The organism is Aquimarina aggregata, from assembly GCF_001632745.1.
In the GTDB taxonomy this organism is placed as follows: Bacteria; Bacteroidota; Bacteroidia; order Flavobacteriales; family Flavobacteriaceae; genus Aquimarina; species Aquimarina aggregata.
The window spans coordinates 1-57671 of record NZ_LQRT01000003.1 but is presented as its reverse complement, the minus strand read 5'-3'; the positions used below and the strand labels follow the sequence as shown (position 1 = coordinate 57671).

Here is a 57671-nt window from a genome sequence, read left to right as displayed (position 1 = left end):
ACAGCTACGTTTTTGGGTAATGGAGTTTATAGAGTACAAACGACTAATAGTCAAGGAACACAAACATTTTTTGTAGAAAGAACCATTGAGCAATTAAGAGGGAGTTTTCAAAGTATTTTGTTTGCCAGAACTGGGCTAAATCCTGGAGATAGATCTCCTGCTTTAGATGAAGTCTTAGCTAGAATAGCCGATGAGTATACGCAAACTTTTATAAATTCAGTTTCATAATATAAATCATAGTTAATCCTATATATTTATAAAAGACTGTCTGAAAAGACAGTCTTTTTTAGTTTAGAGATATCATTTTTAAAAATAGTATCTTTAATATACTATAATACCTTTTAATATGTCACATAATATCAATCGTCGAAAAGCAGTTAAAAATATTTCTCTTAGTCTAGGGGCTATAGGGTTAACGGGAACAATAACAGCATCTTCTTTAGGAGAAAAAGAAGATAATAGAATCAGGAATCAAATAGATTTAAAAGGTAACATAAACCATGCTGCCTGTAGATGGTGTTATCAAGATATCCCACTACAAGAATTTGCAGAAAAAGGAAAAGATATAGGATTAAAAGCAATTGACTTATTAAAACCAGAAGAGTGGCAAACGGTACAATCACTTGGGTTAGAATGTTCGTTGGCAACAGATACTTTTGCAAGTATTACAGATGGATTTAACAATCCTAAATATCATGAAAAATTACAAAAACAATACCTTGAGCTTATATCTAAAGCTTCATACAAAGGAATTAAACAAGTAATAGTCTTCTCAGGAAATAGGAATGGTATTTCTGAGGAAATGGGACTAGAACAATCTGCTAAAGGACTAGATATTCTAGTAAAACATGCAGAAAAAAATAATGTGACACTTGTAATGGAGTTGCTTAATAGTAAGGTAGATCATAAAGATTATCAATGTGATCATACCCCTTGGGGAATCTCGTTAGTTGATAAGATCAGATCAAACAACTTTAAATTGCTATACGATATTTATCATATGCAAATTATGGAAGGAGATATTATAGCCACAATTAATAAATATAATAAATACATAGGCCATTATCATACGGGAGGAGTTCCTGGTAGAAATGAAATAGGCAACAAACAAGAACTTAACTATCCAGCTATAATGAAAGCTATAGTAAAGACAGGTTTTAAAGGATATATAGCACAAGAATTTATCCCAACATATCCAGATAAGCTTGCTGCATTAAAAGAAGGGATTGCCATTTGCGATGTATAATAGTTAACGAACCAAAGCCTTTAAATCATCGATAACATTTAAATTGTGTCTTAAACTAGCATAAAGAATAAACAAAACAAAGATTGCAATTGTAAAGCCGAGTAAAGTTCCATTTTTATTACTGGTGGAGAACTGTTTAGAAGTTTTAAGATACATCTGAGATAATTTTTTAGTACACTTAGTAACTAAGGCAAAGGCAGGAGCAAAAATTAAAACCACTATTGCCATATCGATAAGTACTAAAAGGTAACCTTGTTGGTCTATATGTTTTTTTACATACTTGATAATATGTTCATTAATTAAGGCAGCACAAAGAACAGCAACTGCATAAATAGCGTATTGAGTAATTCTCTTATTATTCATAGGGCTTAACTACTATATTTTCTGTTATAAAGATAATGCGTTGGCTAATATAGGGCTAAAGTTTCGCACGATTAAAACGTATTTACCATTTACTTTAGTATGATTTTAGTTTGATGAAAGTATAATGTTTTAAGATTTTTTTTGTGTTTTAGTAATTATAAATGATGAGATGTTGATGATAATTTGCTAAATTGATATATTTATGCTAAATAAATATAGTTAGTTTAAATACATTTCATTATTCAAAAAATAAAGTAGAAATGAAAATCAACGAATGCCCCAATTGCGGCTCACAAGAATATATAAAAAGTGGTGTAATTAATAATCGACAACGCTTTAAATGCAAATCTTGTGGTTATTTTTTTTCAGTAAATAAGATCGGAAAGAAAATAGATGATTACTACGTAAACAAAGCACTTCAGTTATACTTAGAAGGACTAACCTATAGGGAAATTGAACGAATTTTAGGGATTTCTCATGTAAGTATAATGAATTGGGTGAAGAAATATAATATTAAAAGACCTTACAATTCTAACTATCATCCTACATATAAAATATTAAATGCACTAGAACTGTCAGCGTACTTTCAAAATACTCAAAATCTTTCTGGAGCTGGTGTTCTGGTAACTGAGCTTGGTGATAAATTTATGCTCATAAAATGGGAACGTTTTAGAGACTAAGTATAACAAATTAACAAAAAAATATATTAATTTTTTGTTAACTATTAGTTTTTAGGAGATTAGTAGTGTGCACACACAATCATTTTAATTAATCTAATCTTTTTAAATTCCATGAAAAAAGAACTAATTATACTGTTGGGCTTAAGTTTGTTTGCTCTACAGTTAGGTCATTCACAAGGTTCTCCGGATTACACAGGTGGACTTAAAGTGAAACTTAATGAAGAAGGTTCGAAATATTTTAGAATTATTTCTTGGGCACAATTTTGGACACGGTATCAAGATGAAGTTCCCGATGATGTAAGTAATACAAATTTCAGTATTCGTAGAGCCAGAATTTTAACATATGCACAAATTAATAAGGATTTTTTAATACTCACCCATTTCGGTCTAAATAGTCTAAATGCAGAAAATCAAAGTCCCATTGGGACGGGAGATCGGTCCCAATTATTTTTTCACGGGGTTTGGGTGCAATATAGCTTAGGTTCTAAACATGCTATAGGAGGAGGTTTACATTATTGGAACGGTATTTCTCGTTTAAACAATCAAAGTACGCTTAATATAATGACTTTGGATAACAACCGTCAATCCTGGGCTACTATTGGATTATCGGATCAATTTGCTAGACATATCGGTATATATGCCAAGGGAACTATCGGTAAACTTCAATATCGAGTGGCGATTAATGAGTCGGGGACGAGTACACTTCAAGATGGGGTAGCTCCAACACCAGATGGATCTGCCGTATATGCAGGTAGAAGGTTGTTAGGATCAAAAGATGCTGGAAAAAATTTCGCAGGATATTTTGATTATAATTTTTTGGATCAAGAATCTAATTTTTTACCCTATAAAGTTGGATCATATATAGGGGGTAAGAAAATTTTTAATGTAGGAGCAGGTTTTTTCTATCATCCTAAAGGAAGCGTTATAGCCAATACAGCAGGAGAATTAGAAGGAGAGGATGTATCTATTTTTGCAATCGATGCTTTTTATGATGCTCCTATTGGTAAAAATGGTTCGGCTATTACTGCATATGCTACATATCAAAACAATGATTACGGAAAAAATTATACCTTAGGTCAAACATATGAAACTGGATCAATGATTTATAGTCATGTAGGATATGTCATCCCTAATGATAATAAGAAAACAAAGTTTCAGCCATATGCTTCATTTAATGTAAGATCTATTGATGCAATTGATGATAATGCTACGACTTTTGGGTTAGGTGCTAATGCATATTTTAGTGGTCATAACTCTAAATTGACACTAGAATATTTAAATACAAAATATGGGGATAATGATGCACAAAGCTTTCTGACCCTTCAAGCAATGATTTATTTATAATTTTTTCAACTATGACAGATAAACAAAAAGCAGTCGCCTATTGGAAAGAGAATCTCAAATATTTAGTCATTTTGTTGACGATTTGGTTCTTAGTTTCCTATGGAGCAGGAATAGTATTCAAAGATGCCCTTAATACAATTAGATTAGGAGGTTTCAAATTAGGATTCTGGTTTGCACAACAAGGCTCCATTTATGTTTTCGTAATACTCATTTTTGTGTATGTACGATTAATGAATAAGCTAGATAAAAAATACGGTTACGATGAGTAGTCAATATATAAATCAAAAAAACACAATATTATGAGCGTTCAAATATGGACATGGATTTTAGTAGGGGTTACTTTTGCTCTTTATTTTGGGATTGCCATTTGGGCTAGAGCAGGTTCTACAAAAGAATTTTATGTTGCGGGAGGAGGAGTTTCTCCGTTAGCCAATGGTATGGCTACAGCAGCAGATTGGATGAGTGCTGCATCATTTATATCAATGGCAGGAATTATATCTTTTAGCGGATACGATGGATCTGTTTATTTAATGGGATGGACCGGTGGTTATGTACTCTTGGCACTGTTATTAGCGCCGTACTTAAGAAAATTTGGAAAGTTTACAGTACCAGATTTTATTGGCGATAGATATTATTCAAATACAGCTAGAACAGTTGCAGTTATATGCGCTTTGATCGTATCGTTTACATATGTTGCAGGCCAAATGAGAGGTGTAGGAATAGTTTTTTCTCAGTTTTTGCAAGTAGATATTAACCTAGGAGTAGTCATAGGAATGGCAGTGGTACTTGTATTTGCCTTTTTAGGTGGTATGAAAGGGATTACATATACACAAGTAGCACAATACTGTGTGTTAATATTTGCGTTTATGGTACCAGCATTCTTTATTTCAATGCAAATGACAGGAAACATTATTCCTCAATTAGGAATGGGAGGCACCGTAGAGGACGGAACATTTTTATTAGACAAATTAGATACATTACATACGCAACTAGGATTTAAAGAATATACAACGGGGTCTAAATCTACATGGGATGTTTTTGCAATTACACTGGCTTTAATGGTTGGTACTGCTGGATTACCTCATGTAATTGTACGATTTTTTACTGTTCCTAAAGTTAAAGATGCTCGTAAATCTGCAGGTTTAGCATTATTATTTATTGCAATATTATATACTACTGCTCCTGCGATTGCTGTTTTTGCTAGAACCAATTTAATTGAGACAGTTAGTAATACCGAATACAAAGCGGTACCTGAATGGTTTAAGAACTGGGAAAATACAGGGTTAATTGCATGGTCAGATAAAAATGGTGATGGAAAAATACAATATGTAAGTGGAGCGGCAATGAATGGTAAACCAAAATATACCAATAATAGAGGCGAGCATGGGGAACGATTAGTATCAAATGCAAATGATTCTGCTAATGAATTATATGTAGATCGTGATATTATGGTTTTGGCAAATCCAGAAATTGCAAAGCTTCCAAACTGGGTTATAGCATTAGTTGCAGCCGGAGGATTAGCAGCAGCATTATCTACTGCGGCGGGCCTATTACTAGTGATTTCAACTTCGATTTCACACGACTTAATAAAAAAACAAATAAAACCAAATATATCCGAAAAAGGAGAGCTTTTAGCTGCTCGTATAAGTATATTAGTAGCTATTGTGATAGCTGGATTGTTTGGTATTTATCCGCCAGGTTTTGTAGCAGCAGTCGTCGCCTTGGCATTTGGTCTCGCAGCAGCATCATTTTTCCCAGCAATTATCCTTGGGATTTTTGATAAAAGGATGAATAGGCAAGGGGCAGTATCGGGTATGGTAGTTGGTATTACACTCATGTTATTTTATATGATACGGTATAAAACCGGGTTAATAGGAGTGATGGATGCTAGACCTGCAAATGAATGGTGGTTCGGAACCTCACCAGAAGGTTTCGGTACAATTGCTATGATCGTTAATGTGATTATCTCAGTAGTAGTTTCCAGAATGACACCTCCACCACCAGAAAATGTACAAGAGATCGTAGAACATATAAGAATTCCAAGCGGAGCAGGAGAAGCCTCTTCGCATTAAAGAATGGTAGGAATAGTTTAGGGTGTTGTACAATTTGTAGAACACCTTAATTTTCCTAGTTTTATGTAATAAAGAATAGAAATAATGAAAAAAAGACATCAGCAAAAACTAATTATTCTATCATTGATGCTGTTTTTAGTGTGGAATGTTCCGTTGGTATTGATTTTTGATCACTCTGGCGAAATTTTTGGATTCCCAATTATTTATTTTTTTATTTTTCTTATTTGGATACTTGCAATACTGATATCATTCTTCATTTTACGAAGGTATTATGAATAACTATGTTTTAATATTTATAATTGTTGCCTATTTAGCCTTTTTATTTCTAATTGCCTTTTGGGCAGAGAAAAATTCAAAGAGCAAATGGGTAAATAACCCTTATATCTATGTGCTTTCTTTAGCTGTATATTGCTCTGCATGGACATATTACGGTAGTGTTGGTATCGCATCGCAGTCTGGAATAAGTTTTTTGACTATATATCTAGGACCAGTAATGTCATTACCACTTTGGATATTGGTGATGAGAAAAGTTATTCGAATATCAAAACAACATAAAATTTCTAGTATTGCAGATTTTATCTCCTTACGTTATGGTAATAATAGGTTTTTAGGAGCTCTAGTGGCTATTATTTGTGTTTTTGCAATTGTTCCCTATATATCTTTACAACTCAAAGCTATTTCTGAAACTTTTGAGATTATCACAGATGATACGAGCTACGTTTCAACGTCGGCACTTGATGATTCAACTTTTTATATTTCAGTACTATTAGCTGTATTTATTGCTTTTTTCGGAACACAAGCAACAGATGCTTCGCAGCGTAGAAAAGGTATAATGACTGCTGTAGCAGTAGAATCTGTATTAAAGTTAGCTTTTTTCCTTATCGTAGGTATTTATATAACTTTTTATCTATTTGACGGTACAACAGATATTTATCAGCAAGCTTCTACACTTGAAAATTTTAAAAAAATAACCTCGTTTAATGGACTCGAATCTGGTTTTAATTGGTTGTTTACCATATTGCTATCCTTCTTTGCGATCTTTTTATTACCAAGACAATTTCATGTATCCGTAGTAGAAAATGAAAGAGAACGATATTTAAAAAAAGCAATATGGCTATTTCCTTTGTATTTATTACTGTTTAATGTCTTTGTTATTTTTATTGCTTGGGCAGGAAACCTAACACTTGTAGATAACACGGTAAACCATGATTATTATACTCTATTATTACCCCTTTATCATGATAACCTTGTGTTGGCGATATTAGTGTTTTTAGGAGGGTTTTCTGCGGTAATTTCTATGGTTGTCGTATCAACACTAGCTTTATCAACAATGGTAAGTAATAACCTAATTATACCTTATGGCTTCTTGGATAAATTTATTAAAGGAAACCCCGAAAAAAATGCTAATTATATTAAGAATATCCGAAGAATTTCAATTTTCACCTTAATTATAGTAGCCTATTTTTTCTATGTCAATTTTTCATATGAACTGTCTTTGTTTTCTATTGGGTTAATAGCTTTCGCAATTATAGCTCAGCTCGCACCTTCATTTTTTATTGGCCTTTTTTGGAACCGTGGATCGGCAAAAGGTGCGGTAATAGGAATGGTTACAGGCATTTTAGTAGTTATTTATACCTTGATTCTTCCTTTCGTAGTAAATGTACTAACAGGCAGTAATACCCTTGTTGATGAAGGTTTATTAGGAATTAAAATGCTAAAACCGTATGAGCTTTTTGGAATTAGTTTTTTAAGCCCAGAAGCACATGCTTTTTTCTGGAGTATACTATTAAACACTTTCGGTTATCTTACTTTCTCATTAAGCTCAAAAGGTAACTATCGAGAACGTAATTATGCAGAAATGTTCGTTAACAGTAATAATTATGCAAATCTACAAGAAGGTGCTTTTGTATGGAAAGGAGAGGCATATGTTTCGGATATACGTAATGTGTTAAATCGATTTCTAGGAGAAGAAAGAACAGAAAGAGCATTAAATATTTTTAATGTTAAATATGGTGTATCTAAAAGAGAGGAAATGGCAGATGCCAGACTTATAAATTTTTCAGAAAAACTTCTTACAGGTAGTATTGGTAGTGCGTCTGCACGAATACTTATAGGAAGCGTAGCTAAAGAGGAGCCGGTTAGCTTATTAGAAGTTCTTAAAATATTAGAAGAATCTAAAGAAACAATTACTATAAATAAAGCGCTAAAAGAAAAATCTGAAGAATTAACAGAGCTTACAGAGCAGCTAAAAACAGCAAACTCTGAGTTGCTTATTCAGGATCGTTTAAAAGATGAGTTTTTAGATACAATAGCACATGAGTTAAAAACCCCTATTACATCTATAAAGGCTGCATCAGAAGTATTAACCGAGGAAGACGATATGCCAAAAGAATTGAAAGATAGATTTTTAGATAATATAGTTACAGATTCTGATCGATTGGCTAGATTAGTACATAATATTATGGATTTAGAAAAATTGTCTAACGGAAGACAAGAGTTAGTAGTGCAAATAAATGAAATAAATGAAACGATACAAAAAGCAATTAGTGGTATCGAACATATTGCCCAGACCAAAGGAGTAGAGGTTATACATCAAAGAGGACTATCGATTTATGTAAGTTATGATGAAGATCGTATGCTCCAAGTGCTAACAAATTTATTATCAAATGCATTAAAATTTATAGCACCTACCACTGGAAATATTCTCATTATCGCTAAAGAGAAACAAGATATTGTGGAAATCGCCATAGAAGACAACGGAAAAGGTATTCCAAAGGAGGATATGAACTATATTTTTGATAAATTTTACCAGTCAAAACATCAAAATATTAAAAAACCAATAGGAAGTGGGTTGGGATTAGCTATTAGTAAAAAAATAATAGAGGGTCATCAAGGAAAGATATGGATCGATAAAAAGTATAAAAAAGGAGCACGTTTTGTGTTCACAATACCCAAATAAGAATTAAGCCCTAATTTAAAGATCAGAAATAATACAGGCCTATGAAGAAGATTTTAATTGTAGATGATGAACCAAATATAGTAATGTCATTAGAGTATACTTTTAAAAAAAAGAATTTTGAAGTATTTATTGCCAGAGATGGAAGTGAAGCTATAGATATTGCAGAAAGCAGTATCCCAGACGTAATTCTTTTGGATATTATGATGCCAAATGTTGATGGTTATGAAACATTAAAAAAGATAAAAGAGAGTACTAATCTTAAGCATACTAAAATTGTATTTCTCACAGCAAAAAATAAAGCAACGGATATAGAAAAAGGCTTACAACTAGGAGCAGATAAATATTTAACTAAACCATTTTCTGTTAAAAAATTGGTTTTAGAGATTAATGAACTTCTTGATAAAAATTAAAGATAAATATTCAAAATTATTAATAATGAAATTAAAATTATCCCCTTTAGTATCTGATATATTCATAAGTATTTATGCTGTTATTTCATTATATATTCGTTTCAAACTAGAAAGCGAAACACCAATTAGTACGATTAATTCAATGGTGATCGGAGTGTGCTTTGTAGTAATTATTTGGGTACTTATCAAATTAAAAGTTTTAAATCCAAATTGGTTTGGACTGTTTAATTATAAAAAAAAGTAAATAAGAAAAATTAGAATAAAAAAACATAAATATAAAAGTTAACCACAATGAGTAATTATCACATAAAACATCTAGAAGAATATTACCAAGTATATCGAAAATCCCTTCGAGATCCAGAAACATTCTGGGCAGAAGTAGCAGAGGAACACTTTATGTGGAGGAAAAAATGGGATAATGTGTTGAGTTGGGATTTTACAAAACCTGAAATTAAATGGTTTGAAGGGGCTCAATTAAATATAACAGAAAATTGTATCGATCGTCATTTGCGTAATAGAGGACATAAAACAGCCATTTTGTTTGAACCCAATGACCCGAACGAGGATGCACAGCATATAACCTATAAACAATTACATGAACGTGTATGTAAATTTGCTAATGTATTAAAAGAGCAAGGTATAGCAAAAGGAGATAGGGTTTGTATCTACTTGCCAATGATTCCCGAATTGGCTATTTCTGTATTAGCTTGTGCTAGAATAGGTGCAGTACATTCAGTCGTTTTTGCAGGGTTTTCTGCAACAGCATTATCCACAAGAATTAATGACTGTGAAGCCAAAATGGTGATTACATCAGATGGTTCATATCGTGGTGCAAAGACCATCGATCTAAAAGGTATTGTAGATGAAGCATTAGAAGATTGTTCGGGAATCTCATCTGTTTTAGTGGCTAAGCGTGTAGGTTCTGATATCCAAATGAAATCAGGGAGAGATCATTGGCTGGAGCCATTATTGGAAGCCGCGTATAAAGACTGTGTACCTGAAATTATGGATGCAGAAGATCCTTTGTTTATTTTATATACTTCTGGATCTACAGGTATGCCAAAAGGAATGTTGCATACTACTGCTGGATACATGGTATATACGGCTTACACTTTTAAAAATGTATTTCAATATAGAGAAGATGATATTTACTGGTGTACAGCTGATATAGGATGGATTACAGGTCACTCTTATATTGTTTATGGGCCATTGGCTAACGGAGCGACTACTGTTATGTTCGAAGGGGTGCCATCATATCCGGACTTTGGACGTTTTTGGGACATTGTGCAAAAACATAAAATCACTCAATTTTATACAGCACCAACCGCAATAAGAGCATTGGCAAAAGAAAACTTGGATTATGTTACCAATCGTGACTTATCCAGTCTTAAAGTATTAGGAACAGTGGGCGAGCCAATAAATGAAGAGGCATGGCATTGGTATAATGATCATGTTGGAGATAAAAAATCCCCTATTGTAGATACTTGGTGGCAAACAGAAACAGGAGGGATTATGATTTCTCCAATCCCATATTCGACACCTACAAAACCAACTTATGCTACCTTACCAATGCCTGGAATACAACCGGCTCTAATGGATGAAAACGGTATTGAAATTAAAGGGAATCAAGTTGATGGTCGTTTATGTATTAAGTTTCCATGGCCATCAATGGCAAGAACAATTTGGGGTAATCACAAACGTTTTAAAGAGACTTATTTTTCTGCCTTTGAAAATAAATATTTTACAGGAGATGGTGCTTTACGAGATGAAGTAGGGTATTATAGGATTACAGGTAGAGTAGATGATGTTATCATTGTTTCGGGACATAATTTGGGAACGGCACCGATCGAGGATGCTATAAATGAGCACCCGGCTGTAGCAGAATCTGCGATAGTAGGATTTCCACATGATATTAAAGGAAATGCACTCTACGGATATGTTATTTTAAAAGAAACAGGAGAGTCTAGAGATCGCGATAATCTAAGTAAAGAAGTAAATCAACAGATTACAGATAAGATAGGCCCTATTGCAAAATTAGATAAAATACAATTTGTTCCAGGGTTACCAAAAACTAGAAGTGGTAAAATTATGAGACGTATCTTGCGTAAGATAGCTTCAAAAGATACCAGTAATTTAGGAGATACTAGTACCTTGTTAAATCCAGAAGTTGTAAAAGAAATTATGGATAAAGCATTATAATTTATACTATATGCAAATAAATAATATAGAAAGCTTTTTGGAGTACTATTCAAAAATTAAGAATAGAACCAGAAAGCTTTTTGACTATGTTCCTCCAGAACATATAGAATGGACATATCAAGAAGGAAAATTTTCTATAGGTGATATAATTCGGCATTTAGCCACAATAGAGCGATACATGTATGCCGAAACAGTACAATATAAACCAAGTTTATATAATGGTTGTGGTACAACATATGCCAAAGGATACGATGAAGTTATTATGTTTTATAATACACTCAATAAAGAATCTATGGATATCTTTTCAAAATTGAAAATAGAAGATTTGAACAATAAATGTAAAACTCCGGGAGGAATAGATATTACGATATGGAAATGGTTAAGAGCAATGGTAGAACATGAAGTACATCATAGAGGTCAATTGTATTTGTATTTGAGCATCTTAAAAGTAAAAACACCGCCTATTTTTGGATTAACATCTGAGGAAGTAATACTAAATAGTGAGTAATTAAGGCGTAATTTAATTGGCTTTCAGATCAATTTGCTTTAGATTCTCTATTCTATTCCTAATCAAAAACTCATCTATGGTTTCAAAATGTTCAATGACTCTTTTGTTTTTAAATTCGAATACTTTTTGAGATAGACCTTGTAAAAAATCTCGATCATGAGATACTAATATCAAAGTGCCATCAAAGGCTAATAAGGCTTCTTTTAGTACATCTTTGGATTTAATGTCTAAATGATTTGTAGGTTCATCAAGAATAAGAACATTTACTGGCTCAAGCAATAGTTTAACCATTGCTAAACGTGTTTTTTCACCTCCGGATAGTACAGATACTTTTTTATCAATATCATCTCCGCTAAACATAAATTGACCTAATATATTTTTAATTTGAGTCCTGATATCACCTTCAGCGACTTCATCAACAGTTTGAAAAACAGTAAGACTAGAATCCAATAAAGATGCTTGATTTTGCGCAAAATATCCAACTTTGGCGTTATGACCTAATGCGCATTCTCCTTCAAAATCAATTTCACCCATGATAGCTTTTATCATCGTGGATTTTCCTTCGCCATTACGTCCAACAAAAGATACTTTTTCACCACGAGCAATAGATAGACTGGCATTTTTAAAAACAATATGCTCGCCATAACTTTTAGATAATTCTTTTGCGATTACAGGATAATCTCCTGAACGCATTGAGGGAGGAAAACGAAGTTTTAATGCAGAGGTATCGATTTCATCGATTTCTATGATTTGAAGTTTCTCTAGCATTCGTTCCCTAGAGTTGACTTGATTAGTTTTAGAATATGTTCCTTTAAACCTATCTATAAACTCTTTAGTATCAGAAATAAATTTTTGTTGTTCTTGATATGCTTTAATTTGATGTGCACGACGATCTTCTCTTAATTGAAGATAATGAGAATAATTAGCTTTATAATCATAAATTCTTCCCATTGTAACTTCTATTGTACGATTGGTAATATTATCAATAAAAGCTTTGTCGTGAGAGATTACTATTACGGCTTTTGCTTTATTAATTAAGAAGTCTTCGAGCCAGATAACAGATTCTATATCTACATGATTTGTAGGTTCATCAAGTAAAATAAGATCGGGTTTTTGAAGTAAAATTTTAGCAAGTTCAATACGCATACGCCATCCTCCGCTAAATTCACTAGTGGGGCGTTTAAAATCCTCTCGTTTAAATCCTAAACCTTGTAGAGCTTTTTCTATTTCAGCATCATAATTTACTTCTTCAATGGCATAGAATTTTTCGCCTAAATCAGTTACCTTTTGTATAATATTCATGTACTCCTCAGATTCATAATCTGTTCGCGTCTCGAGTTCTTTGTTTAGATGATCCATTTCTTGCTGCATGGCCGTAATATGGCCAAAGGCTTTTGATGCTTCTTCAAAAACAGAACAATTATCATCTGTTAATAGGTGTTGAGGCAAGTATGCAATAACAGCTTCTTTTGGATACCTGATATGACCTCGCGTGGCTTTTTGAACTCCAGCAATTATTTTCATCATAGTAGATTTACCTGCTCCGTTTTTCCCCATCAACGCAATTTTGTCATTTTCATTAATCACAAAAGAAACGTTGTTAAACAGGGTCTCTCCACTAAATTCTATTGCTATGCCGTCTACAGAAATCATATTGTTGTATTAAAGATGCAAAACTAAAAAAAAGTGAGCTATACCAAAGAAATTAGTTGTATTTGTAAGTGTCAAACTTTTATATGTAACAAATAAGTGTAAGTGACTACTAATCAGTATCATTAATCAAAACCAATCATTATGAAACTCACAAAAAAATCAGGAAGACTTCTCGGCCTTCTTTTCTTGGCAAGTGTAATTACAGGTGGAACGGGTACAGCTCTTAGAAACCTTACAGGTGTGAAGACCAACTCAATCGATTTTCTTAATCATGTTTTAGCACATGTAAGCGAGATGAAGTTAGCGATATATACTGATATATTGTCAAGTATTATAGCTTTAGGGATTGCAATATTTGTATTTCCATATATAAAAAAATACAATCAAAGACTTGCAATATCCTATTTTGGAATTGGGTTGATAAATTTTATAGTAATAATCGTAAGTAATATTATCCATATCGCTCTACTTTCTGTGAGTACAGATTTTGCAAATAGCGGTGCTACTGTTATTGAAACAAATTATACTGTCTTAGCAAATATGCTCTATGATATGTATTATTGGTCGCATTTTTTAATGTTAATGTTCTATAGTGTCGGGGGATCTATGCTGTATTACTTCTTATATAAAGTTAAGCTTATTCCGACATGGCTTAGTATATGGGGACTTTTGGCCTCGGCTATTGTTTTTATGGGGGGAGCCTTGCAAATGGCCGACGTAACAGTATCATTTTTAATGTTTGTGCAAAATGGAGTTTTTATCTTATCATTTATTATTTGGTTACTCGTATTTGGATTTAATACCGAAAAATTTAATAGTTATGCGTAAGAGTATGTTTGTTTTTTAAAGATATCGTTTTGTAAATCGGTCTTATATATTGGTACTTTTAATGGTTATCTTCTTTGTGTTTTAGCCATGGTTAAATATACTGGGCATTGGGTATTTACTATCCGATGTGCAAATACTACTTTTGAAAAGTATATAAATTAAAACCTAAAAGAAAAAGCATGTTAAGTAATTCTGAAAAAGATAAAATACGATTAGAAGAGGTTTATCGACAAGAAGTCATAAAAGAAATAGGAATAGCAAAAGAATCAAATTCTTCACTTTGGACATTTTTAAATTCTGGATTTGTCTTGTTTCTTTTATCATCTGTTGTATTAGGAGGATTGTCTTTTTTTTATAAAGAATGGAAAAATGATCAAGTAGAATATCAAAGAAGTCAGAATACTAAGAAAATCAATGAGCAGATCAAATCTAAATTAATAGAAGAAACTCTGGTTAGATTTAATGTTATAGAGAAACTTGCAGATACGATACCTGAATATAAAAGTAAAAATGTACTAATAGCATATTGGGGAAATTCAATTCGCGAGGAAAAAGGTTTAGATTTACAATACTATCATTTAAGGCCCTTGTTTGCAGAGTATGAAAAATTAACGTTATTAGAAATACTTACAGAACTTAAACGATATTCTGATGGAAATATTAAAGAGAAAATTTCGCAAATAAGAAATATTTTAATTCATCGTTCAGAAGAATTAAATGGAGGCAAGTTTGTGTACTCTAAAACGAGAAATGGAGAGATATTACCTCCAGGAAGATTATTAAAATCAAATAATAATGGTCCCTATGAATGGACTTATATAACTAAAGAAAATAGAAAAATTAAACTTCATAGAGAAAAAATACCACTTGTAAGATATTTTACGGTATCTGCAGATCAAAGAGATTTAATTAAATTAATTCAAGAATTAGATGTTTTACTTGATAAAGAAATCATACACTAACAGGAATTTTCTTTAGGGGGTTTTTATCTGTTCATTAAGTAAAGAAAAGACTAATTCAGGAGTTAACGTTTTACCATTTGCTTTTTCGCGAATGGTATTGAACTCGTACTTAAAATTACATCCACTTTTATAAAGGCTACATCCATAAGCTGTTTTACCTTTAAGAATGTTTCCTTTTTTACATTTGGGACAAGGCATGGGATTAGGTACATCTTTACTTGCAGAAGGTTTTGTGATTTTTTTTTCTTCTAATATTAATTGAAATTGATCATCAAAACGAATTAACCCTTCTTTAGTTACAGTATTATCTTTAAAGCCTTTAAGATTAACCGTACATCCTTTTTCTAGTAAACGTAAATACTGTTTTTCTGATATTTTCTTTTTCTTAAAAGAAAAAGGAAGTATAAAACTACAACCACTTTTATAGTGACTACATCCATAAGCTGTTTTTCCTTTTAAAAGAGTACCTTGTTTACATTTAGGGCAAGGTTTTCCATTAATAGTAGTATTTACTGTTTTTTTAGGTTTAGAAATAGTATTCAAATTAGTGTGTGAAATATTAGCACGCTTTTTTTCGGTTCTAACCTCATATACCAAATGATCTACCATTTGTTTCATGTTTTTAATAAAATTAGCAGCATGATAATTACCTTTTTCTATTTCTTTAAGTTGTTTTTCCCATTGCCCAGTTAGCGCTGCAGAAGTAAGTAATTTATTTTGTATTGTATCAATAAGTTGTATTCCTGTTACTGTTGGAAGAATCTGTTTTTTGTTACGTTTTATGTATTTCCGCTTAAATAATGTTTCAATAATATTGGCGCGCGTAGAAGGTCTACCTATACCATTCTCTTTCATTAACTCTCGCATTTCATCATCATCAACTTGTTTTCCAGCCGTTTCCATTGCTCGTAGCAAAGTAGCTTCTGTAAACTGATTAGGAGGTTTAGTCTGTTTTTCTAAAAAAGAAGGTTCATGAGGTCCTTTTTCTCCTTTTTCAAAAGAGGGTAATATGTCTTTATCTTTTTTATGATTTGTATTAGAGTTTTCAAATACTATTCTCCAGCCTTTTTCTATAATTTCTTTACCAGTAGTTTTAAAAGTAACCGTGTCTGCTTTACCAATTACTGTAGTATTTGCAACTAAACAGTCGTCATAAAAAACAGCAATAAAACGTTTTGTGATAATATCATATACTTTTTGTTGGTTGTATTGCAAGTTCATTTGTACACCTGTAGGAATAATAGCATGGTGATCTGTAACTTTTTTATCATTAAAAACTTTAGAGGACTTTTTAATTTTCTTATCTAATATAGTTTGAGTAAGGTTTTGATAACTTGTTAGTTTTTGTAATATCCCTGGTATTTTTGGATACACATCATTAGGTAAAAAAGTAGTATCTACTCTGGGGTACGTGATCACTTTTTGTTCGTATAGTTTTTGTGCTATTTTTAGTGTTTCATCTGCAGAAAAACCAAATTTGGTATTACAGTAAACTTGTAAACCAGTAAGATCAAAAAGTTTAGGAGCATATTCTTTTCCTTTTTTCTTGGTAATAGAGAGAATTTCGAAATCACTCGCTTTTACAACTTTAGCAAAAGTTTCTCCTTCTTCTTTCTTTAAAAACCTTCCTTCTTCACAGTTAAACAATGTATCCTTATATACAGTTTGTAACTCCCAATAGGGTTGAGGCTTAAAATTTGAGATTTCTTTAAAACGATTTACTAACATTGCTAATGTTGGGGTCTGTACCCTACCAATAGATAGTACTTGTTTATATCCACCATGTTTTACAGTATACAGCCTAGTTGCATTCATACCTAGCAACCAATCCCCGATAGCTCTAGAAAATCCAGCATAATACAAATTATCGTATTGAGCTGAAGGTTGTAGTTTTTCAAATCCTTCTTTAATAGCTTCAGTAGTTAATGATGAAATCCAAAGGCGTTTTACTTCACCTTTATAGTTTGCTTGATCAATTACCCATCTTTGTATAAGCTCTCCTTCTTGACCGGCATCCCCACAATTAATTACTAATGTTGCCTGATCAAATAGTTTTTTTATAACATTAAATTGTTTTTGAATACCAGAATTGTCGACTAATTTAGTTTTGAACTTATCTGGTAACATAGGAAGATTATTAAGATCCCAACTTTTCCAGTATGGTTTATAATCATTAGGCTCAAACAAGGTACACAGATGCCCAAAAGTATAAGTTACGGCATAACCATTACCTTCATAATATCCATCATATTTACTACTAGCTCCTAATACAGTAGCAATTTCTCTGGCAACACTTGGTTTTTCGGCAATACAAACTTTCATGATAGAAAACAAAAATAATTAAAATAGCATTAGTGTTATGATAAAATTGTTTAATACCTAATTCACTCTACAATCATGGAATAATGTAATTAGATGAAATATAGACCCTTCAATGTTGTGTTATAGATATTATCTATTTAGGAGCAACTTTATATAAAATATCAATTTTTTTTCACCGGAAAATACATCTAAATTTAAGGATCGACAATAAAACCACTTTTTAACCTAAAAATTACACAAATGAAAAACAAACTCTTAATAACCTTAGTTTTTTCTATGGTTCTCTTAATGGGGTGCCATCAAAATGATATTAAAGGGGATGCTCCTGTAGAAAAAGGAAAATGCCCATTTGGTTTTTCTTCAGAAGGACCCTCAGGAGGACTTAATGTAAGTAATGATGGTAAAACCAACAGAGATTGGTGGCCTAATCAACTTGATTTAAGTGTTCTTAGACAACATTCATCCCAATCAGATCCTATGGGAGCAGGTTTTAATTATGCAGAAAAATTTAATAGTCTGGATTATGATGCGTTAAAAAAAGATTTAACTGATTTAATGACAGATTCTCAAGATTGGTGGCCAGCCGATTATGGTCATTACGGAGGTCTATTTATTCGTATGGCTTGGCATAGTGCAGGAACGTATAGAACAGGTGATGGACGAGGAGGTTCACGAGAAGGACAACAACGTTTTGCACCTCTTAACAGTTGGCCGGATAATGGAAATTTAGATAAAGCGAGAAGACTCCTTTGGCCAATTAAACAAAAGTATGGAAGTAAAATTTCTTGGGCAGATTTAATGATTCTCACAGGAAATGTTGCCTTTGAATCTATGGGCTTTAAAACTATTGGATTTGCAGGAGGTAGAGAGGATGTCTGGGAACCAGCAAGTAATGTATATTGGGGCCCAGAGACTAAAATGTTAGATGATGAACGATATACGGGAGATCGCGAATTAGAAAAACCTTTGGCAGCAGTTCAAATGGGACTTATATACGTCAACCCTGAAGGACCAAACGGAAACCCAGATCCGGTGGCAGCAGCTATTGATATAAAAGAAACATTTGGACGAATGGGGATGAACGATGAAGAGACTGTTGCCCTTATAGCGGGAGGTCATACATTAGGTAAAACTCATGGTGCAGCTAGTGGCTCAAATTTAGGAGCTGCACCAGAAGAAGCTAGTATTGAAGAACAAGGATTTGGATGGAAAAACGCACATGGAACGGGAAAAGGAAAAGATGCCATTACATCTGGTTTAGAAGTTATTTGGACAGCTACACCTACAAGATGGAACAATACCTTTTTTGCTAATTTATTTAATTTTGAATGGGAGCTTACTAAAAGTCCAGCAGGTGCTCATCAATGGCAAGCAAAAGATGTAGGAGAAGTATTTCCCGATGCATTTGATTCAGAAAAGAAACATAAGCCAACAATGCTTACTACAGATCTCTCGTTACGATTTGATCCCGTATATGAAAAAATTTCAAGGAGATTTCTAGAAAACCCAGAAGAGTTTAATGCAGCTTTTGCAAGAGCATGGTTTAAATTAACACATAGAGATATGGGGCCTAAAACTACCTATCTTGGACCAGAAGTTCCTAAAGAAGAATTTGTGTGGCAAGATCCAATCCCAACTGTGGATCATGAACTTATAAATGCAAAAGATATAGCAGATTTAAAATCAACTATTTTAGATTCTGAACTTACTATAAGTGAGTTAATTTCTACATCTTGGGCATCTGCATCAACATATCGTAATTCGGATAGGAGAGGAGGAGCTAATGGTTCACGTATACGATTAGAACCTCAAAGAAATTGGGAAGTTAATAATCCTAAACAGTTAAATAAAGTTTTAACGACTTTAGAAAAAATCCAGAGTGATTTTAAAGCAAAAGGAAAAAAAGTGTCTATTGCAGATCTGATAGTTTTGGGAGGCGCTGCAGCGGTAGAAGAAGCAGCAAAAAAAGCTGGTTACCCTGTAAAAGTTCCTTTTACTCCTGGACGTATGGATGCACTACAAGAACAGACAGATGTAGCTTCGATGGCATTGCTAGAACCAATGGCTGATGGATTTAGAAATTATCTAAAAACTAAATATACTTTAACAATAGAAGAGTTACTTGTAGACAAAGCGCAATTATTAACTTTAACAGTGCCAGAAATGACTGTTCTTGTTGGAGGTATGCGTGTGCTAAACACTAATCATGACAACTCTAGACACGGTGTTTTTACCAAAAGTCCGGGAACGTTAACAAACGATTTCTTTGTAAATCTTTTAGATATGAGTACCGAATGGAAAGCTGTATCTGATGCCAAAGAAAAATATGAAGGAAGAGATAGAGGAACAAATGAGTTAAAATGGACAGCTACACGTGCCGATCTTATTTTTGGTTCTAATTCAGAATTAAGAGCGTTGGCAGAGGTTTATGCCAGTAATGACGCAAAAGAGAAGTTTGTAAAAGATTTTGTAAGCGCTTGGACAAAAGTAATGACACTTGATCGCTTTGATTTGAATAAGTCTTAACCTTTTTAAAAATCGCAACTTATAATAGTCCCACTTTAGTAAAACTGTAAAGTGGGACTATTGTTTTATACCAATACTTCTTTCGATATTAGATATAGAATCATTAGTGACATAGGGTTGTCATTATTGCAGATTATTTTTGCATTATGTTCTAAATTTTAAACAATAATGTACTATGAAACATGAATGGAGAAAAAAAGAAAAAGAGATTTATTTACCTAAAAATAAACCTGAAATAATAGATGTGCCAACATATCAATTTCTTGCAATAGAAGGTGAAGGTAATCCAAATAGTGATGAGTTTTCTGAATATATTGGTGTGTTGTATGCTGTTTCATATGCCATAAAAATGACACTTAAGAAAGAAAGAAACAGTAAAGATTATAGAGATTATACAGTATATCCTCTTGAAGGTGTTTGGGATATAAATGAAGAAGCCAAGAAAATTTTTGATGGAAAGATCAATAAAAACGATTTAGTTTTTAAATTGATGATTAGACAGCCTGATTTTGTAGAAAAAATCTTCGTTGAAGAAATGATTGAGTTAACTAAGGTTAAAAAACCATATAGATTTTTAGAAAATATAAAATTTGAAACTATAGAAGAAGGAAAATGTGTTCAAATGATGCATTTAGGAAGTTATGATAATGAATTAGATAGCTTTAAAATTATGGAGTCTTTTGCTGAACAAAAAAAACTTTGTAGGCTTTCTAAAATACATAGAGAAATTTATGTTTCTGATTTTAGAAAAGTAGCTCCAGAAAAATTAAAAACTGTATTAAGATTTAGAGTTACATCTAAATGATATTTTTTTAAGGATTTAATCAAAAAAACAAGTAACAAATAAAAAAGATTTCTAATCAAGTATACTGTTTAGAAATCTTTTTGATAATTTTTAAGAAATGATTTTGTTTAAATAGTATTCAAAAAACCTTTTACTGCGGCCCAATATTCTTTGCTATCCGGAAATTTATCCCATAAGGCTCTTGCCCCATGATTACCTTTAGTCTTAGGAAGAAAAGATTGTTTCTTGTTAGAAGGAATAACATCGTAGATTCCCGACCAACTTTCTTTTTCATTTTGTGCAGAAGTAATAAATACGGGTGCTTTTATATGACTAGCACTTTTAGTAATAAATTTTTTATCTCCAAAATATTCTCCAGGAGAAAATGATAATGCAGCATCGATAGCATCAGGATAATCTCCAGCATATTTTAAAACAAGGGCAGAAGAATATGAACTCCCCCAAATAATGAGCTTTTTAGGTTTATATGTTTTTTTTACATAAGCTACAGAAGCTTCTAAATCTTGAAAAGCATCAACATAAGCAGTTTTCTTACCTTTCTTTTTGGCTAAGGCATTAGTTTCATTTTGAACACCATTAACACCACCTCCCGATCTCTGGTCTACAGCTAAGCATTTATAACCAAGTGCATTTAACTTTGGAGCAATTTCTTTATATTCTCCTCGACTCCAACCAGCTTGATGAAAAAGAATTATAAATGCATCACTACCTTTTGCGTCATACAAATCTGCAGTGATAGTAATTCCATCCTTAGCGTCATACTCAACTTTTTGTTGACTATAACTATATATTGTTAAAAATAGAAGCACTGATGTTAGTAAATGTTTCATCCAAAAAAATGTTTTTAGTATTAAAATAATTCATGCTCAAAATACTAAATATTGTAGTTAATCAATACTTCTAAAGGTTTTTTAAGTATATTTTATAAGTTTAAGAGTCGGTTATATAAAGGAATAGTAATAATACATCATACGATCATAATTGAGATAGTGCAATTATTTTATAAAGACTTTAGAGGAAATATTATTTTTTGGAATTAAGACCAACAATTTTTATTATTTCACTTCCATTAGTTATTGCCAAGTCAATCGTATGATGGTCAGTCGAATTTATATGTTTTCTAAAATCATCAAAAAAATCTGGATTTAGATTTTTAATTTCTTCAATAATTTCGTCTTTTATATCTCGACTTAACTTCTGAATCTCTATAGATTTTGTATTAATAGTTTCGTTGATTGGATTAACTTTTGCTCTTAATACTGTTAGATCGTATGCAGCTTCTCCTTCTAAAAAGAAAATACCTCTAAATATTTCTTCTCCAGAGTAATACTCTTGTATTGCTTCATTATTATTGCCATAGCTTATCAAGAAAATACTTGTGACTAAAGTACTTAAAGCGATAATGGTTTTTATGTTTAAACTTTTCATGACATTTTGGTGTAAGAGTTATTTATAACAGCTCGATATGTTATCCAATTTTTAACTTTTATTGAATATCACAAATATCAAAAGAAGAGTGGTGAAAAAATATTACATCATATTTCATGCATAGAAATGATACCACCATTTCTAAAAATAAATGATAAAACTAAATAGAGAGGAGATATTGATCGGGATAGATCAAAAAGTAATAGTTGTTTTCTAAATAAAATAAGCAGAAGAGATATATAATAATATGCCCTATAGATTAGGAAAACTTTTGAAAGAATTTTATAGCAACTGTACTAGTAAGATACTTTTAAATAAAATTTATGTATTTAAAGATAAGCCTATCAAAATAGAATTAAAGATAACTAATTCTATTTTGATGGGCTAAGAGACATAAAGATTTTAATTACAACGGAATATTACCGTGTTTTCTATTGGGTCGATCTATATGTTTGTCCTCAAGCATGCTAAAGGCTTTGAGTAATTTTCTACGCGTATTCTGGGGTAGGATTACCTCATCGATAAAGCCTCGTTGCGCTGCTCTATATGGATTCGCAAATTTATCGGCATATTCGGCTTCTTTCTCTGCAAGTTTAGCTTCTGGATTATCTGCAGCCTTAATTTCTTTTCTAAAAATTATTTCACTTGCCCCTTTTGCACCCATAACAGCAATTTCTGCAGAAGGCCAGGCAAAGTTAAGATCTGCTCCAATATGTTTAGAGTTCATTACATCATATGCTCCTCCATACGCTTTACGAGTAATCACAGTTACTTTAGGTACTGTAGCTTCACTAAGAGCATATAGTAATTTTGCACCATGTATAATAATACCATTCCATTCCTGATCTGTACCAGGTAAAAAACCAGGAACATCTACAAGTACTAGTAAAGGGATATTAAAACAGTCACAAAAACGAGTAAATCGCGCTGCTTTTTTCGAACTGTTAACATCTAATACTCCAGCCAGAAACATAGGTTGGTTGGCAACTATTCCAACGCTTCTTCCGCCTAGACGGGCAAATCCAACAATAATATTTTCGGCATAATCTTTATGAATTTCGTAGAAAGAATCTTCATCTATAATACCCTCTATGACATGATGCATATCATAAGGTTTATTTGGATTATCAGGAACAATATCTGATAAAACATCGCGTACCTCATCGGTTAAAGTATATGGTAGTTTTTGAGTATTCTCCAGATTACTTTGTGGTAGGTAGCTTAATAGTTTTTTTACATCTTCTAGACATTCAACATCATTACCAGAAGTTACATGAGCTACTCCAGATTTAGAAGAGTGCGTACTAGCACCACCTAACTCTTCTGATGTTACTTCTTCATTGGTAACCGTTTTTACAACATTAGGACCTGTTACAAACATATAACTAGTATCTTCTACCATTAACGTAAAGTCTGTCATAGCAGGTGAATATACAGCACCACCAGCACAAGGTCCCATAATAGCTGAAATTTGCGGAATCACACCTGAAGCCTGTACATTTCTATGAAAAATATCTGCATAGCCTCCTAGAGATCTAACTCCTTCTTGGATTCGTGCTCCACCAGAATCATTAAGACCAATAAGAGGAGCACCCATTTTTACTGCCATATCCATAATTTTACAGATTTTTTCGGCATGAGTTTCAGATAATGCACCACCAAATACAGTAAAATCTTGAGCAAAAATATACACTAACCTTCCTTCAATAGTACCATAACCTGTAATTACACCATCTCCGTAATAGATTTCTTTTTCCATTCCAAAGTCGGTAGTACGATGTGTTACTAGGATACCAATTTCTTCAAAAGATCCTTCGTCCATTATATATTCTACACGCTCACGGGCTGTTAGCTTTTTCTTTTCATGCTGTTTTGCGATACGTTGTTCACCTCCACCTAATTTGGCTAGAGCAATTTTTTCTTCTAGTGTTTTTATTTTTATATCCATAAGTTTAGTGAATTGGTAAGCGTAATGTTTCCTGATCTTTTAAATATTGTTTCATGGCAATCATTGCTGCAATTTTTGCTTCTTCCTCCATTTCTGCTTTTAATATATCAGGAGTATAATGTTTTTTTACGAAGTGCGTGTCAAATTTTCCGGATCTAAAGGCTTCATGTTCGCATACAAATTTTCCAAAAGGAAGTGTGGTTTGTACACCACTAACACGATAATCACCAATTGCTTTTATCATAAGTTCTATAGCCTCTTCTCTTGTTTTGCCATAAGTGATTAGTTTTGCTAACATTGGATCGTAGTAAATCGGAATATCCATTCCTTCTTCAAAACCATTGTCGACACGAATTCCTTCTCCTTTGGGAATTTGATATTGATCAAGATGCCCAACACTAGGTAAAAAATCGTTTAACGGATCTTCGGCATACACTCTTAATTCTAAAGCATGCCCATTGATTTGTAAATCTTGTTGTTGAATAGGTAGTTGTTCACCCCTTGCAACTTTTATTTGTAACTCAACAAGATCAACACCAGAAATAATTTCGGTTACAGGGTGTTCTACCTGTAAACGTGTGTTCATTTCTAGAAAGTAAAAATTATTATTTTCATCAAGTAAAAACTCTACTGTTCCGGCTCCACGATAATCACATGCTTTAGCCACTTTTACGGCTGCTTCACCCATTTTGGTTCTTAACTCTGGAGTGAGTACTGCAGAGGGAGCTTCTTCTACCACTTTTTGATGACGTCGTTGTACACTACATTCTCTTTCAAATAGATGAATGACATTACCATGACTATCCGCCATAACCTGTATTTCGATATGTCTTGGTGAAGCTACATATTTTTCAATAAAAACAGAGCCATCACCAAAAGCTGATGTAGCCTCACTGATAGCGCGATTCATTTGTGATTCGAGGTCGCTTTCTTTTTCTACAACACGCATTCCTTTTCCTCCTCCTCCAGCAGAGGCTTTTATCAGAATAGGAAATCCAATCTCCTTAGCGATTGCTTTGGCTTTAACGGGGTCGGTTATAGCTTCATCTATACCGGGTACCATAGGAATATCATACGCTTTTACTGCTTCTTTAGCGGCGAGTTTGCTTCCCATTACTTTTATGGCCTTTGATTTTGGCCCTATAAAAATGAGGTTGTTTTCTTCTACTTCTTCTGCAAAGGTTGCATTTTCACTTAAAAAACCATATCCAGGATGTATACCATCAACATTTAATTGTTTGGCTACTTCAATGATTTTAGAACCTAATAAATAAGATTGATTAGATGGAGCTTCTCCTATGCAAACAGCTTCATCTGCAAATTTTACATGAGGAGCATTTCGGTCTATTGTTGAATATACGGCAACCGTCTTAATACCCATTTTTTTGGCAGTGGTCATTACTCGAATAGCAATTTCACCTCTATTTGCAACTAGTATTTTTTTCATATACACATATATTAGAGTAGGTAACTCTATTTAAATACCCATGAAGGGATATGATTATTCAAACTCTATTAATAATTGTCCTTTTTCGACAGCATCACTTTTATCGGCAGCAATGGATTTGATGACTCCATCTCTAGGAGAAAGAATAACATTTTCCATTTTCATGGCTTCTAGGATGAGTAAAGGATCATTTTCTTTTACTTCTTGGCCGATTTCTACCTGAATATCTAGTAATAATCCAGGCATTGGTGCTTTTATAGCATTTACTTGTTTAGAAGATCCAACAGAGAATCCCATGGCCGCAATCTGTAAATCTAATGTATTGGCAATATCAACATCATAGATAGTATTATTGATCTTAATACTGTAATTCTTAGTATTAAAATTATTCGTTAAAACTTCTGCGTCATAAGATTTAGAATCCTGTAGTATATGATATGTTGTTGAAGAGGTCTGCAATGCATCAATTTTTGATATATGATCATCAGTAAAGTCGACCTCAAAAGTTTTATTTACTTTAACTTTATAAGTAGTACTCATATTAGTAGTTTGTTTATTACATAAATTCTGGTGATAAATTGAACCATTTCTTACGGAAAAAACAAATTAATTATGAATTTATTGAGACTTGTGTATTATTTAAATTTATCAATAGTGAGGTTTTGTTGTAAAAGATGTTAACGAGGTACTACTATTAAATATTTATATTTACCTTATTTATTAAGCGCGTTCGAAACTTATGTCATTCATAGATGGTTTTATAATAGGATTAGGGATGATTATTTTTATAGGTCCAGTATTCTTTTTGTTGTTAAACAGTAGTCTACAGTTTGGAACCAAAGCAGGTACAGCAGTGGCTTTAGGGATTATAGTTAGTGATATACTATGCGTATTGCTTTGTTATGTTGGGCTATCATCTTTTCTGACAGCAAAGGGAAATCAATTTTGGATAGGGGTATTCGGAAGCATTATCATATTTGGTTTAGGGATTAATTATTTACTAAAAAAGGCAGTACTTAATAATGAACCTATAGTAGATGCAAAAAATATCGGAAAGTTTTTTTTAAAAGGATTTAGTGTGAATTTTTTTAACCCTTTCGTTTTTATAATTTGGATTGGAGTTTATAATTACGGTGAACATAAATATGTAGAAAACTCCTCTTTATTCTTTTTTTTATTGGCAGTTTTATTAGGTATTCTTACTACAGATTTAGTCAAGGTATTTTTATCCAAAAAACTCAAAAAAATTCTATCAGTAAAGCGACTAACACTATTTTTTAGAATAACAGGAATTCTTCTTATAGTGTTCTCTATTAGGTTATTGTATTTGGTTTGGTGAAGCGTAATATTAGATTTTTTTATATTTGATAAACAACATATATCAATTATTTAACTAAAATTTAATTGATATAATAAACTAATCAATATGGAATTTAATTTTTTAATTACGGCTGTCGCAGCAATTATTCCGACAGTTTTAGGCTTTGTTTGGTATAATCCAAAGGTTTTTGGAACTGCTTGGATGAATGCTTGTGGTTTTACCGAAGATGATCTAAAAGGAGGTAATATGGCATTGATTTTTATCTTATGTTATGTGTTTAGCTTCTTTTTAGCGTCTACAGTAAATGTCTTGGTAATTCATCAATTTGGTTTTTTTTCATCTCTTTATGGAGAACCTGGATTAACAGAAGTGGGTACAGAAACATATCAGTATGCACAGGACTTTATGACAAAATATGGAGATAATTATAGAACTTTTAAACATGGGGCCTTGCATGGTACGTTAGCAGGGATATTTTTTGTGCTTCCTGTATTAGGAACAAATGCAATGTTTGAAAGAAAAGGATTTAAGTATATAGCAGTAAATGTTGGGTATTGGACTGTTTGTCTTGCTTTGATGGGAGGTGTTATTTGTCAATTTGCTTAAATCATTATCAGATATAACATAAAAGAATGCCTGAGTATATTTAGGCATTCTTTTACGATTTGTTACCCAACATACGAGCAAACAGTTTTTTTAATAGAGGGGAAGCCTCATCTGCATTTCGACCTCTTTCTTTTGCCTGTAAAATTCCCTCTTGGTCATAAAACAATTCATAGCTAAATACAAAACGTTTGGCAGTATCACCCATCCCCAATTGTCCAAATCGAAGATCATTAAAATACACCTTATTATCTTTTTTTTCTATAGTATACCAACCCTCAGATAAGTTAATCAATCTTGGTAGTAATGGGTCATTTTTCATTTTACCCAACAAGTGGTGGTTTTTAGGGAACTCAGAAAAAGTGATATTGTCATCTTTATCTAGTAATGAATAATAACCAATTAGAAATGAATCTTTAGTCTCTATATTCGCTGTCCATAAAATACTATTTAGCGGTGTTGGTTTAGTCTGAATCTCTTTGTATTCAATATTTTGATTCTTCAGACTAGCCTGGAACTTATAATAAGTATTCCATTTTAAACCTAAAGTAACCAGCATATAGATAGAGCTCATATATAATCCTATTACATTAAATTTTCTTCTTTTAGGGTCCGAACGTTTGTAACGCATTGCTAATATTAGAAAAACTAAGAAAGGAATTGTATACAAAGGGTCAACAACAAAAATATTTTTAAAAGAAACTTTATATGTAAATGGCCAAAATAGTTGGGTTCCCCATGTAGTAAATGCATCCAGTAGTGGATGCGTAAATAGACCAAGAAACATTAATTTGGTCCAATCTTTCCAATTTGCTTCTTTATTCTTATATATTTTACTTATTAACCAACCAAATAATGGAGCGGCAAGTAAACTAAACACTATAGAGTGTGAAAAACCTCGGTGAACCTCATTTGCAGTAACATTATCTACAAAAAACTTTGATAAAACGTCTAAATCCGGTATTGTTCCGGCAATAGCTCCCCAAAGTATCGCTTTATTGCCTACTTTTTTTCCAAGAGTAGCTTCAGCAACAGCAGCGCCTAATACGATCTGGGTTAATGAATCCATATAAAATTAGTCTATCTGAAGTTTGAAAGGGTTTCTTATTTCATATTCACTAGGAGAAATAAGTTCTACAAGAGGTTTTAAAATGGTATTTGAAATAGAATTTCCGTGTCTCACATACAATTTCATTTCTACAGGTTTGGCACCAACACAACTCTTTATAATCTCGGCAGTTCTGCCTAATCTAAGCTCATTAGTGTTTTCTTTTATAGCCAAATCGACATAATCATATAACATTCTTTGGTAGATATCATATTTCTTATTGTATGTGTAGTCGATACCGATATGATTAGCTTCGATAGCATCACCAAGAATAAAGCTTGTAGTAAAACCGACTAATTTATGGTTTAAAAAATATCCTTTAAAAATAAACGAATTACCTAAATTTTGTTTTAGATTTTTAAAAGTAGTAGCCTTTAATTTTCCTATTTTAAAATCTGCTTTTTCAATTACAGATAAATATAATTTATCAATGTCTTGGCTATAGTTATCTATATCTTCAAAAGAAAAATCTTGAACAACAATTTCTTCAGAATTCTTAAACACTTTTTTTACACGAGTTCTAAACTTAGTACGCATACTAGCAAGGTAATTCTCGAAAGTTTTCCAGTTTTGATCTATTGGTAAAACCATGTTAACATCAATATTAAATTCTCTAAAGTCATGCTCTTTGATATAATCACTAGAGTTAAAGGATTTCGGCCAAAACTCTTTTAAAAGAATAAAAGATGGTTTATCAGAATTTTCAGATTTACGTATATCTCGTAAAGCTATAGATAAACTCTCAAAAGCTTCATTCGCTTTTACATAACTCGGATTGTACATAAAACCATGTTCACCACAAGAAAATAAATTACCACAGATCAATACTCCTACATCAAGGTTTTTAAACAATGTATTTTTTATAGTATCGCTAATATTACAAGGAAATTCGTTAAAATTTAGTTGGGCAGAATTAAATTTAATAAGTTGTGTTACAGCCAGAGCAACAGGAACTTTGTTTTGATAAAATAATATATATTTAAACTTAATAGTCTCGGCAAGAGTTTCCTCTAAGGTCTTTAAGTAAATTAACGAAAAGAAAATAGTGTTTTTAGAGTTGACCAAATTCCATTTGCCAGTTGGCACATCGGTAGTATGATTATAGATATCATACGTTAAAGATGTGGTCTTACATATATTTTTTATTTTTCCAAGCATAAATCCCTTACGATTCTAATATCAGAGCGATAATCAAATCAAACTCAAAATTACATCTATTTTTTAGAGTCTTCATTAAAAGTTTGTGAAAACTACATATTCTTTAGACGATAAAAGTGTCTTTTTGTTTCATAAGTATTTGATTTTAAAGTTATTTATTTTTCCTCTTTACCGTTAATTTTGTGATTTTAGACGAAAACTTTTTAATTATACATAATTTAACACATAAATATCACTCAAATTTATTTTCTTTATAGTGTAATTGGAAAAACTTATGGGAGTAGTAGTTAATTGTGTCTTATTGATAGATGATGATAAGGCCACAAATTTCTTTAATGAAAGAGTTGTAACAAAACATGATGGTTTTCAGCAGGTTAATACTGTTCAAAGCGGTATTGCAGCTTTAGAATATCTCAATGATGTAGAAAAAAACAAAAAAACAAAGCCCGATCTTATTTTTTTAGACATTAATATGCCCGCTATGAATGGTTGGGAATTTTTGATTGAATTTTCTAAGTTGAAAAAAGAACTTACAGAAGGAATCAAAGTAATTTTATTATCAACTTCATCCAATCCTGATGATGTTCGAGAATCTTCAAAAAATCATACAGTAAATGATTTTATAAATAAACCACTATCTCTAAATATACTAGATAGTGTATTGCAGAATCATTTTTCACAATAAGACAATATCTAATATGAATTTCTTTAAAAATAAATGTTGTTTTTAATTATATGTTTATTCAATAGTTAAATTGTTTTATATAATTGATTTGAGGCATTCAAATAATTGTTTTTTAATTATTTTTTGATGAATGTTTTCCAAGGAAAACAGAATCTTTTAAACTGATTTTTGTGCAAATAGTCGAATAGTTACTATAAAAAACAGTATTTTTAACAAATGATTATTAATTGTTTATCTTATTTCGTAAGTGAGAATTAACGTACTTAAAATGTACATTATTCTTTAGGTAGAGATTGGCTTTTTCAGATAAACAATTTGTTATAAAATTGGTAAACACAAATCGATGAAAAATAAACTAAAAAAAGTTTTGTTAGTTGATGATAGTCAGTCAACAAATTTTTTCAATAAGGTGATCATTGAAAAATCAGATGTTGCTGAGGAAATTAGTATTGCCAAAAATGGAATTGAAGCATTAGAATATCTACACTCAGGAAATATTCCAGAAATTATTTTTTTAGACCTTAATATGCCCGTAATGAATGGGTGGGAGTTTCTTATCGAGTATCAGAAACTTGATAAAGGGATGAAGGGTTCAATAATTATAGTAATGCTAGGAGCTTCTTTGAATAAAAAAGAAGAAAACTTTATCAAAAGCATCCCAGAGGTAAAAGAGTCTAGAGAAAAAATGCTTAATAAAGAAATCGTAAATGATATCATGAATACTTATTTTATAGAATCTATATCAGTTACCCCTTCTAATTAATGTTAAACAGAATGTATTAGTACTTTGAAATAGTTAAAAATAATATATTTTCCCCCTAGAGATTTTTTTTAAAAGCTAAATATATAAACACATCAAAACACTGATAGAAAACACACGAAGTATTTTTATAATTCAAGACAAATTATTTTTTACGATTATATTTTTTTCTTGTTTTATAACTGGGATTTATTCACAATCCAGAGCTGTTATTTTAGGTAATGTTTCTGATCAATTTGGAAATCTTCCTGGAGCGCGAATTGCGATAGAAGGAACAGATTATAAAACCACTACAGATGTAAATGGAAATTACACCTTTAATGTTAATGAAGGAGAATATATAGTTAATGCAGCCTTTGTAATGTATACTACAATTTCTAAAACTGTAGAGGTTAAAGTAGGCGATACGATCAAAGTAGATTTTATATTACAAGCTGGTTTTTCTATGGATCAACCAGTTTCTTTAGGATCTAGGGCTAAACCAAAATCATTACTTAAAAATACAGCTGCCGTTGATATTGTGTCTCCACAACAAATTACCAGCTCATCTCAGGTAGAGCTAAGCCAGATTTTACATTATTTAATACCTTCTTTTCATTCTACACATCAAACTATTGCAGATGGTACCGATCATATAGATCCAGCTACACTTCGAGGGTTAGGTCCTGATCAGGTATTAGTATTAATTAACGGTAAAAGAAGACATAATAGCTCTTTATTAAATGTTAATGGTACTGTTGGTAGAGGATCTGTTGGAACAGATTTTAACGCAATACCGGTTGCTTCTATAGAACGAATAGAAGTGCTAAGGGATGGAGCAACCTCTCAATACGGTTCTGATGCGATTGCAGGTGTTATCAATATTATTTTGAAAAAACAGACAGAAATTATTCAAATTGATAATCGAGTGGGTATAACAACTCAAGGAGATGGTTTTACGTTATATTCAGCAGCAAATTTTGGACTAAAAATTGGAAATGAAGGATTTGTAAATATTACAACAGAGTATAGAGAAAGAGAAGCGGTTAATAGAGCGGGAGATTATACAGGAACAGTTTATTCTGATGATCCTATAGAAGAGGAAAGGTTATTACAGGAAAACAATTTTTTTGGACAAACCGGATATTCTGGTCGACAAGTCATGGAAATTGGTAGTGCCGAAACTCAAAATCTTGGACTTTCATTTAATGCGGAAATGCCAATTTCTGACCACGCAACATTTTACTTAAGAGGAGGGCGAAATTATAGAGAAGGTAAAGCAAAAGGTTTTTATAGATTTCCTAAAGATCAAGATAGAGTAGTATTAGAATTGTATCCAAATGGTTTTTCTCCAGAAATATTAACGGGAATACAAGATGATGGTATTTCTGGTGGAGTAAGAGGAGTTAAGAATGAATGGAATATTGATTTTAGTCATACGATAGGAATAAATCAATTAAATTATACGGTTAATAATTCTAATAATGCATCTCTCGGAGTGGCGTCACCTAGAACCTTTTATGCTGGTGGTTTTTTGTACAATCAAAATACAACTAATCTTGATATTTCAAGAAGTTTTGATTGGGCTAGTGGTTTAAATATCGCATTTGGAACAGAGTTACGAGTAGAAAATTATCAAATCATAGCCGGAGAAGAAGCCTCATATGTTAACGGCGGATCAACATTTATAAATGAATTAGGAGATGAACTGCCAAGATCTGTAGGAGCTCAAGTATTTCCTGGGATTCGACCAGAGAACGAATTGGATCGATTTAGAACGAATAGTTCGGGTTATCTTGATATTGAAGCAAACATAACCGAAAAACTATTAGTAAGAGGAGCAGCTAGATATGAAGCATATAATGATTTTAAAGGTCAAGCTATATGGAAATTATCTGGACGGTATAGAATTCAAGATGAATTAAGTGTGAGAGCCGGTTTTACTACTGGTTTTAGGGCGCCTTCTTTACATCAAGTGTTTTTCCAAAATATTAGTACTCAATTTATCAATGGAGAAAGTATTCAAGTAGGTACCTTTAATAACGAAAGTGCTGTTGCTGCAGAAGCTTTTAAAATAGGAAAGTTAAAGCCAGAATTATCTAAACACTTTAGTGCAGGTTTTAGTGGAAAGTTTAATGAAAATATTACTTTTTCTTTAGATTATTATCTAATAAATATAGATGATAGAATAGTGCTTTCTGGACAATTTGCAGAAGGATATGAAGCTATTTTAGAACCATTTGGAGTAGGAGCTGCACAGTTTTTTACAAATGCTATCGATTCTAAAACAACAGGTTTAGATGCTGTTTTGTTTTTTAAAACTCCTTTAGCCGAAGGTGAATTTAGTGCATCTTTAGGAGCAAACATTACAAAAACTAGAGTAAAGAATGGTATTAAAGTATCCGAAGCCTTAATAGGGCAGGAAAATATTTTATTCAATAGAGAAGAAATAGCGAGAGTAGAATCGTCGCAACCAAACTTTAAAGTGAATTCTTTCTTTTCATATGATATAGATAAATTTAATTTTCAGATGACAAATACTGTTTTTGGAGAAGTTAAATTTATGCATCCTAACGATGGCAATCCTGACAATTGGGTATTAAATGAATTTAGTGGCGCTATAGAATCAAGAGATCAGCTTTTTTCTCCTAAATTAGTTACAGATATGGGTGTTTCTTACCAAGTTAATGATTATATTAAATGTACTATAGGTGGAAACAATGTCTTCAATGTTTTTCCTGATAAACATACGCACTCTGCTAATACAGATGAAGGTAATTTTACGTACAGTAGGAGAGTACAACAATTTGGCGTATATGGAAGCAATTATTTTGTAAGGCTATTACTTAGATTATGATTTTTAATTTTAAAATTATATCATTTATTAGGATTCATTTATCTTTTATGTGTTTGTGTTTCTTGACTGTGTTGTTTTGTTATAACAGTCAAGCTCAAGAAACTAATGAAGAGGTAAAAAGGCTGCAAAGAGGAATTTTTATCTTCAATTTTGCACAACAAGTTAGTTGGCCAAATTTAGATGAAGAATCTTCTTTTAAAATAGGAGTATTAGGCCCTGATCATACAGTTATTGACCTTCAGGCTATGGCGCAGAAAAGAAAAATTCATAACAAACCAGTTCAGGTAGTACGATTTAATTCTATTCGACAAATTAAAGATGTCCAACTACTATATGTAAATAACAAGTACAATTACACTATTGGTTATATACTTAACAAAATCTCAAAAAAGAACGTTTTATTAGTTACAGAAGATTATAATTACAATGCTTCTATGATTAATATGGTCGCAGTAGGAAACTCTTTTGAATATGAAATTAGTTTAGATCGTATTCAAGGAGAAGGGTTTGCGGTAGCTCCTTCCTTAAAAAGATATGCCATTAGTTCTTCACAAAAATGGAAGCGATTATATAAAAAGACCGAAAAATCGCTAAATGAAGTCCAAGAAAAAACAGAAGAACAAGAAAATATTATTAAAAATAAGGAAGAGGTAATTGAATATCAAAATAGAAAGATTACAAATCAAGAAAAGGAAATAGGAACAAAGGATCAAGAAATTACTGAACGTAAGAACAAAATAATTAATCTATATACAGAAAGTCAAATACAGCAAAAAAAATATAAAGAGAAAGAACAGATAGAACTAGAACTAGAGAAAAGCATTAAAGAGCAGATTACATTTATTAAAAATCAAGAAGCAAAAATTGAAAAAAGTAATCAAGAAATACAGAAACAACAGGACTTTCTTAAAGAGCAAAGTAAGCAGATTAAGCAACAAGACGAAATTTTAACACGACAGAATGTAAGACTTAGCACACAAAAAAAGATTAACTCATTACTCATTGCCCTTATTAGTCTTATTCTTTTAGGAAGCTTTTTTATTTATAAAGGGTATTTAGCAAAAAAGAAGTTTAATATCGAATTAGAAAAAAAGAATCAGGCTATTTATGAGCAATCGTTAGCATTAGAAGCTAAAAATAAAGAGTTAGAACAATTTGCATATATAGCTAGTCATGATTTACAAGAACCACTTAACACAATTTCTAGTTTTATTGGTTTAATAGTCGAGGATTACGGAGATCGTATTGATAGCGTTGGGAAAGAAAGTTTAAACTTTATACAAGATGCTAGTTTACGAATGAAGAATTTGATAGACGCTCTGCTGGAATATTCTAGATTAGGAAGAGGAAAAGAATACGCAAAAGTAAATACAAACAATGTTCTTGCAGATTTAAAGGCAGATTTAAAAAGTGTTATCGATAAAGAAGGAGCAAAGATTACAATAGGAAAACTACCTACTGTAACCGGTTCTGAAATAGAACTTAGATTACTATTTCAAAACCTTATTAGTAATGCCATTAAGTTTAGAGCAGATGGTGTTGTACCTGAAATCAAAATTTCTTGTAGCAAGAAAAACAAATCTAAGAATCAACAAAATGACTTTTGGCAATTTGCTATAAAAGATAACGGTATCGGAATACCAGAAGAGCATAAAGAACGGATATTTGCTATTTTCCAACGATTACATTCTCGAGAACAATATCAAGGAACGGGTATAGGGTTGGCGCATTGTAAAAAAATAGTAGAATCTCATGGCGGAGAAATTTGGTTGACCTCCAAAGTAGGAGAGGGAAGTACTTTTTATTTTACGATACCCCTTTCATCATCACAATAAATTCGTTATTTATTTATGTGTTTATATTTATAAATTTAAAGTAGAGATTTATAAATTTCAAGAATGAACTATTCAAGATTAGATTAATTCTGATTAATTTCCTTTTCAGTTAAATACATAAATTAAATTTCAAGTAATGAAAAAAAGAAAAGAAATTAAGACATTAAAACTTCAAAAAGAGGTTATTTCAAAACTAAAATTACAAACCATAAAAGGAGCAGGAGGAGGATTAAGTCGTATTGAAGTTTGTAACTCTGCGCAGGGAGAATGCCCTCATATACATTAAAGTATTATTAAGATAATAAACTTTTTGAGTAAAAAATGGGAGAAGTTATAACTTCTCCCATTTTTTTGTAGGATTAAATCTATCTTAAATAAAAAAAAGATATAGGTAGCTTTAATACTATAATTCTCGCACCCAAATATTTCGATATTGTACTAGATTACTATGATCTTGTAATTTAATGGGGCCTTTATTATGAGCCTCGTTTTTTGGAGGGCCGATATATTCTGTAGAACCTAAAATTTCAACATGATCTTGTACCAAAACACCATTATGAATTACAGTAAAAGTTCCAGATTTAACCTTTTTTCCTGAACTATCAAATTCAGGTTCATGAAAGATAATATCATAAGTTTGCCATTGATCGGGAGCTTTGGTAGCATTTACTAAAGGAATGTGTTGTTTATATATAGAAGTGGCCTGACCATTCGAATATGTGGGATTTTGATAACTATCTAGTATCTGAACTTCATATTTATTCTGAAAAAAAACACCGCTATTACCACGTCCTTGTCCTTCGCTTTCAACACTATCGGGAGCGCTCCATTCTAGGTGTAACTGAATACTACCAAAGTCTTGTTTCGTTTGTATATCACCAGCTCCAGGTTTTACGGTCATAGTTTGATCAGCATTAATTGTCCAGCTAGCTGGAGTAGCATCTTTTGAAGATACCCAAGCCTCTAGATTTGTACCATCAAATAACACTAGTGCGTCAGAAGGAACGTTATTTTGGTTGAAAGAAACAGTTTTTGGTTCTGGATCCCAGACTTCGGTTTCTTTAGGATCAGTAATTTCCTTTTCTTGTATTACTGGCTTTGATTCTTCTTTAGGATTCTCAATCACTGCTGTTTCTGTTTTTTCTTTACAAGAACAAATAACAATTGTAATGAGTAGGTAGTATGTTAATTTTTTCATGATATTTTTTTCGCTTTTTATAAACGTTTTAAATTCCCAATATTTTTTTTAGCATATCTTTATTGGTACTCGCTCCCGCAAAATCATCAAAAGTCTTTTCGGTAGCTTCAATAATATGATCTTGTATGAATTTAGCTCCTTCTCGTGCTCCCTGTTCAGGAGATTTTATACAACATTCCCATTCCATAACTGCCCATACATCGCAACCGTATTGAGTTAGTTTAGAGAAAATAGTTTTAAAGTCTATTTGTCCATCTCCTAAAGAGCGATATCTGCCAGCTCTATCAATCCATTCGCTATAACCTCCAAAAGCCCCTTTTTTTCCTGTAGGATTAAACTCAGAGTCTTTTACATGAAATGCTTTGATAAATTCATGATAGTGATCTATATACTCAAGATAGTCTAATTGTTGTAATACGAAATGACTTGGATCATAAAGGATATTTACACGTTTATGATTTCCGGTAGCTTCAAGAAATCGTTCAAATGTAACACCATCATGTAGATCTTCACCAGGATGAATTTCATAACATACATCTACACCATTTTCATCAAAATGGTTTAATATAGGAAGCCAACGTTTTGCTAATTCTTCAAATCCCATTTCTACTAATCCAGCAGGACGTTGTGGCCATGGGTGCATGGTATGCCATAATAATGCACCAGAAAAAGTAGCGTGTGCTTTAATTCCTAGGCGATTACTTGCTATAGCTGCATTTTTAACTTGTTGCACCGCCCATTCAGTACGTTTTTTAGGATTGTTTTTACAATCATCCGGAGCGAAGTTATCAAACATAAGATCATATGCTGGGTGCACAGCGACTAATTGCCCTTGTAGATGTGTTGATAATTCTGTGATTTCTAAGCCATAATCTGCGATCTTTCCTTTTAATTCGTCACAATAGGTTTGACTATTTGCAGCTGTGTCCAGATCAATCAATCTAGTTTCCCAGGTAGGTATTTGAATTCCTTTGTAACCTAAATCGGATGCCCATTTACAGAGTCCATCTAGAGAATTGAATGGAGGATTATCATCCATAAATTGTGCTAAAAAAACAGCAGGCCCTTTAATGGTTTTCATTGCTCAGTATTTTTTATGATTTTTTATTTCAATAGTATGCTCTAACTTTTTAATGTTACCCAACTGGCATTATTCGAACTACTTTCTACAGCTTTATAAATGAAATTCATACCTCGTACTCCATCTTGAACTGTTGGAAAATCAGGAAGAGAAGAAGGGGAGTTTCCTTGTTTTACATGGTTTAGCTCCTTAGCAAAACTTCGGTAAATAGTGGCAAAACCTTCTAAATACCCTTCAGGATGTCCAGCAGGAATACGCACATATTCAGACGCCTCTGGATACCCGCCATTACCTCCTGGTGTATACGTTTGTTTAGGTTGATTTAACCATTTTACAACCAATTCATTTGGGTTTTCTTGATGCCAGTCAACACTTCCTTTTGTCCCATAAATTTTAATGGCTAATCCGTTTTCTTCACCAGTGGCAATCTGAGAAAATGTCATAGTACCTTTAGCACCATTTTCAAATCGTAGTAAAATATTACCGTCATCATCAAGTGTTCTTCCTTCTCCAAAAGCAGTAAGATCAGCTGCAAGTTCATTAATATGAATCCCTGATATATATTCAACTAGGTTTTCAGCATGAGTGCCGATATCTCCAAGGGCACCGCCGATTCCTGATCGTTTCGGATCTACACGCCATGCTGCTTGTTTGTGATCTGTTTTTTCTACAGCAGAAGAAAGCCAACCTTGTAAATATTGAACATTAATTTTTCTTATAGTACCTAAATCTCCTTTGGCAATCATGGCTTTAGCTTGTTTCACCATAGGATATCCTGTATAATTATGAGTTAAGGCAAAAACTTTACCGGTAGACTGTACTATTTTTTCCAGTTCGATAGCTTCTTCCATGTTTAAAGACAATGGTTTATCACAGATCACATGAAAACCATGTTCTAATGCCATCTTTGCAGGGGGGAAATGCATGTGATTTGGAGTTACAATAGCTACAAAATCCATTCGTTCATCTTCAGGAAGTTTAGCCTCTGCTTTAATCATTTGCTGATAACTACCATATGCTCTGCTTTTTGGTATACCAATAGCTTTTGCAGAAGCAATACTTTTTTCTTCGGTACTTGAAAAAGCACCACAAACCAACGAAATCATTCCATCTAAACCAGCTGCTTTTCTATGTACATCTCCTATGAAAGAACCTAATCCTCCACCTATCATTCCCATTTTTAATCGGGTCATATCTTTTATTCTTTATATTCTATTTTTTCATTTTTGAAGAAAACGGCGAAGAGTATCATCACCGCTGCTGCAAATATAGCTGGGAAAATCCAGATACTTATCCAATCATGACCTTCTCCTACAATATTTGCATCTGTTATTTTTCCTGCTACGTAAAAACCGATAAGCATTCCTAATCCATAGGTGGCTAGGGTGATTAAACCTTGAGCGGCACTTTTAAATTTCTCACCAGCCTTACTGTCTGTATATATTTGGCCCGAAACAAAGAAAAAATCATAGCATATGCCATGTAATGCAATTCCTGTAATAAGCATAAATACAAGTTCTCCGGAATTACCATAAGCAAATAATAGATAGCGTACCGTCCAGGCAAGCATACCTACCAGTATGGTTTTTTTGAAACCAAATTTTTTAAAGAAAAAGGGTAGTAGTAACATAAATAAAACTTCAGACATCTGACCAATAGTCATTAAGCCTGCAGGTCCAATTTCTTTATTATAAAATACTACTGATGCTTTGATTTCACCTAGATACTGTCCAGCATGTTGATAATAAAATGCTAAAGGAATACAAATTAAAATTGATGCAATGAAAAAAACCAAAAAATTTCTATTACCCAGTAACTTCAAAGCATCTAGACCAAGAATATCAGAAATAGTAACTTTTTCATCACTTTTAGGTGGAGTTTTTGGTAATGTGAAACTAAAAACCCCTAATAGAGCGGATGCGATTGCGGTCATTAAAAATGTATTTCTTAAAGCTCCTAGATCAATATTATCTGGTGAATCCCAGTTAAAAATAAGACTAATGAAAACCAATCCAGCTATAATCCAACCAATGGTTCCCCAGACTCGTATAAATGGAAATTGTTTCGATGGATCTGTCATTTGATTAAAAGATACAGAATTAACTAGCGCTAATGTAGGCATGTATGCAATCATATATCCTAGTACATAAGGATAAAATGCGCTAAAATCTGAGGCATTAGCCATTTGATACATTAAAAAGGCACCTATAATATGTAAAATACCAAGTATTCTTTCTGCATTAAAAAAACGATCTGCCACTAATCCAATAATAAATGGTGCAATAATAGCTCCCCAAGATTGGGTAGAGTATGCCATTGCTGTTTCGGCACCACTTGTATTAAGTGTGTTGGGTAAATATATCCCCATGGTTACAAACCATCCTCCCCAAATAAAAAATTCTAAAAACATCATCAACGATAGTTGAAACTGGGCTATCTTATTCATAAATGGTTAGTTAAGTTGTTTAGCGGCATTGATTAATAAATCTCGAGTAGCTATTATTCCTTTGATTTCTTCAAGTTGCTCTCCTTCATATTCGACACCAATAAAACCCTTATATCCTGCTTTTTTAACAATGTCGAGCATTTTTTTATAGTCTATTTTTGTTTCATTACCTTGGGCATCAAAATCATGAGATTTAGCACTTACGGCTTTTGCATAAGGCATCATTTCTGCTACTCCTTTATATTTAGGGTATTCCTCGATACAACTAGCTCCCCATCGCACTCCGTCTTTACGTTTTAGACAAAAGTTTCCAAAATCGGGTAAAGTACCACAATTGGGTTTGTTTACTTTTTTCATGACTTCAATTAATAAGGATGCATTGGAAGAAAGGTACCCATGGTTTTCTACAATTACGTTAACATCTTTTGATGCTGCATAATCTGATAGTTTGCTTAGACCGTCTGTAGCAACATCTACCCATTTGTTCGGATCATTTGTACCAAATAAATTTACTCTAATAGAATGGCAACCTAAAAACTGTGCGGCATCTACCCATTTTTTATGTTTTTCGACAGCTTCATTTCGTTCATTCTCATCTAGTACAGCAAGATCCCCTTCGCCATCTACCATGATAATTAGATTTTGCATTTTGTACTGTTTACTTTTTGCAAGTAAGACCTCTAGTAATTGTTGCATTGCTTTTTTAGGGTCAGCATCTTTTTTGAGATCCTCTGCATATAACTGACTTACATATTCAACTCCTTCAAAACCTAATTCACTAGCTTTTTGTGCAAAATCTTTAGGATCAATTTCTCCAGACTGCATAGCTTTATGCAGTGACCATTGTGCTAAGGATAGTTTAAAAAAAGGTTTAGCTATTGTTTTCGAAACTTCTGTTACAGGTTCTTTATCGGTATTTTCAACTTCGATTATTTCTTTGGGTTTTTGTTTGCAAGAGCCTAAAATCATTAGTAATATAAGCCCATTTATGATGGTTTTGTGCATGGTTATTGTTTTGTTATTCCTATGTTTATAGTGACCAGGCTTTACCCTGTGTTAATTCTTCTAAGGAGTCGCATCCTACTTGTCCTCCTGGTACAGGAGCATACGCTAATACATTTTCACCAATTTCTTGACTTGCTTTAAATCCCCAGATAGACATGTCTCTTACTGAAGATAAATAAGAAAAAATACGAGCATCTTTAGAGACTTTTTCTAAGTCTTCTGGTGTTTTTATTCCCCACATTTCTTTTTGATAAGCTTCTTGTTGTTCTTTAGAAGATCTAAGGTATTTGTTTAATATGGCATCATATTCTTCGATTTTCACTTTTTTAACAGGCTTATCTTCATTAATACCTAAAGCTTCTGTTAGTAATGTTGCATTTTTTTTAAATCGTTCACTATCTTTTTGTTTAGGGACATTATTAATAAACTTGTCTATAAACATAGGAACATTAAGAGATTTAGCTCCTGGAATATCTGTTTCGGGAATGATTAGATCAACAATTTGATCTAATATTTTGGCTTCGTTTTCTGAAAGTAATTCAGGTGTCCAATTTAACTTAATTTCACTGGTACAACTTTGTAAAATACTTAACAATGTTGGAGTAGCCGCAATGTATCCTGCAGATAGTCCAATATTTTTTAAGGCTTGTCTTCTATTCATAATCATAAAGAATTAAGCGTTTTTTTTAATTTGTTGTGCTGCATGGTTCGCAGCTCTTGCACTAAAAGCCATATATCCTAATGAAGGATTTACACAGCTTGCAGAGGTCATAAAAGCGCCATCGGTAACATAAACATTTGGGACAGCATGGATTTGATTATGTTTATTAAGTACAGAAGTTTTAGGATCTCTACCCATTCTGGCCGTACCCATTTCGTGGATTCCTAATCCTGGTGCACCGATAACATCCCAAGGTTCTACATCAGTAAAACCAGCTTTTGTTAGCATTTCCATTGCTTGCGATACCATATCTTTGCGCATTTCGAGTTCATTTTCTTTAAACTCAGCATCAAATGTAATGGTTGGCAGCCCCCATTCATCTAATTTGTCATAATCCAAAGTCATTTTATTTTCATGATAGGGTAGGCATTCTCCAAAGCCCATTAATCCAATTCTCCATTTACCGGGTTTTAGTATATTTTCTTTAAGCTCCGTACCATAACCTAATTCGGCAATTGTTTCTCTCCAATCACTTCTACTGGCACCTCCTTGATATCCATAACCACGTTTAAATGTTTTTTGATCAGTATCTCCGCCAAGGTTTCTGAAACGAGGAATATAGATTCCGTTGGGTCTTCGACCTTTGTAGTATTTATCTTCAAAACCATTGTAAGTGCCAAAAGCACCGGCAGTAAAGTGATGATCCATGATATTGTGGCCTAGTTCTCCAGAATCATTTCCTAATCCATTAGGAAACCTTTCTGATTTTGATTGCATTAGAATACTAGCCGAAGCAATTGCTGAAGCGCATAAAAAAATCACTTTAGCAGTATATTCCATAGTTTCTTTAGTCTCAGCATCTATAACTTTAACGCCAGTAGCTTTACCAGTCTTGTCATCATACATAACTTGATGTACAATCGAGTTTGGACGCAATGTCATATTACCAGTTCTCTCTGCGGCAGGTAGCGTAGAAGAGTTACTACTAAAATATGCACCAAAGGGACAACCACGCATACAACGATTTCGATATTGGCAATTCATACGCCCCTCAAAGGTTTTAGTACCTGTAATATGAGCCGTTCTTCCAATAGTTAATAATCTATCGTCGTAATTTTCTGAAATATTAGATTTTAAATGGTCTTCAACACAATTTAACTCCATAGGAGGAAGAAATTTACCATCTGGTAACTGATCTAGCCCTAGTTTCTCGCCACTTACTCCAATAAATTCTTCAACTTTATCATACCAAGGAGCAATATCTTTATAGCGTACAGGCCAATCTACAGCAATTCCTTCTTTTTTATTGGCTTCAAAATCAAAATCACATAAGCGATAACTTTGTCGCCCCCACATTAATGATCTTCCACCTACATGATATCCGCGAATCCAGTCAAAACGTTTTGTTTCATTATATGGGTGTTTAAGATCGTTTACAAAAAAGTGGCGATGTTCTTTTGCAGTAACATAGCCGGTTCGATGTTGTTTTTCCTGCTGGGCAACATCCTCTCTAGTGGGTCTACCTTTAAAATCTGAATCCCATGGGTCATCATTCATAGTAGTATAATCTTCGATATGGCGTACCATACGTCCTCGTTCCAAGACTAATGTTTTTAGTCCTTGTTCACAGAGTTCTTTGGCGGCCCAGCCACCACTAATTCCCGTTCCTACAACTATTGCATCATATTGTGGTTCATTTTTCATATAAAACTGACTATTTTTAAGCGATTATTCTAAAGTTCTAAACCATTCTGCCATAGCTCGAGCTTCATTTTCGGGGATATTTTGATTGATCATGATCGTTTTATTGTATTCTTCGAACAAAGCTTTGGCTACTGGATCTTTTTTTAACATTTCATCAGGATTCATTATCATATTCATAACCCACTCTGGACTACGTTTCTTATAAATTCCAATCATAGGTGGACCAATGAATTTTTTATCAACTTTATGACAAGCAACACATTTAGATTTAAAAAGTTGTTCTCCTGTGTTGGCGAGAGCTTGATCTATTTGATTCGAAAAAGTTATTGATTTTATAGGTCCAATCCCTTTATTATCTAACATAACTGGTACTTCAGAATTTTCTGTAGTTTGGACACTCTTTTTATCTTTTTTTGTGCCAATGGTAATAGATTCTTTATTGGCTTTTTTTTCTTTTGAACAGCTTGCAAGTATGAAGCAAGCAAAACAACTAATAATTAGTATTGATGATTTGATGTGTTTATTCATTTTTATGATGGTGTAAATCGTGACGATGATCAAATAACTATTCTATAAAATTATAGAAATTCAGTATTAAATATAGTGATATCACTTACGTTTTAACATTATAATTAACGATTTTATGACGTTGTACATATTTTGTTATGTTTTGATTTTTGTAAGAACCTACTTTAATTTCAGTATTAAAAGGTTATACATGTGAAAATAGAGTAATTTGTATTTCTCAAATCTATTGTTAAGATTTTATATTCTTTTTAACTTATTATGCTATTTTTTGCATTAAATTGTCATTAAGTTGTTTTTAGATAGATAATTTAAAGTATGCAAAAAGCTTCGTTTGAAAAAGTAATATCTCAATCTGGTTCATCTTTTAAAGCGTTTTATTTTAAACCTCCTTATATGCCTTACGGGGGGAGATGGCATTTTCATCCAGAGTTTGAAATTGTATATGTACCAACTGGTAAAGGAAAACGATTTATTGGTACTAGAATCAGTCAATTTAATGATGGAGATTTAGTTTTATTAGGACCTAACATACCACATAATTGTTTTAATGTAGGTTTTGAATCTGAGAATTATGAGGAGTACGTAATTCAGTTTAAGGGTGAAGATATTATTGAGGCTAGTAAATATTTTGTAGAATTTGAAGGAGTGGATAGACTTTTAACTATGGCAAGTGCAGGTTTAAGTGTTAAAGGAGTTGATAAGCACTTAGTGGGAGAAGAAATAAAACAAATGATAGGATTACCCCCTCTAGAAAGACTATTTAAACTTTTTAAAGTTTTACAATTATTTACTAAGGTTTCTTGTCAAAGTTTAGACGCTCGACAATATCTATCACTGTCTGTTGTAAATATTGGTAGAATAAGAGAAGTTTATGAAATTATTCAAGACAGATATCATGCTAGTATATCAACAAGAGAAGTAGCTCAAAAAATTGGTATGACAGAAAGTTCTTTTTGCCGTTTTTTTGTAAAAAGCACGGGAAAAACATTCAAGCAAGTACTAACAGAAATTAGAATACAAAATGCATGTAATCTATTAGTCAATACTGATGCTACAATAACAACAATAGCTTTTGATTGTGGTTTTAATAGTGTTTCACTTTTTAATCGACTTTTTAAAAGAAATATTGACGAAACTCCTAATCGATATCGTCAAAAATATATGGATCATGTTCAGGTTTCTTTACCTGCGAAAATTGCTTAGGATTTAATTCAGAAAACAAGGTTTATTCGATAATCGAGATTTAAATGCTCCGAGGCTTGCCCCGAAATTAAAATTATTTTCAAACCGATGCCCCGCGGGTTTGCCCCGAGGTAGTTTACTAAATTCCAAATTTCTCTTTTTGAGAACTGTGTAATGGTTGAATTTTATTGCTTTTTAAAAAACTAGATATCGATATAGGTGCAGACCATATATGAATACTACCATTCCAAGAACCTGTTATGATAGTATTTCCATCTGGAGAGAAATTTACAGCATCAATACCATAGATAGAGTCTTTAAAAATGTGTATAATATTGCCAGATAAATCCCAAAGACGTACAGTTTTATCTAATGATCCAGTAAGTATCATAGTGCCATCTGGTGAAAATGCTATAGAAGTAATTCCTTCAGAATGGCCTTTAAATTCCTGAATAAGTTGTCCTTTTAGATTCCATAAACGGGCAGTATTATCTAAAGAACCCGTTACAATTGTTTTTCCATTAGGAGAAAACGCACCAGAATAGATACTTTTTGAGTGTCCTTTGAATTTTTGGATGATGTTTCCTCGTACATCCCATAATATAGCTGTCTTGTCATCTGATCCTGTAAGTATTGTATTTCCATTTGGAGAAAAAATAACATATGAGACTCCTTTAATATGTCCTTTGAATTCTTGAATAAGGTTTCCTTTTAAATCCCATAGTCGTGCGGTTTTGTCCTGAGAACTTGTAAGTGTTTTTTGACCATCTGGAGAAAATGAAGTACTGAATATATTACCGTTATGTCCTATGAATTTTTGTAAAATAGTTCCTTTTAGATCAATCAAAAAGGCAGTATCATCTGCAGATCCGGTTAGTATAGTTTTTCCATTTGGAGAGAAAGAAACTGTAAAAACAGCTTCATCATGTGCTTTAAATTCTTGTATAAAACTTCCTTCTTTGTCCCATAGGCGTATTTTTTTATCTGCAGAACCTGTAACTATTTTACTTCCGTCAGGAGAAAACGAAACGGATTGCACGATATAATTGTGCGCTTTGAATTTTTTAATTAATTTTCCTTTTAACTCCCATAACCGAACAGTTTTATCAAGAGAACTTGTTACTACAGTTTTATCATCAGGTGAAAAGTTTGCCGAAAAAATAAGATCAGAATGTCCTTTAAGGTGATAAAGAGATTTTCCTTTTAGATTCCAGATACGAGCAGTTGAATCCATAGAAGTGGTCAGGATAATGTTTCCATCATTAGAAAAGGAAACAGAAGTAATGGTTTTAGAATGCCCCTTAAACTGTTGAATAAGTTTCCCATTTAAACTCCATAAACGTGCTGTATTATCTCCTGATCCAGTAAGAATCGTTTGGCCATCGGGAGAAAAGACAACCGAAGTTACATCACTAGTATGCCCTATAAATTCTTTAATAAGATTTCCTTTTAAATCCCATAGCCGGGCTACTTTATCACCACAACCCGTAAGTATCGTATTTCCTTCTGGAGAGAAAACCGCAGAAGAAAGATATTGGGGATGGTCTTCGAATTCTTTTAGGAGATTACCTTTGATATCCCATAACCGAACAGTTTTATCCCAGGAACCAGTAATTACTTTATTTCCATCTGGCGAAAAAGAAATTGAGATTATTCTTGCTGTATGCCCTATAAATTTTTGAATGATATTTCCTTTGAGATCCCATAAAATAGCTGTTTCATCTTCTGATCCAGTCATAAAAGTTTTTCCATCGGGGGAAAATTTGATAGCAGAAACAACATCAGAGTGTCCTTTGAATTCTTTAATAAGATTTCCTTTTAAATCCCACAGTTTTATGATACTATTTTCAGAACCTGTAATAATAGTTTTTCCATCTGGTGAAAATACAGCACTGTAGATCCCTTTTTCAAATTTTCCAATATTCTTATAAAAGACATTTTCCTTATAAATCTTGATCCTATCGGTATTAATTTCTTGGTTAAAAGGTAATTTATCTAGGGCCGCATCTGCCAATTGTAAACCTAATGTGGGGTTATAGAGGCTTTGTTTATTTGCTTCCATGATAAGATAATTACCTAATGCACGATTGCGTTCTGTTATTGCAATACTTTTTTGTTTTAAAGCATTATCTCTTTCTATCTGGGCAGTATCTTTTTGTAATTTTGCAAGAGTAGCGTTATACTCGGCTTCTTTTCTAGCTTTTATAGCATTATCTCTTTGTTTTGAAGCTTCAAGAGCAGTACTATCGGCTTTTAATCTATTTATTTCTGCTTTTTTGGCGTTGTTAATGGCTGCTTCTGCATTTTTTGTTGCACGTAATCCTAGCGAAATTGATAAAATTGCAAGTATTAATAATACACTTATAGCACCATTTCTAATCCAGATCATTTTACGATGTGCTAACACAGCAGCACTTGCCATATCTTTAGGTTCTTTTTTGTGCAAGTGTGCAGCAATTTTAAGAACTTCTTTTTTGAAAATAGGATTGTTCAAAGATAAATCTTCATGTGTCTTAGATGTTCGTAAATCTATAAAAAATGGTTCTTGAGAAAATGCTCTATCTAGAGCATCAGGAAGTGAGTTGTTTTTTGGATCTGAAAAAGTATGGTTCTCATCGTCCCAAAAAATATCTCCCTCTGTTAAAACAATTAATAAGGTGTCTAGTGATTTATGAGCCAACCAATAGTCTACCTCTTTGTTAACCCATTTTGAGTTCTCAGATAGAGGAGAAGCCATATATATAAGGAACTCAGATTTATCTAATGCTTTTTGAATATTCGACCACAAATGGGGAGAAACTGATAAACTAGTCGTATCTCTAAATATATTTAGGTTTCTAACTTTATACCATGGCTTTGCAAATTTTTCTAGAGCAGTTTGAAGAGCAGGAGCCAACATGCCATCAGCAGCATGAGAGTACGAAATAAAAGCGTTATACATTAATAAGGTTTTAAGCTTGCTATCTTTTCAGCAACGATATATAAAAACAATTTAGATGAGTAACATTACCCATAAAAATTTGTTTTTTTAACATTGCAATTTAACTATTTCATATTTTTTTAAGAATATGCCGGAGCAAAGAAAAAAATAAATATTAATTTGTTTATTTTCAAGTTGTTAGATGGTGTTGTAATTAAAATTAATATTATACGACTATTAAAAGAAGTACGAGTTTTTATACCGATTTAATGGTTTTTTATGATTTAAAATTATAGAAATCATAATTAAGAACACTAAATTTGTAGGCTTTTAAGAAAAATTGTTTGTGATACAGGATATTATAATTGCTATTTTATGGAGTTTATCTCCTTTTGGAGAGGCTAAAGTTGGAATACCATATGGAATGTTTAATGGAGTAAACATCTATTTGGTATTTGCGGTATGTTTTTTAGCCAACGTTCTTGTTTTTCCTATCATGATATTTTTCTTAGAAAGAGTGAATAATTATTTATTAAGATGGAATTTTTACAAAAAAGCTGCAATTTTTGTGGCTAGACGAGCAAAAGGAGGATCCGGAGAGAAAATTCAAAAATATGGTTTTTGGGGTCTTTTATTGTTTGTAATGATTCCCCTTCCTGGAACTGGAGTTTATGCAGGTAGTATAGCAACATACTTATTTAAAATAAAAAAGAGAAAAGCCTTTGTAGCAAATAGCGTAGGCATATTTTTCTCATCAGTAATTGTTTGGGTTACTACTTTAATAACGATGCAAGGTATTTCTTAAATAGCCTTTTGATAGCGTATTGTTTTCTTCAAAATTGATGGTATGATCTTATACCAACTTAATAGAGCGAAATTGTTTTTTTACTTCTTGACTTCATTCTACATATATTAGAATAATTAAAAGTTTGTTAAGAACAGGATATACATAGATTGATTTAGTACTTTAGGTTAAATCATAAATGCTAATATTGTGAGATTCTGTATTTTTTTAGTCATTATAACTTCAACTTTTTTTGTTTCTGTTGCACAGGAAAAGCCTACAGATTTTTTATCTAAAGAGTTTCATAAAGGTAGAAGAGATGCAGTCAGAAAACTAATGCCAGCAAATAGTGTTGCAGTTTTCTTTACAAATCCAGTAAGAAATAGAGCTAATGATGTAGATTATGTGTATCATCAAGATCCTGATTTTTATTACCTGACTGGTTACCAAGAACCTAATGCTGTTCTTTTGATTTTTTCTGAAAATCGAACAGATAGTGATAATGAAACTTACAACGAAATAATTTTTGTTAGAGAAAAGAATGCCCGTGAAGAAATGTGGAATGGGAAAAGACTTGGTATCTCAGGAGTAAAAAATAAACTAGGCTTTAAGCAAGTTTTTAGTACTGCTGATTTCTTTAATTTCGAAATTAATTTTGACGTTTTTGAGTATGTAATGGTATATGATTTTAAGAATGATTATAGAGACTCAAGAAGTAATAAAGAGGATTTGTTTAATCTAGTAAAGTTCTTTAAAACAAAAGTAAATTATCCCGCCGATTATGACCCTGTAAAGCAACAAATTTATACAAGAATAATGGCAACAGAAATAGAAAATAGTGCTAATGTTGCCCAAAGTTTAGGTAGAGTACTTAATTTTTATGAAGATTTAAAATCGGATGAATTGATTAGTGGATTTATTAATGCTAAAGATGATGCTATTCGAAAGGAATTAAAGGAGAAAATGATATTAAAAGTTACTGAAAACAAATTGAATTCTAGTCTATTGGAAGAGATTATGAATACATTAAGAGAAACAAAAACTAAAGAAGAATTAGTATTGTTAAAAAAGGCTGTAGAAATCTCTGCAGTAGGACAACTTGAAGTCATGAAAGCAATGAAACCAGATATTTCTGAAACCGAGATACAGGGCATACATGAGTTTGTGTATAAAAAGTATGGAGCAGAATATGAAGGATATCCGTCTATAGTAGGAGCAGGAAATAATGGTTGTATCTTACATTATATAGAAAATAATAAACCAAAAGTTGGAGAGAGGGAGCTAGTTTTGATGGATTTAGGGGCAGAATATCACGGTTATACTGCAGATGTAACAAGAACAATACCCGTTAGCGGAAAGTTTACTAGAGAACAGAAACTTATATATGATTTGGTATATGAAGCCCAAGAAGCAGGTATAAAAGCGGCTGTAGTTGGAGCTCCTTATAGCGCTTCAGAAAAAGCGGCTAGAAAGGTCATTAATAAGGGTTTAATTACATTAGGTATTGTAAAAGAAGAAGAAGAGGCTAGAATGTATTTTCCGCATGGTACTTCTCATTATTTAGGCTTGGATGTTCATGATAAGGGCACATATGGCAACTTTAAAGAGAACACTGTAATTACTGTCGAACCGGGGATTTACATTCCCGAAGGAAGTAATTGTGATAAAAAATGGTGGACTATAGGTGTACGAATCGAAGACGATATTTTAATAACAAAAAATGGCCCGATAAATCTATCCGAAATGGCACCAAGAAAATCTGAAGATGTTGAAGCAGCTATGAAACAAAAAAGTGTATTAGATGATTTTAAGCTGCCAGTATTGGATTAGTTTTATTTTAAAAAGTTAATGATTTATAGTTGATTAAGCCGCATTGTCTTTTTTGTTGGATAAACTTTTTGCCCAAGATATGGCCTCAGACAAAGAACTAAAACTTTGTAGTTTATTACGCATAAAAAGCTTTTCAAGTAATGAGTTTAGCATCCCTTTTTGATTATAACTTACAATGCCATATCCCTTTAGTAAATACCTATTTTTGTAGAATTTTAGCCAATCACTAGGCACCACAGAATAAGGATTAATACGATTCGTTATATATACTAAACCTTGCCCATTTTGATCATAAAGTTCACTTAATTCTTCAACTAGTATTTTTGCATGATCTTCCCAAGTAAAAACAACATCTTTATTTACTTCTCCGATTACATAGGTATCAAATAAATAAAAGTCACCAAAGGAGTAATTAATCTCCTGTATTGCATCCTGATAAAAAGAAGAATTTTTCACACTTTCCATGCTCAAAAATAACATAATTATGATTTTATTGAGTGAAAAGTGCTTTAATTTTAGTTAAAGTGTCGATGAAAAGTTAGAAAATAGGGGTAAGGTGTTTTTTGAAATGTTTAAAATATGAATTCACAATCATAAAAATTTACAAGGGCAGATAGGTTAATTAAAACCAATCTGCCCTTGTAATTTATTTCCTTTTACTACAATGGTGTTTTCTATTTCTTAACAAAAATCATAGATTCATTTAATTTATAACCTCGAATAATCAAAATATACACCCCAGATGGTATATCATTAATATTCAGGGTTTGTATAGTAGTATTTTTAGATATAAAAGATTTAACTTTTTTTCCCTGTAAATCTTTTATTTCTAAAGTATGGGTTGAAATTGGTAAACCTGTTATGTTTAGTATATCATTTACGGGGTTTGGAAACAAATTAATATTACTAGAAGCGTCAATATCATCTTTATTGGTTCTGTACGTAATAGCCAAATGTGGTTTTGATATAGTTCCATTTTCTTTAGAAGCAAAAGCGAAATCATTGCCAGACAAGGTCTCTAAAATAATGGATATTTTATTTCCTGATATATGAGCACTATTTAAAGGTATTTTTTTAGTATCCCCGATAGAGAAACTATCATTAAGACTTCCTAACTGAATTCCTTTGGCTGGCTTATTGGTGTTGGACAAGTTATTTTCTGTCCAATTTATTGTATTTCCTTTATTGATTGTAAGATTTCCGTTTCCTGAATCACCATACACATTGAATATAAGATCGGCCTTAGTGATAGTCCCATTAATAGAGGATAGATCAAACATCAAATATCCGATACGTCTTCCGTTTTCTAAACGTATCATAGTGTTATTAAATCGTGCATTATTATCCAGATAAGCATCATGTACGGGAGAAAGGGTTATTGTTTTTTCGATGCGTACAGGTTGAGCTATTTGTACTCTATCGATATTAAAAAGGTAACCTGTTCCTCCTGTGTATACTAATCGTAATGTCTGAACACCTTTGGCAAGTGATATAGAAGTTGTATAGGATTGATAAGAATGCCAATTGCCATTGTTGGGAATTTCTAAAGATCCTTTTAACGAATCGTTAGAATAGATTTTTATACTACCGCTATTACTGAAACTTGAAGCAAATACTGTAAGATCATAAGTTCCTGACTCCACAACATTAACCTGATAGTTGGTATAGTCGCTGTTACGAATAAATCCAAGATTTTGCCCACCACCAGGTGTGTTTTCTATTTGTAAGTTTCCGGAGATATTAGTAAAAGCTTCGGCTTCAAAATTTCCTGGTATTGTGACTACATTTGCACGATCATTTACCGTAATCGTTTTTGTTTTGGTAATAGTTTTATTATTGGGTGTCGTTGCTACAGCTTTTAGTTCATATGTTCCAGCTGCAAGATCTAATAACATAGGATCTTGTTGTGTCACATTTGCTATACCCCACTCATAAGGAGCGACTCCTTCTTGTCTAACTAACACATTGTTTATATACAGTTTAATATTAGAAACACGTCCGCTGTTCACAGAAATTACCACACCTAAATCATCACCTTCGTCTAATTGGCTATTAGTTGGACTGGTGAACACAATTTCTGGGGTAAGATCACAAGGGGTATCTGAGGCATTAGGACCTTGAATATAATCAATAAATGTATGTCTGGATGCTGATGTATCTGGTGGAAAATCTAATCGAATTTTAGTAATTGTTTTTCCCATCCAAGTATCAAGATTACTCATATCAAAAACAAGTTCTTCAAATATATTCGTGGTTTTAGGAGTTACGGTTACAGAGCGAGTTGCTGTAAATCCTGTTTGATCCGTAGTTGCCCAGAATAACTGGAAAGCACCAGCAGCTTCGGATTTTGCCCTAATCTTTATTTTTGGTACTTGACTACCGCTAAATTTTAATCCACTTTTTACGATATAAGGATCATTAGAGTTATCCACTCTGACTAACCAATACACATTACTGCTTACATTACTAGCAGAAAAATTAACTTTTTGAAACCCTTCATCCGTTTGATTAAATGCAAAGTTTAAATCAGAGGCATTATTTGGATTTCCGCAAGTTTCTGTTTCGACGATGTCAGGTCTTCCATCACCATCACTATCAGTAGCGGTAATCCCATCAAGATCATTTTTTGTACATGGAAGAGTGGCCGGCTGAAAATTTCCATTATGATCCCAATTTAAAGTAACATTAACTCTGGTGTCACCTCCAACAGCCCTGAACTTAACATAAACATCCCCATTGTTGGCTATAAAATATCCATTATTTGTTGCGTTTTCAACTGCTGCAATAGAATTTAATCGCGGAGATCCATTGACTCTAAAATTTCCTAATTTTCCTAAACCTTTGAAGCATGCCAATCCTAAATCTCCGGCATCCCCTCTATTCCAGATAAGCAATATGCTTTTATTCGCAGGAGCACTATCAAAATAATAGGTATACATAAAATTCTTATTTACAATTTGCGGAAATTTATAAGTGCCAGATGATTTATCTCCTGACTCATAAAAACAAACATCATCTGTACCTGATTTTGAACGAACTACTGATATTCGGCTCCCACTTGCATTTATTCTAGCCATCCATAAGGATGCAAAGTAATAATCTGATCGAGCTGCATTTCTCCAAGAGGGATGTCTATACTCATGTCCATCTCTAAGAAAGGCTACATCTCTAATAAGTGTACCTGGTTTCCCTAAAAAAGTTCCATCATAATCTTTGAAAAATTGACCTATTTTTCTCGTTCGCGTAGCATCTGTGTTAGGCAAAGGGAAAAATCTAAATGGGAAAGGTTCAGAAAATCCTTTGGTAGTTCCACGAAATGTAGGATTGAAATTCTCTGTGGCACCTCCGCCAGTAATTTGTTTAATCATTTCTGCATTAGAACGATTCCATCCTTCAAAATGGCAATCGATATGTCTACCTGGACCGTCGTAAAACCTGAAGAATTCACGTACACCGTTAAAAACACCTAAGTCTGTATCCACATTAAAAAGACTATTTTCTATGGTGAGATCACCAGCTAGCATAGAGATAGTTTTATTATCACTAAAGGCACAATTATAGAAAACTGTATTTTTATTCTGCCCATTTACTCCGAGGCCAGAATAAATTGCCTGATCGTTTCCATAAAATAATCCGTTTTCAATTAATTGTCGAGCGCTTATGTCCCAACCAAAATTAGCCTTTATCGAGTGATCATCATTTAATTGATCAAATACATCAAAACCAGTCATGCATGTATGCGCAACAAATCCTTTGAACTTTCCTAACTTTTCTTTCCAAGGAAGTGGATTGCCTTTATAATAATCAAGTTTTCCAGTGTCGAATAAAGCTCCGTTTGCAGGAAATGCAAACCAAAATCCAGTTCCTTCTGTACCTGCTGCGATATTATTCTCAAAGTAGTTATTAGGATTGGTGATCCAGTACGACGAAGGTGTTCTATTTTGTGGAGCGTTAAATTGATTATCAGAAGGGGTTAACTCTTCTCCTGATTTTGGTCGTCTTGTTACAAATACCACATTATTTCTGAGAGTATTAAATCGTTCACCCCCATCTTCAAAAAAGATCCCATGCCCGATATGGTCATAAGCAAATACCCCATCTACTGTTACATAATCTGTACCATGAATCGTTACGGCACGGTTAAAGGATTTATGTACACTACTGTTTCTTAAGTAACTTCCTTTTGCTTTATCTTCGTTTAGATGCCAATGAAACGGATACCTGCCTAAAATTCCTTTCTGTCCCATTTTGTAGAGTTCTACGTGTTCTACATGAGCAGCAGAATTCTTCATGAGCATAATGTGACCTCCAAATCCAGTTTGTTCATTGTTTCCATCCATTTTACCTTGAATCTTGATATAATGTGATAACAAACCTACTTCTCCATAAATATCTACATTCCAGGTCTTTCCATCTTGAACTCTTGCATATGTTTTAGATCCACCGATATGCTTAAATTTTAGCGGAGATTTTAATGTAAGAGTTCTTCTGTCATCACTAATAGCAGTAACCTCAGCTTCGTCCACATTGTTCCAAGTTTTGGTTGATGAGCTAGCCAAACCCGTAGCGGTAAGCGCAATTTTATCTCCTACTTCCCAATCAATAGCTTCTTTTAAGGTAATTTTAGTAGCTCCTAGATTGGCAGTAGTACTAAGATTGGTCCAACTCTTTCTTTTTTTTCCGTGTAGTTCCAAACGACCTCCACCCATAACCATGATAGCTTTATAAGATGCAGGGGAATTGTTTATTTTATTACCTGTAAGTGTTATTTGACATCTAACACCATTCGCACTTTTATCTGCGTAATAAGGCTGGTTTTCGGTTCCTATTTCTAGTAAACCTCCATTGGCTACCATAATACTTTGAGCTTGTAATTCGATCCAGGCACCTTGAGATTGATAATTAACAGCACTTAGTGTTCCTTGTACGGTGATGTTCTTGGCTCTACAGGTACCTACCATCTTTAGATCAATTCCTGATGGAATAATGATATCATCATTTGTAGTTGGTTTTATACCATTAGGCCAGATAGATGTGTCTGTCCACAAACCAGAAGTAACTGGTCTAATCGTAGCCATGTTAACTGAAGACGCACAATCGTATGAGGAAGAGACTATAGTGGTTGATGTTGTTAGATTAATAGCAAAAAGCTTACTGATAAAGAGCATTAAAAACAATATTAATGTTGCCGTAACAAGACTGTTGTGTTTTGTTAGTTGTTTAAACTTTTTTATAGTTATAGGTATTTCTTTCATAATTGAATTCGTTTGGGTTTACAATTAAGATTTAAATTATATTGCTTAGAATGGTATTTAGATATTTTTGATGTGTTATTTTACATTTCTAAACATACTTTGTCAAATCATGCATTTAATACTATTGTTTAACAAACAATATTGATTTTTGAAACCTAGTTGCTTTTATCAATAAAAAATAAGACCCAGATGGTAATTCTGAAATCTCTAGGATCTCGGTTGTATTTTCTGTATTGGCTTCCTTTAAAACTCGTCCATCTAGACTTACTATTTGTAGCTTTTTTAGGCCGGGTAACATTCCAGTAATTGTATATAAGGATGCAACAACAGGGTTAGGATATCCTTTAATTTGTAATATGTCTTCTACGAGTTTTGAACTATTACAATTAGGCTCAGATGCAGAATTACTAAAGTAGATTGTGAAATTTCGGTTTTTCGAAACCAGTACAAAATTGTTTCCATCTCTTGCAACCCAATAGGCCCCATCTAAACCATTAAAACCGGTATTATTTAATGTAACTTCTGGTTTTGTGTTTTTTAATTGAAAAGACATCGTATTTTTAAAATCCACATACCAATCTGGTGATCCATTATTAGTATTAATTGCGAATTGATACAACTCATTATTTTGTGGTACCCAATTGATTGTGAATTTTCTAAAATTAGAAAGATTGGGCCCGTTATCTCCAAGAATATGAACATTAGAGTATGCTACTTTATCCATAGCGCTTAAACCACTGCTCATAGGTGCTCCAAAGGAACATGTATCTCCGTTGCCTGAATCTGTTCCTCTTATTGTTAGTGTAAATGTTACTTGATTGGTGGCTCCATCATTATCTGTGGCAATCGCTTTAAACGTATAAGAACCTGTACCCAATCCATTTAATTCTTGAGGGTTTGGAGAGGTATCATGACCCCATTCATATGGGACTTTATTCTCCTGACGAACAAGATCATTATTTATATACAACTTTACATTAGCCACAGTTCCATCGGAATCAGATGCATTTACAACTGCAGTAAGATCATATCCTTCATCAACCGTAATGTTTCCTGTTGGCAATGCAAAGG

General features: G+C 32.7%; 47 protein-coding genes (1 of these 47 running past the window's edge). 25 read left to right on the top strand and 22 right to left on the bottom strand.

All coding sequences use genetic code 11. The features are described 5' to 3' along the window. Positions 1-228, top strand: the end of a protein-coding gene (locus AWE51_RS06325; protein ID WP_066311141.1) for a hypothetical protein. 879 nt of this gene lie to the left of the window's left edge; 228 of the gene's 1107 nt are visible here — the last part of the coding sequence; its start codon lies off the left edge, out of view; its stop codon occupies positions 226-228. A 118-nt stretch (positions 229-346) separates the two neighbouring features. Further along, positions 347-1246, top strand: a complete 900-nt coding sequence (locus tag AWE51_RS06320; protein WP_066311138.1) for a hydroxypyruvate isomerase family protein — start codon at positions 347-349, stop codon at positions 1244-1246. 3 nt (positions 1247-1249) lie between these two features. Here AWE51_RS06320 and AWE51_RS06315 read toward each other — a convergent pair whose 3' ends face one another. Beyond that, a complete protein-coding gene (locus AWE51_RS06315) occupies positions 1250-1609 on the bottom strand; it encodes a hypothetical protein (RefSeq protein WP_066311136.1) in 360 nt (119 codons plus the stop codon). Between the two features lie 260 nt (positions 1610-1869). On the opposite strand from AWE51_RS06315, the gene AWE51_RS06310 reads away from it, so the two are divergent. The 9 genes from AWE51_RS06310 (at position 1870) to AWE51_RS06270 (ending at position 11781) form a co-directional block, all read left to right on the top strand. Beyond that, a complete protein-coding gene (locus AWE51_RS06310; RefSeq protein WP_066311133.1) occupies positions 1870-2289 on the top strand; it encodes a transposase-like zinc-binding domain-containing protein in 420 nt (139 codons plus the stop codon). A 111-nt stretch (positions 2290-2400) separates the two neighbouring features. Continuing rightward, positions 2401-3633 (top strand): hypothetical protein, encoded by a 1233-nt coding sequence (locus AWE51_RS06305; RefSeq protein WP_066311130.1) that lies wholly within the window; start codon positions 2401-2403, stop codon positions 3631-3633. An 11-nt stretch (positions 3634-3644) separates the two neighbouring features. Continuing rightward, positions 3645-3902, top strand: a complete 258-nt coding sequence (locus AWE51_RS06300; RefSeq protein ID WP_066311128.1) for a DUF4212 domain-containing protein — start codon at positions 3645-3647, stop codon at positions 3900-3902. 30 nt (positions 3903-3932) lie between these two features. Beyond that, positions 3933-5705, top strand: a complete 1773-nt coding sequence (locus AWE51_RS06295; protein ID WP_066311125.1) for a sodium:solute symporter family protein — start codon at positions 3933-3935, stop codon at positions 5703-5705. Positions 5706-5976: 271 nt separating this feature from the next. Then, entirely contained in the window at positions 5977-8664 is a 2688-nt protein-coding gene (locus AWE51_RS06290) for a sensor histidine kinase (protein WP_066311123.1), read from the top strand. Between the two features lie 41 nt (positions 8665-8705). Then, a complete protein-coding gene (locus tag AWE51_RS06285; protein ID WP_066311121.1) occupies positions 8706-9074 on the top strand; it encodes a response regulator transcription factor in 369 nt (122 codons plus the stop codon). A gap of 25 nt (positions 9075-9099) precedes the next feature. Then, entirely contained in the window at positions 9100-9318 is a 219-nt protein-coding gene (locus AWE51_RS06280) for a hypothetical protein (protein WP_066311649.1), read from the top strand. Between the two features lie 47 nt (positions 9319-9365). Next, positions 9366-11273: an acetate--CoA ligase gene (gene acs / locus AWE51_RS06275; RefSeq protein ID WP_066311119.1), complete on the top strand. Its 1908-nt coding sequence runs from the start codon at positions 9366-9368 to the stop codon at positions 11271-11273. A gap of 10 nt (positions 11274-11283) precedes the next feature. Further along, positions 11284-11781: a DinB family protein gene (locus AWE51_RS06270; protein ID WP_066311116.1), complete on the top strand. Its 498-nt coding sequence runs from the start codon at positions 11284-11286 to the stop codon at positions 11779-11781. 12 nt (positions 11782-11793) lie between these two features. Here AWE51_RS06270 and AWE51_RS06265 read toward each other — a convergent pair whose 3' ends face one another. Next, the gene (locus AWE51_RS06265; RefSeq protein WP_066311114.1) at positions 11794-13434 is read right to left on the bottom strand and encodes an ABC-F family ATP-binding cassette domain-containing protein; all 1641 of its coding nucleotides are present in this window, start codon (positions 13432-13434) and stop codon (positions 11794-11796) included. 141 nt (positions 13435-13575) lie between these two features. On the opposite strand from AWE51_RS06265, the gene AWE51_RS06260 reads away from it, so the two are divergent. Both AWE51_RS06260 and AWE51_RS06255 read left to right on the top strand, forming a co-directional pair. Then, positions 13576-14262 (top strand): DUF4386 domain-containing protein, encoded by a 687-nt coding sequence (locus tag AWE51_RS06260; protein WP_066311110.1) that lies wholly within the window; start codon positions 13576-13578, stop codon positions 14260-14262. A 179-nt stretch (positions 14263-14441) separates the two neighbouring features. Continuing rightward, positions 14442-15224 (top strand): hypothetical protein, encoded by a 783-nt coding sequence (locus AWE51_RS06255; protein WP_066311107.1) that lies wholly within the window; start codon positions 14442-14444, stop codon positions 15222-15224. 12 nt (positions 15225-15236) lie between these two features. Here the strand turns inward: AWE51_RS06255 and AWE51_RS06250 are convergent, their stop codons facing one another. Next, positions 15237-17546, bottom strand: coding sequence for a DNA topoisomerase 3 (locus AWE51_RS06250; RefSeq protein ID WP_066311105.1), 2310 nt, complete (start codon positions 17544-17546; stop codon positions 15237-15239). 288 nt (positions 17547-17834) lie between these two features. Between AWE51_RS06250 and katG the strand changes: the two genes are divergently transcribed. Together katG and AWE51_RS06240 are read left to right on the top strand one after the other, a co-directional pair. Then, complete coding sequence (gene katG / locus AWE51_RS06245; protein ID WP_157766036.1) at positions 17835-20072, top strand: catalase/peroxidase HPI; 2238 nt, start codon at positions 17835-17837, stop codon at positions 20070-20072. Between the two features lie 175 nt (positions 20073-20247). Next, a complete protein-coding gene (locus tag AWE51_RS06240; RefSeq protein WP_066311094.1) occupies positions 20248-20877 on the top strand; it encodes a GyrI-like domain-containing protein in 630 nt (209 codons plus the stop codon). A gap of 107 nt (positions 20878-20984) precedes the next feature. Here the strand turns inward: AWE51_RS06240 and AWE51_RS06235 are convergent, their stop codons facing one another. From AWE51_RS06235 to AWE51_RS06215, 5 genes are all read right to left on the bottom strand, one after another. Further along, positions 20985-21707: an alpha/beta hydrolase gene (locus tag AWE51_RS06235; RefSeq protein ID WP_066311092.1), complete on the bottom strand. Its 723-nt coding sequence runs from the start codon at positions 21705-21707 to the stop codon at positions 20985-20987. Positions 21708-21900: 193 nt separating this feature from the next. Next, on the bottom strand, positions 21901-22305 hold the full coding sequence (locus tag AWE51_RS06230) for a hypothetical protein (protein ID WP_066311090.1): 405 nt from the start codon (positions 22303-22305) through the stop codon (positions 21901-21903). 406 nt (positions 22306-22711) lie between these two features. Beyond that, positions 22712-24253 (bottom strand): acyl-CoA carboxylase subunit beta, encoded by a 1542-nt coding sequence (locus AWE51_RS06225; protein WP_066311088.1) that lies wholly within the window; start codon positions 24251-24253, stop codon positions 22712-22714. A 4-nt stretch (positions 24254-24257) separates the two neighbouring features. Beyond that, complete coding sequence (gene accC / locus AWE51_RS06220; protein ID WP_066311086.1) at positions 24258-25700, bottom strand: acetyl-CoA carboxylase biotin carboxylase subunit; 1443 nt, start codon at positions 25698-25700, stop codon at positions 24258-24260. Positions 25701-25754: 54 nt separating this feature from the next. Beyond that, positions 25755-26240, bottom strand: a complete 486-nt coding sequence (locus tag AWE51_RS06215; RefSeq protein ID WP_066311084.1) for an acetyl-CoA carboxylase biotin carboxyl carrier protein subunit — start codon at positions 26238-26240, stop codon at positions 25755-25757. 199 nt (positions 26241-26439) lie between these two features. Between AWE51_RS06215 and AWE51_RS06210 the strand changes: the two genes are divergently transcribed. Further along, positions 26440-27039: a LysE family translocator gene (locus tag AWE51_RS06210; RefSeq protein WP_066311078.1), complete on the top strand. Its 600-nt coding sequence runs from the start codon at positions 26440-26442 to the stop codon at positions 27037-27039. Between the two features lie 87 nt (positions 27040-27126). Further along, positions 27127-27627 carry a DUF1761 domain-containing protein gene (locus AWE51_RS06205; RefSeq protein ID WP_066311073.1) on the top strand — a complete coding sequence of 167 codons (501 nt, stop codon included), beginning with the start codon at positions 27127-27129 and terminating at the stop codon, positions 27625-27627. A gap of 52 nt (positions 27628-27679) precedes the next feature. On the opposite strand, the gene AWE51_RS06200 is transcribed toward AWE51_RS06205, so the two are convergent. Together AWE51_RS06200 and AWE51_RS06195 are read right to left on the bottom strand one after the other, a co-directional pair. After that, positions 27680-28693, bottom strand: a complete 1014-nt coding sequence (locus tag AWE51_RS06200; protein ID WP_066311066.1) for a metal-dependent hydrolase — start codon at positions 28691-28693, stop codon at positions 27680-27682. Positions 28694-28699: 6 nt separating this feature from the next. After that, complete coding sequence (locus tag AWE51_RS06195) at positions 28700-29890, bottom strand: hypothetical protein (RefSeq protein WP_066311063.1); 1191 nt, start codon at positions 29888-29890, stop codon at positions 28700-28702. Positions 29891-30164: 274 nt separating this feature from the next. On the opposite strand from AWE51_RS06195, the gene AWE51_RS06190 reads away from it, so the two are divergent. The 5 genes from AWE51_RS06190 (at position 30165) to AWE51_RS26400 (ending at position 36292) form a co-directional block, all read left to right on the top strand. After that, the gene (locus tag AWE51_RS06190) at positions 30165-30575 is read left to right on the top strand and encodes a response regulator (RefSeq protein WP_066311060.1); all 411 of its coding nucleotides are present in this window, start codon (positions 30165-30167) and stop codon (positions 30573-30575) included. 343 nt (positions 30576-30918) lie between these two features. Further along, a complete protein-coding gene (locus AWE51_RS06185; RefSeq protein WP_066311058.1) occupies positions 30919-31338 on the top strand; it encodes a response regulator in 420 nt (139 codons plus the stop codon). 79 nt (positions 31339-31417) lie between these two features. Beyond that, a complete protein-coding gene (locus AWE51_RS06180) occupies positions 31418-34171 on the top strand; it encodes a TonB-dependent receptor (RefSeq protein ID WP_394332231.1) in 2754 nt (917 codons plus the stop codon). A gap of 47 nt (positions 34172-34218) precedes the next feature. After that, on the top strand, positions 34219-36006 hold the full coding sequence (locus AWE51_RS06175; protein WP_066311053.1) for a YfiR/HmsC family protein: 1788 nt from the start codon (positions 34219-34221) through the stop codon (positions 36004-36006). 136 nt (positions 36007-36142) lie between these two features. Then, entirely contained in the window at positions 36143-36292 is a 150-nt protein-coding gene (locus tag AWE51_RS26400; RefSeq protein ID WP_157766032.1) for a hypothetical protein, read from the top strand. Positions 36293-36409: 117 nt separating this feature from the next. Here AWE51_RS26400 and AWE51_RS06170 read toward each other — a convergent pair whose 3' ends face one another. The 8 genes from AWE51_RS06170 to AWE51_RS06135 are packed head-to-tail and all read right to left on the bottom strand — an operon-like array spanning position 36410 to position 44629. Next, a complete protein-coding gene (locus AWE51_RS06170) occupies positions 36410-37204 on the bottom strand; it encodes a 3-keto-disaccharide hydrolase (RefSeq protein ID WP_066311049.1) in 795 nt (264 codons plus the stop codon). A gap of 28 nt (positions 37205-37232) precedes the next feature. Continuing rightward, the gene (locus tag AWE51_RS06165; RefSeq protein WP_066311047.1) at positions 37233-38285 is read right to left on the bottom strand and encodes a sugar phosphate isomerase/epimerase family protein; all 1053 of its coding nucleotides are present in this window, start codon (positions 38283-38285) and stop codon (positions 37233-37235) included. 41 nt (positions 38286-38326) lie between these two features. Continuing rightward, positions 38327-39478: a Gfo/Idh/MocA family protein gene (locus AWE51_RS06160; protein ID WP_066311044.1), complete on the bottom strand. Its 1152-nt coding sequence runs from the start codon at positions 39476-39478 to the stop codon at positions 38327-38329. 5 nt (positions 39479-39483) lie between these two features. After that, positions 39484-40731: an MFS transporter gene (locus AWE51_RS06155; RefSeq protein WP_066311043.1), complete on the bottom strand. Its 1248-nt coding sequence runs from the start codon at positions 40729-40731 to the stop codon at positions 39484-39486. 6 nt (positions 40732-40737) lie between these two features. Then, positions 40738-41736, bottom strand: a complete 999-nt coding sequence (locus tag AWE51_RS06150; RefSeq protein WP_066311036.1) for a sugar phosphate isomerase/epimerase family protein — start codon at positions 41734-41736, stop codon at positions 40738-40740. Between the two features lie 25 nt (positions 41737-41761). Next, positions 41762-42397, bottom strand: a complete 636-nt coding sequence (locus AWE51_RS06145) for a gluconate 2-dehydrogenase subunit 3 family protein (RefSeq protein ID WP_066311647.1) — start codon at positions 42395-42397, stop codon at positions 41762-41764. Positions 42398-42409: 12 nt separating this feature from the next. After that, complete coding sequence (locus AWE51_RS06140) at positions 42410-44101, bottom strand: GMC oxidoreductase (RefSeq protein ID WP_066311035.1); 1692 nt, start codon at positions 44099-44101, stop codon at positions 42410-42412. A gap of 24 nt (positions 44102-44125) precedes the next feature. Next, entirely contained in the window at positions 44126-44629 is a 504-nt protein-coding gene (locus AWE51_RS06135) for a c-type cytochrome (protein ID WP_099098770.1), read from the bottom strand. 315 nt (positions 44630-44944) lie between these two features. On the opposite strand from AWE51_RS06135, the gene AWE51_RS06130 reads away from it, so the two are divergent. Then, positions 44945-45832, top strand: coding sequence for an AraC family transcriptional regulator (locus tag AWE51_RS06130; RefSeq protein ID WP_066311033.1), 888 nt, complete (start codon positions 44945-44947; stop codon positions 45830-45832). A gap of 118 nt (positions 45833-45950) precedes the next feature. Here the strand turns inward: AWE51_RS06130 and AWE51_RS06125 are convergent, their stop codons facing one another. Then, positions 45951-48752: an eIF2A-related protein gene (locus AWE51_RS06125; protein ID WP_066311030.1), complete on the bottom strand. Its 2802-nt coding sequence runs from the start codon at positions 48750-48752 to the stop codon at positions 45951-45953. A 325-nt stretch (positions 48753-49077) separates the two neighbouring features. On the opposite strand from AWE51_RS06125, the gene AWE51_RS06120 reads away from it, so the two are divergent. Both AWE51_RS06120 and AWE51_RS06115 read left to right on the top strand, forming a co-directional pair. After that, positions 49078-49536 (top strand): COG2426 family protein, encoded by a 459-nt coding sequence (locus AWE51_RS06120; protein ID WP_066311027.1) that lies wholly within the window; start codon positions 49078-49080, stop codon positions 49534-49536. 189 nt (positions 49537-49725) lie between these two features. Next, positions 49726-51345: an aminopeptidase P family protein gene (locus AWE51_RS06115; protein ID WP_066311026.1), complete on the top strand. Its 1620-nt coding sequence runs from the start codon at positions 49726-49728 to the stop codon at positions 51343-51345. A 33-nt stretch (positions 51346-51378) separates the two neighbouring features. Here the strand turns inward: AWE51_RS06115 and AWE51_RS06110 are convergent, their stop codons facing one another. The 3 genes from AWE51_RS06110 to AWE51_RS06100 form a co-directional block, all read right to left on the bottom strand. Continuing rightward, complete coding sequence (locus tag AWE51_RS06110; protein WP_232517349.1) at positions 51379-51825, bottom strand: hypothetical protein; 447 nt, start codon at positions 51823-51825, stop codon at positions 51379-51381. A 194-nt stretch (positions 51826-52019) separates the two neighbouring features. Further along, positions 52020-56600: a carbohydrate-binding protein gene (locus AWE51_RS06105; protein ID WP_066311023.1), complete on the bottom strand. Its 4581-nt coding sequence runs from the start codon at positions 56598-56600 to the stop codon at positions 52020-52022. Between the two features lie 121 nt (positions 56601-56721). Further along, positions 56722-57671, bottom strand: a 950-nt coding sequence (locus tag AWE51_RS06100) for an Ig-like domain-containing protein (protein WP_157766031.1), incomplete at its 5' end; no start/stop codon positions are given.

Bases quoted from the DNA above. Each gene is read 5' to 3' on its own strand.
- AWE51_RS06305 (WP_066311130.1), top strand. From the start codon at position 2,401: ATGAAAAAAGAACTAATTATACTGTTGGGCTTAAGTTTGTTTGCTCTA.
- accC (WP_066311086.1), bottom strand. From the start codon at position 25,700: ATGAAAAAAATACTAGTTGCAAATAGAGGTGAAATTGCTATTCGAGTA.
- AWE51_RS06285 (WP_066311121.1), top strand. From the start codon at position 8,706: ATGAAGAAGATTTTAATTGTAGATGATGAACCAAATATAGTAATGTCA.
- katG (WP_157766036.1), top strand. From the start codon at position 17,835: ATGGGGTGCCATCAAAATGATATTAAAGGGGATGCTCCTGTAGAAAAA.
- AWE51_RS06150 (WP_066311036.1), bottom strand. From the start codon at position 41,736: ATGCACAAAACCATCATAAATGGGCTTATATTACTAATGATTTTAGGC.
- AWE51_RS06260 (WP_066311110.1), top strand. From the start codon at position 13,576: ATGAAACTCACAAAAAAATCAGGAAGACTTCTCGGCCTTCTTTTCTTG.
- AWE51_RS06160 (WP_066311044.1), bottom strand. From the start codon at position 39,478: ATGACCCGATTAAAAATGGGAATGATAGGTGGAGGATTAGGTTCTTTC.
- AWE51_RS06210 (WP_066311078.1), top strand. From the start codon at position 26,440: ATGTCATTCATAGATGGTTTTATAATAGGATTAGGGATGATTATTTTT.
- AWE51_RS06320 (WP_066311138.1), top strand. From the start codon at position 347: ATGTCACATAATATCAATCGTCGAAAAGCAGTTAAAAATATTTCTCTT.
- AWE51_RS06165 (WP_066311047.1), bottom strand. From the start codon at position 38,285: ATGAAAACCATTAAAGGGCCTGCTGTTTTTTTAGCACAATTTATGGAT.
- AWE51_RS06185 (WP_066311058.1), top strand. From the start codon at position 30,919: ATGAAAAATAAACTAAAAAAAGTTTTGTTAGTTGATGATAGTCAGTCA.
- AWE51_RS06175 (WP_066311053.1), top strand. From the start codon at position 34,219: ATGTGTTTGTGTTTCTTGACTGTGTTGTTTTGTTATAACAGTCAAGCT.
- AWE51_RS06230 (WP_066311090.1), bottom strand. From the start codon at position 22,305: ATGAAAAGTTTAAACATAAAAACCATTATCGCTTTAAGTACTTTAGTC.
- AWE51_RS26400 (WP_157766032.1), top strand. From the start codon at position 36,143: ATGAAAAAAAGAAAAGAAATTAAGACATTAAAACTTCAAAAAGAGGTT.
- AWE51_RS06255 (WP_066311107.1), top strand. From the start codon at position 14,442: ATGTTAAGTAATTCTGAAAAAGATAAAATACGATTAGAAGAGGTTTAT.
- AWE51_RS06280 (WP_066311649.1), top strand. From the start codon at position 9,100: ATGAAATTAAAATTATCCCCTTTAGTATCTGATATATTCATAAGTATT.
- AWE51_RS06250 (WP_066311105.1), bottom strand. From the start codon at position 17,546: ATGAAAGTTTGTATTGCCGAAAAACCAAGTGTTGCCAGAGAAATTGCT.
- AWE51_RS06205 (WP_066311073.1), top strand. From the start codon at position 27,127: ATGGAATTTAATTTTTTAATTACGGCTGTCGCAGCAATTATTCCGACA.
- AWE51_RS06110 (WP_232517349.1), bottom strand. From the start codon at position 51,825: ATGTTATTTTTGAGCATGGAAAGTGTGAAAAATTCTTCTTTTTATCAG.
- AWE51_RS06225 (WP_066311088.1), bottom strand. From the start codon at position 24,253: ATGGATATAAAAATAAAAACACTAGAAGAAAAAATTGCTCTAGCCAAA.
- AWE51_RS06295 (WP_066311125.1), top strand. From the start codon at position 3,933: ATGAGCGTTCAAATATGGACATGGATTTTAGTAGGGGTTACTTTTGCT.
- AWE51_RS06145 (WP_066311647.1), bottom strand. From the start codon at position 42,397: ATGAATAGAAGACAAGCCTTAAAAAATATTGGACTATCTGCAGGATAC.
- AWE51_RS06135 (WP_099098770.1), bottom strand. From the start codon at position 44,629: ATGAATAAACACATCAAATCATCAATACTAATTATTAGTTGTTTTGCT.
- AWE51_RS06240 (WP_066311094.1), top strand. From the start codon at position 20,248: ATGAAACATGAATGGAGAAAAAAAGAAAAAGAGATTTATTTACCTAAA.
- AWE51_RS06195 (WP_066311063.1), bottom strand. From the start codon at position 29,890: ATGCTTGGAAAAATAAAAAATATATGTAAGACCACATCTTTAACGTAT.
- AWE51_RS06125 (WP_066311030.1), bottom strand. From the start codon at position 48,752: ATGTATAACGCTTTTATTTCGTACTCTCATGCTGCTGATGGCATGTTG.
- AWE51_RS06130 (WP_066311033.1), top strand. From the start codon at position 44,945: ATGCAAAAAGCTTCGTTTGAAAAAGTAATATCTCAATCTGGTTCATCT.
- AWE51_RS06170 (WP_066311049.1), bottom strand. From the start codon at position 37,204: ATGAAAAAATTAACATACTACCTACTCATTACAATTGTTATTTGTTCT.
- acs (WP_066311119.1), top strand. From the start codon at position 9,366: ATGAGTAATTATCACATAAAACATCTAGAAGAATATTACCAAGTATAT.
- AWE51_RS06270 (WP_066311116.1), top strand. From the start codon at position 11,284: ATGCAAATAAATAATATAGAAAGCTTTTTGGAGTACTATTCAAAAATT.
- AWE51_RS06310 (WP_066311133.1), top strand. From the start codon at position 1,870: ATGAAAATCAACGAATGCCCCAATTGCGGCTCACAAGAATATATAAAA.
- AWE51_RS06315 (WP_066311136.1), bottom strand. From the start codon at position 1,609: ATGAATAATAAGAGAATTACTCAATACGCTATTTATGCAGTTGCTGTT.
- AWE51_RS06290 (WP_066311123.1), top strand. From the start codon at position 5,977: ATGAATAACTATGTTTTAATATTTATAATTGTTGCCTATTTAGCCTTT.
- AWE51_RS06300 (WP_066311128.1), top strand. From the start codon at position 3,645: ATGACAGATAAACAAAAAGCAGTCGCCTATTGGAAAGAGAATCTCAAA.
- AWE51_RS06200 (WP_066311066.1), bottom strand. From the start codon at position 28,693: ATGGATTCATTAACCCAGATCGTATTAGGCGCTGCTGTTGCTGAAGCT.
- AWE51_RS06140 (WP_066311035.1), bottom strand. From the start codon at position 44,101: ATGAAAAATGAACCACAATATGATGCAATAGTTGTAGGAACGGGAATT.
- AWE51_RS06190 (WP_066311060.1), top strand. From the start codon at position 30,165: ATGGGAGTAGTAGTTAATTGTGTCTTATTGATAGATGATGATAAGGCC.
- AWE51_RS06265 (WP_066311114.1), bottom strand. From the start codon at position 13,434: ATGATTTCTGTAGACGGCATAGCAATAGAATTTAGTGGAGAGACCCTG.
- AWE51_RS06155 (WP_066311043.1), bottom strand. From the start codon at position 40,731: ATGAATAAGATAGCCCAGTTTCAACTATCGTTGATGATGTTTTTAGAA.
- AWE51_RS06105 (WP_066311023.1), bottom strand. From the start codon at position 56,600: ATGAAAGAAATACCTATAACTATAAAAAAGTTTAAACAACTAACAAAA.
- AWE51_RS06235 (WP_066311092.1), bottom strand. From the start codon at position 21,707: ATGAAACATTTACTAACATCAGTGCTTCTATTTTTAACAATATATAGT.
- AWE51_RS06215 (WP_066311084.1), bottom strand. From the start codon at position 26,240: ATGAGTACTACTTATAAAGTTAAAGTAAATAAAACTTTTGAGGTCGAC.